We start from the raw sequence: 55816 nt of genomic DNA on the forward strand, positions 1-55816 counted from the left end.
CCGATGGTAGTGTGGGGTCTCCCCATGCGAGAGTAGGGAACTGCCAGGCATCCAAACAGTCAAAAAGGCCATCCTTACGGATGGCCTTTTTGCATTGGAGCGGAAAAATAGCCTGTCTCACCCCTCTTTGATATTGCCTCGTAACGCCATCGCGTGACCGAAAACTCGATACCGTCAGGTGCCAGCCACATAGAGTTCCTCGCCTAACAGTCTCTCTGGACGTTTCGGTGCGATACTGCCTGTTTTAACCGACACAATAAAAATGGACTATTAGAATTGATAATGTTCCAGTTCCTGTGGGGTATTAATATTCAAAAAAGCCTCTTCCGGATAATCTACCCTTGCGGCATGGCCGTGCTGACGTAAAAAAGCCAAGACACGCCGCTCTCCGCTAGCGAGATAGGCTGCCAACGGTTCGTGTAAGCGTCGATGTAGTAGGCAAAATACCGGATGGTCACGTTCGCTGGTACGGATCCAGCAGGCAGAGGCACCGCCTTTTTGCTGCCAGAGATCGCTCACAAACTGTGGCGGTAGGCAAGGAGAATCGCAGGCGCTGAATACTACCCAATCAGTTTTGGCCGCGGAAAGTCCACTGAGCATTCCGGCCAAAGGCCCTTGGAATCCAGATAGGGTATCAGAGATACAGCGATAGCCTGACTGTTGATAGATATCAATGTGCCGGTTGGCATTGATCAGTAGTGTAGTGACCTGAGGGGCAAGTACACGCGCGACATGGCAGTAGAGGGGATGCTGTTGAAACAGCAACAGACCTTTATCTTCGCCGCCCATCCGTGTTGCTGCACCGCCGGCCAAGATAACACCGGTAACAGGTTCCATATTACCTCGCTGGAGTAGGAGAAACTGGGACTGATTTTCCTTTACAGAGATACTATCATGAAAGAAAAACGTGTCAGCGAGTTACTGGCGTTACTGTTACCCGCTTGGGAGAAACAATCTGAGCTGGGTCTGCTACAGTTTATTGCGCAGCTGGCTGCTGAGGCGGGCTATTCTGCCGAGCTGGCTTCCCTACCGGATGATGTATTGATTTACCACCTAAAGTTACGGGAGTCGGATAAGCATGCCGCAATTCCTGGGCTTAAAAAAGATTATGAAACGGATTTTAAAACTGCATTGTTGAAGGCTCGCGGGGTAATTAAAGACCCGTCCTAGTAGAAAATGTTATCCTTTGAACAGACAGAAGATAACCCAATGGCACACTATGAGCGATTCTGCTTTTAACTTCCGGACACTGGATCCGGAACTGATTTTGGATACGTTATGGAATACTGGCATTCGTGTCGAGTCTGGATTGACGGCCCTGAACAGTTATGAAAACCGCGTCTGGCAATTCAGCGATGAAGATAAACGTCGCTACGTCGCTAAATTTTACCGTCCGCAGCGCTGGAATGCGGAGCAGTTAATGGAAGAACATCAGTTTATTGCTGAGCTGGCAGCGGATGAGGTCCCCGTAGCAGCTCCGCTGGTATTGCAAGGAAAGACTCTGCACCAGACACAGGGTTTCTGGTTTGCCGTATTTCCAAGTCTCGGCGGACGGCAGTACGAAACTGATAATTATGATCAGCTTGAGGCGGTCGGTCGATACCTAGGTCGTCTGCATCAAACCGGACGTAAAGCCGTGTTTCAGCACCGTCCAGCGATTGGACTGGCAGAATATTTTGATGAACCTCGCAGCGTACTGGCGGATTCGCCATTGATCCCTGATTCCTTGCGGGTCGCTTTACTGGAGGTTCTTGATCGTCTGAGGTCCATACTGCAACAACAGTGGAATGAGCAACAAACAACATCATTGCGGCTTCATGGTGATTGTCATCCAGGTAATATCTTATGGCGTGATGGACCCTTTTTTGTGGATTTTGATGATGCTCGCAGTGGTCCGGCTGTGCAAGATTTATGGATGCTGGTCAACGGCGATCAGACTGAGCAGCTTATCCAGTGGGATATCTTGCTCGAGGCATATTCTGAATTCAGTGAATTTGATGTTAACGAATTGATACTGATTGAACCTTTACGTACTCTGCGCATGGTTTATTATCTGGCATGGGTTTTGAAACGCTGGCAGGACCCTGCGTTTCCGCATGCCTTTCCTTGGATGGCCGATGAGGATTTCTGGCGCAGGCAGATTTCTGTTTTCTCTGAACAGGAAAAAAAACTGCACCAACCGATGTCACCCCTAAATCCTCAATTTTGATTACGTTACTGGAGTAGTTTATACAATGAAAAAGATCTGGTTCGCGTTAGTAGGTGTAATGCTGGCATTCAGCGCAGCCGCGTCATCATTTTCTGATGGCAAGCAATATATTACGTTAGATAAAACCGTCAGTGGTGCCCCTGAAGTCGTGGAGTTTTTCTCCTTTTTTTGCCCACACTGCTATGACTTCGAGCGCACGTACCACATTAACCAGGCCGTGATGGACAGCCTGCCGAAGGGCGTTAAATTCACTCGTTATTCCGTAAACTTCCTGGGCGGTGATTTCGCACCACAGGTTACCCATGCCTGGGCAGTTGCCATGGCGCTGGGTGTTGAGAATAAAGTTGTGGATCCAATTTTTGATGGCCTGCAGAAATCTCAGACCATCACTGATGCGGCTTCTCTGAAAGCGACCTTTATCAAAGCGGCGGGGATCTCTTCTGAAGAGTACGATTCTGCGTGGAATAGCTTCGCGGTAAAAGCGCTGGTCAGCGAGCAGGAAAAAGCAGCCAATGACTTCAATATTACCGGTGTGCCTTCTATTTTTGTTCACGGGAAATATCAGGTTAACAATGCCGGTCTAGATACCAGCTCCCTGAATAATTTCGTGGCAGACTATGTTAATGTTGTGAAATATCTGGTCGCGAAATAAACATCGTCTGTACAGAAAAACGTCGCTGACTACGCGACGTTTTTTCTGAAAACGCGATGACCAAAAAGATCCCTTCTCAGTAATATCCACATCTCATTGATATCACTACCGGAATAACTAACAGCTAACTGTATTTTTATCTTGTTGATTTTAATGATTAATTCAACATATTCATGAATTGAGATCCTGAAGTAGAGATCTGATTAAAAAAATACACACAAAGTTATCCACAGACAGATCCATAATGATCGTCGAGGTAGGAAAATAATTTCGGTACCAATGCTGGCTTCCATTCAACATTCTGCCAGTGATGTGGCATCCTTAGTACTTCCCCACAGCGACAGAAGAAATAGCAACTTATGGCTCAAATAGCAGAAAACCCCCTGATCCTGGTAGACGGATCGTCTTATCTCTACCGTGCGTATCATGCATTCCCCCCGCTCACTAATAGTGCCGGTGAACCTACGGGAGCAATGTACGGTGTTCTGAATATGCTGAAAAGTCTGTTGCTACAGTACAAACCTACTCATGCCGCTGTGGTTTTTGATGCGAAAGGGAAAACCTTCCGCGATGAGCTATTCGAGGAATATAAATCCCATCGTCCGCCGATGCCGGACGATTTACGCTCCCAAATAGAGCCACTTCATCAGATGGTAAAAGCCATGGGTTGGCCAGTACTGGTCATTTCCGGCGTAGAAGCCGATGATGTCATCGGTACACTGGCCCGCGAGGCTGATCAACAGGGACGTCCAGTGCTGATCAGTACTGGCGATAAAGATATGGCACAGTTAGTGACGTCGAATATCACCCTGATCAATACGATGAACAATAGTATCCTCGGCCCAGAGGAAGTCACCGATAAATATGGGATCCCGCCAGAGCTGATTATCGACTATTTGGCGCTAATGGGTGACTCTTCGGATAACATTCCTGGGGTTCCCGGGGTTGGGGAAAAGACTGCTCAGGCTCTGCTACAAGGACTGGGAAGTATGTCGACCATCTATGACAATTTAGATAAAGTCGCTAGCCTCTCATTCCGTGGCTCAAAAACCATGGCCGCTAAACTTGAGCAGAACAAAAACGTGGCTTTGCTCTCATATCAGTTAGCCACAATCAAAACTGATGTACAGGATCTACCGGGCTGCGAGGCACTCTCCGTCAATGCGCCGGATAACGATACTCTGCTATCGCTGTTCAGCCATTATGAATTCAAACGCTGGATCACTGAAGTCAGCGACGGGCGCTGGCTGGATGACAAAAAACCGGCACGTAAAAGCGAAGAGCCGGTAGCGGTTGCCCCGTCCGAACCGACAGAGGCGGTACTGTCGTCTGAGGGTTATGTGACCATTCTTGACGAAGAGACCTTTGAACAGTGGCTCACCAAGTTACAAGACAGTGAGCTGTTTGCCTTTGATTTAGAAACTGATTCGTTAGATACCCTGTCGGCGAACATTGTGGGCCTGTCTTTTGCTGTGGCGCCCGGTGAGGCTGCCTATTTGCCGGTCGCCCATGATTACTTGGATGCTCCTGATCAACTGTCTCGTGATAGCGTACTGGCTCGCTTGAAAGACCTGTTGGAAGACGAGAACCACAGTAAGGTGGGGCAAAACCTGAAGTATGATCGTGGGGTGCTAAAAAACTACGGTATCGAACTACGTGGTATCCGTTTCGATACCATGCTGGAATCTTACATTCTCAACAGTGTGGCCGGTAAACACGATATGGACAGCCTAGCACAGCGCTGGCTGAACCATAAGACGGTGACCTTTGAGGAGATTGCCGGCAAAGGTAAGAAGCAACTGACCTTTAACCAGATCGATCTGCAGCAGGCGAGCCTGTATGCCGCCGAAGATGCAGATGTGACCCTACAATTGCATCTGAAATTCTGGCCATTACTGGAACAACAAGCGGGTCCACTGAAGGTATTGCAAGAGATCGAAATCCCACTGGTACCGGTCTTATCCCGTGTGGAACGTAATGGCGTACTGATTGACCCAGCAGTGTTGTCAGAACATTCGCGTCAGTTGAGTGAGCGCCTAAATGAACTTGAACTGAAAGCCCATGAATTAGCGGGTGAAGCCTTCAATCTCTCATCACCGAAACAGCTGCAGACCATTCTATTTGAAAAGCAGGGTATTAAGCCGACTAAAAAGACGCCAGGCGGAGCACCTTCGACCAGTGAAGAAGTACTGGCAGAACTGGCACTGGATTACCCACTGCCAAAAGTGATCCTCGAACATCGTGGCTTATCAAAGCTGAAATCGACCTATACCGATAAACTGCCACAGATGATTAACCCTGTGACGGGGCGCGTACACACGTCTTATCATCAGGCGGTGACAGCCACTGGTCGTCTCTCCTCGACTGACCCGAATTTGCAGAACATTCCGGTGCGAAATGAAGAAGGTCGTCGTATCCGTCATGCCTTTATTGCCTCGAAAGGGCAGCGGATCTTGGCGGCGGACTACTCACAGATTGAACTGCGTATTATGGCGCACCTGTCGCAGGACAGTGGGTTATTGAATGCTTTTGCTCACGGTGAAGATATCCACCGCGCAACCGCTGCTGAAGTCTTTGGGACTGCGGTGGATAAGGTCAGTAATGAACAACGCCGCAGTGCTAAAGCCATTAACTTTGGTCTGATCTATGGTATGAGTTCTTTTGGTTTATCACGTCAGCTGAATATCGGTCCAGCGGAAGCCAAAAAATATATGGACCTCTATTTCGAGCGCTATCCAGGAGTGCTGCGTTATATGGAGTCAACCCGTCAGAGTGCGGCAGAAAAAGGCTATGTGGAAACGTTGGATGGACGTCGCCTTTATCTCCCAGATATCAATTCTGGTAATGCTATCCGCCGTAAAGCGGCTGAGCGTGCCGCGATCAATGCTCCGATGCAGGGGACCGCTGCGGATATTATCAAACGGGCGATGATAGGGGTCGATGAGTGGCTGCAGACCCAGGACCCGCAGAAAATCAAAATGATTATGCAGGTTCACGATGAATTGGTGTTCGAGGTTGACGAGTCGCTGTTGGGCGAGGCGACACAGAAGATCCGTCAGATTATGGAGAGTAGCTTGACGCTGGATGTCCCCTTACAGGTGGATATTGGCCTCGGGGATAACTGGGAACAAGCGCACTGATCTTCAATTAGCGGGTCTTGCGACCCGCTAACGCGTTATGCACTGAGATGCTGACGTAGCAATGCCCCTGCTTGGGTTAATGCTGTTTTGACGGCCGGCTCTTCGCTCAGCGGATTTAACAGCCCATAATCATGGATCAGACCAGTGTAACGGGTTACGGTAACCGGTACACCCGCCGCGTCGAGCTGACGTCCAAATGCCTCACCTTCATCACGTAATACATCCAGTTCTGCAGTTTGGATCAGCGTCGGCGGGAAGCCGTTGAGTTGTTCCTTATCCGCTTGCAGAGGGGAAGCCAGAATAGAGTGTCGATCCTCGGGACGACGGGTATAGTTATCCCAGAACCACTTCATCATATTCTTTGTCAGAAAATATCCCTCAGAAAATTGCTGGTAAGAGGCATTATCAAATGCCGCATTTGTCACAGGCCACAGCATCACGTTATAGCGAATCGCCGGGGTGGCAAACTGCTTTGCCTGTAATGCTACGGCAGCGACCATATTTCCCCCGACACTGTTGCCGACCAATGCCAGACGCTTACCCTCTACCCCGATTTCATCCCCATGCTCTGCCACCCATTTGGTGGCGGCATAAGCCTGATGAATCGCTACCGGGAACTGTGCTTCGGGAGAAGGGGTATAATCGACATAGACGGCTGCTGCGCCAGAGCTTTGTACGAGATCGCGGATGAGACGTTCATGGGTAGGGAAATCCCCTAATACCCAGCCGCCCCCATGGAAAAACATAAATACCGGTAATTTTTCACTGCTACCTTCAGGCTTCACGATCTTCAGTCGGATTTCCTGATCATCAACATGGATGATTTTCTCTGATACGGTTGCTGCGGGTAAGTTAACTCCCTGCTGTGCATCCGTTAATACTTGGCGTGCCTCTTGAGGGGTCATTTGCTCTATCGGCTTTCCATCACCGCTGTTAAGCAGATCCAGAAACGCTTTAACGCCGGTGGTCGGTACGGCACTATTTTCTACGGCTTGGTCGCGTGCTGAGAATGTGGCAGATACCAGTAAGTCATTTGTTGTTTTCATCATTTCACCTGTGACAGAGAGTGGCGGTAAGTGGATGGCGTGAAGCCGAGGATCACGTATTAACCTTTCTCACATAATACTTGCGCACAAGTTTCTTTTAGTCAAATATTATTTATACTCTTCGCAATAAAGGGATTGAAAATGAAATCTAAAATGAAAGAAAACAATAACCTAAATGATATTCTCTGTTTTTCGCTCTATTCGGCAACCAATGCTCTGATGCGTCAGTACCGGCCTTATCTGAAGGTTTTTGATCTGACCTATCCGCAGTTTGTGGTACTGATGGCACTCTACGAGCAGGATGATATTTCGCTTAAAATGTTAGGTGAAAAAACGCTGTTCGATTCTGGGACTCTGACGCCCCTGGTACAGAAACTTGAAGCGAAAGGTTATCTGAACCGGATATCTGTGCCGGAGGATGAGCGAATGAAGAAGGTGAGACTGACGGAAAAAGCTGACCAGCTTAAAGCTAAAATCTGTGATATTCCTTGTCAGCTACGCTGTTCATTACAAATGAGCGATCAGCAAATTGAGACTCTGCACCAGCTATCTCGGCAATTGCTGGTGGGATTATAGTCCCCTGATACGCGATGATGGGCGGCTCAGGGGAGTGAGTGTTCGGCAGAGAAACGTTTTAACGCGGCAGATCACTCCGCATCAAAGATGACGTAGAGTTTACGCATCTGGTCGTGCATCACCCAGGTACCTTCCGTATTCGCTTCAAAGAAGAAGGAATCTCCTGGGCCAAATTCCAGCGTCTCTTCCCCATCGGCAGTAAAAGAGCCTGTGCCACTTAAAAAGTGCATGATTTCAGCCTGTTTCACACCACGGCGATAGGTTCCGGCGCTGCACTCAAAAATACCGGCATCGATATCTTCTTTGCCGCGGATCACGGTCTGGAAACCAAACAGGTCAATTTTCGGTGTGCCTGGTAAGCCATCAACGCTTCCCAGAGAAGGCAGATTTTCCATTGAACCCGGCTGCGATAATTTTTGTACTTTCATTAAAAGGCTCCTGTGACCCCGGTTAAATGTCACTGGTGTCGAGCAGTGACAGCGGTATTTTCTGCTTCCCAGCTTAAAGGATTTTCCTGAAGGATCAGTGCACATATTCGCGGTCTGCTGGCAGATTCAGTGAAAAGTCGCGGCTCATTTGGCAGAAAGTGTTGCAGTCTTGGCGACACCCCTGCATAACGGGTATTCGCTGGAGGTTTACCTGCGATAACTGGAAAGGACTAAGTAAAATCACCAGCCGGTATTTACTCTAATGACTGATCGGCTCTGTAGGCGCAGTAGACAATAAAAAACCCCGACAGGATGCGGGGTTTGTGGTTTTTATGCTGGTGGGTGATCTGCCCTGATAGCTTACTCGATATTCTGAATCTGCTCGCGCATTTGCTCGATCAGGACTTTCAGCTCAATCGCAGAAGCAGTGATATCGGCATTGATCGATTTGGAGGCTAAGGTGTTCGACTCACGGTTAAACTCCTGCATCATAAAGTCGAGGCGGCGACCAACAGCTTCTTTCTTCTTCAGAATGTTATAGGTCTCTTTGACATGCGCTTCCAAACGGTCGAGTTCTTCGGCAACATCGACACGTTGCGCCAACATGACCAGTTCCTGCTCGAGGCGGTTATTCTCTAACTGGACATCCGCATCCTCCAGCTTGGCAACCAGGCGCTCACGCTGCCACTTCAGGACTTCTGGCATATGCTGACGGACATTACTAACCTGCTGGGATACTCCCGCTAGGCGTTGCTCAATCAGGGCCTGTAGGGCTTTACCTTCTGCTTCTCGGGCGGTAATAAAGTCATCCAGTGCTTGCTCTAGGGCCGCCATCAATTCCGTATTAATGGCATCCAAGTCTTGATCGGCGGCGGCCATGACGCCCGGCCAGCGCAGGATATCCAGCGGGTTAATGCTACCTTCATCGGTGTGCAGTTTGACCCAGTTGGCTGACTGAATCAGTTGCTTAGCCAGTGACTCATTCAGCATCAGTTCGGATTGTGCGCTCTGGCTGGGATCAAAACGCAGCGCACATTCAATTTTGCCACGGGTCAGACGGTGGCGAATACGCTCACGGATCATCGGTTCTAGGCCACGAAACTGCTCCGGAAGACGCATATAGGTTTCCAGATAACGCTGGTTCACCGAGCGAAGTTCCCAGGTTGCACTGCCCCAGTCACCTTTGATTTCACGGCGGGCATAGGCGGTCATACTGCGGATCATATTGGGTACTCATTGTTGATGAAGTGTCAGAGGGATTATAACCACCGCTGCTGGCACTGGACAGGGATATCCGGCAAACAATCTGCGTACAAGTGACGGAGAAAAGACGCTAAGATGGCGGGGGAATTTACTAACAGGAAAAAAATAATGAAAAAACAGACCGTTTTTAGTGTGGTGATAGCCACCTTACTGGCAGGGTGTCAGCAGGCGCCGACCGTACATCATCCTGCGTCCCCTGCACCGGTTATGGCACCGCAAGCGGCCTGCCAGCACGGGGAGGTGCAGATGCAGACCACGCTGTGGTTTGGTCTAAGCCGGAAACATGCCAGCCTTATCAGTGCCACTGACTGGCAGACCTTTATCAATAAGGATGTGACGCCGCGCTTTAAAGATGGGCTATCCGTGTATGATGCGAAAGGGCAATGGATGGGCGATGATGGCCGTTTGGCGCGTGAAAACAGCAAGGCTCTGATGCTGATCCATCCGGCAGATAACGAGAGTGATCAGAAGATTGAACAGTTACGCCAGATCTACAAGCAGCGTTTCCAACAGGATTCGGTGATGCGGGTGGACAATAAGGTGTGTGTGGATTTCTAAGAGTAGGGCGGAGAAGGTCTCCGCCCGTGCAGTCATTTTCAGAGATTATAAAAACAGTCCGGCAAAGGTCGCTGACAGTAGGCTGACTAAGGTCGAGCCGTAGACCAGTTTCCAACCAAAGCGTGACACGATATTACCCTGTTTCTCGTTCAGACCTTTGATCGCCCCGGCGACAATACCGATAGAGGCAAAGTTGGCAAAGGAAACCAAAAACACTGACAGGATCCCCAGCCCGCGCGGAGAAAATTCTGCTGCCACTTTTTTCAGCTCAATCATCGCAACAAACTCGTTAGAAACCAGTTTGGTCGCCATAATACTGCCTGCCTGTAATGCCTCGCTGGCCGGAATACCGATAAGCCAAGCAAACGGATAGAACACATAACCCAGCAACTGCTGGAAGCTGATCCCAAACACACTGCTGAATACGGCATTGATGGCGGAAATAAGTGCGATAAAGCCAATCAGCATCGCCATAATAATCATCGCAACTTTAAAGCCAGCTAGAATGTATTCCCCCAGCATTTCAAAGAACGTCTGTTTCTCATGCAGCTTTTCCAAGGCAATTTCTTGTTGCTGGTCTTCGTCACTGGCTGGGTTGATGATCGAAATGACAATAAAGGTACTGAACATATTCAGCAGCAAAGCTGCCACAACGTAACGGGCATCAATCATCGACATATAGGCGCCGACGATAGACAGCGATACGGTCGACATTGCGGTGGCCGCCATGGTGTAAATACGACGGGAAGAGAGGTCGCCGAGGATCCCTTTGTAGGCAATAAAGTTTTCGGACTGGCCAAGGATTAGGGTACTGATGGCATTAAACGACTCCAGCTTACCCATACCGTTCACTTTAGACAGGAGTGTTCCGACCACGCGGATAAACAGCGGCAGGATACGCCAATGCTGCATAATTCCAATCAGTGCAGAAATAAAGATGATCGGGCAGAGTACGCCGAGAAAGATAAAAGCCAGTCCCTGATTTGCCATACCACCAAACACAAAGTCTGAACCTTGAGCTGCAAACTTGAGGATAGTTTCGAAAAATCCGGAAATACCGGAGACCAGTTTCGTTCCACCGGAAGAGTGCAGCAAAAAATAGGATAACGCCGCTTCAATCATCATCAGTTGCAGGATTATCCGTGGACGGATTTTCTTTTTGTCGTTACTGAACAGCAGGGCAAGGGCAAGAATGACGATAATCGCCAGTAAAAAATGGAGTGTATAAAGCATATTAATGCGATCCGGCAGCCTGAAAAGAGTGCGGTATTTAGCCACAATTTGTTAAACATTTCATCCGGTGTCTGATTTTTTGCAGCCATCTACGCTAGATGAGTCGGTAAAAAACACTACTTTCCGCCCTGATTACCAAGAAAACTCACCATTTTATGGTGATCGTAGGCATCCGCCGGTGAAATCCGTATAATGCGCAGCCAGTCAATAGCAGCCGGAGAAAGATCATGCGTCCAGCAGGCCGTCGTGCACAGCAAGTGCGTCCCGTCACCCTGACCCGCCATTACACCAAACATGCTGAAGGTTCAGTACTGGTGGAGTTTGGTGAAACCAAAGTCCTGTGTACCGCAACTGTCGAGGAGAGCGTCCCGCGCTTTCTAAAAGGCAAAGGACAGGGCTGGGTGACTGCCGAATACGGTATGTTGCCGCGTTCTACCCATAGTCGTATGGCGAGGGAAGCGGCCAAAGGTAAGCAGGGAGGTCGGACCTTGGAGATCCAGAGGCTGATCGCCCGTTCATTACGTGCAGCCGTCGATTTGCAGGCATTGGGGGAATATACCATTACCCTCGACTGTGATGTGATCCAAGCCGATGGTGGCACCCGAACTGCATCGATCACCGGTGCGTGTGTGGCCTTGGCGGATGCGCTGAATGCCCTAGTGGCTGCGGGTAAACTGCGTGAAAACCCAATGAAAGGGATGGTGGCCGCGATTTCCGTTGGTATCGTTGATGGAGAAGCCGTTTGCGATCTGGAATATGTCGAAGATTCTGCGGCTGACACCGATATGAACGTGGTGATGATGGAAGACGGCAGAATGATTGAAGTGCAGGGCACGGCGGAAGGCGAGCCCTTCAGCCACGATGAGTTGCTTAGTCTGTTGGCATTGGCCCGTGGTGGTATTGAAACACTGATCGGTGCCCAGAAGGCGGCATTGGCAGTTTGATATATCCGGCGACCTTAGGGTCGCCTTTTTTATGTGAGGAATAAAATGAAATCGTGGCAACGTGAGTTTATTGAATTTGCGCTGGAGAAGCAGGTACTGAAATTTGGTGAATTCACCCTGAAATCTGGTCGTAAAAGCCCTTACTTCTTCAATGCTGGGCTATTTAACAGTGGTCGTGATCTGGCCCGTCTGGGGCGCTTTTATGCCCAGGCGCTGGTAGACTCTGGGATTGCATTCGACCTAGTATTCGGCCCCGCGTATAAAGGGATCCCGATTGCCACCACCACTGTAGTCGCTCTGGCTGACCACCATGATCAGGATGTGCCTTACTGCTTCAACCGTAAAGAAGCGAAAGATCACGGTGAGGGTGGTTTGCTGGTGGGTAGCCCATTACAGGGGCGGATTATGCTGGTGGACGATGTGATCACCGCAGGGACGGCCATCCGTGAATCCATGGAAATTATCGCTGCTCATCACGCCTCACTAGCCGGGGTACTGATCTCGCTGGATCGCCAGGAGCGTGGCCGTGGTGAGATCTCTGCGATCCAAGAAGTGGAGCGTGATTATCAGTGCCAAGTGATTTCGATCATCACCCTTCATGATTTAATCACCTATCTGGAAGAAAAACCGGAGATGGCGGAGTCGCTGGTTACGGTGAAAGCCTATCGCGATCAGTACGGTATCTGATGGGGAATTCTGTAGCGGGCCTACGGCCCGCTTTATCAGATCAGTTGTGTCGCCAGTAACGGCCAGCGGATCTCAAATTCCGCGGTGGGTTTAAAACGGAACTCCGAACGAACAAACCGTGACAGTAAGCCTTCACATAATGCTAAAAGCTGGCTGGCCAGCAGTCCTTCATCCGTCAGAAAGGCTTCCCCTTCACGCAGTTTCCTTTCGCGCATTACCAGACGCAGTTGCACCTCAATACGCTCAAACAGCTGATTAATTCTATCCTGCAGACGATCCTGTTCAAACATTAATGCGTGTCCGGTCAGAATACGTGTCAGCCCTGGATTACGCTCACCAAACCCGAGGATCAGTTGTACGATCAGCTTTAAACGATTAAGCGTCTCTTTTTCATCATTCAGGATAAGATTGATGCGGGTAATCAGACTGTCTTCAATAAACTCAATCAGACTGTCAAACATTTTGGTTTTACTGGGGAAATGGCGGTAGAGCGCTGCTTCAGAAACGCCTACATTCGCCGCCAGCTTTGCGGTAGTGATGCGCTGGCTGCCATCCCCGGATTCCAGCATATGTGCCAGAGCCTGCAAAATTTCTTCGCGACGGTTCCGTTTCGCGTTCTTTTTTTCTGCCATGCTTGTAAAGACCCCTGAAAAATCACCCAAAAATGCTGTACCTGTTCACAGAGCCCGCTGCACTGACGCCCTATCAGGGGGTATCAGCGTGGCAGTCACTGACTATGAAGCACAAACGTTCCGGTGCAGTTGTTAGAACGACATACACCGGAAGATGGAAGGTACAGAATCTGATGCTGATTAATTACTGGCGGCCGGAATGGCCAAAACCGCCTTCACCACGTTCACTGTCGTCGAATGCGTCGACTAGGTTGAATTCTGCTTGAATGACCGGAACAAAGACCAGTTGAGCAATACGGTCCCCAGGCTGGATAGTAAAATCCTGGGATGAGCGGTTCCAGACCGAGACCATCAGTTGTCCCTGATAGTCTGAATCAATCAGACCAACTAAGTTGCCGAGCACAATACCGTGCTTATGACCCAGACCTGAACGCGGTAAAATCACCGCCGCGAGTTGCGGGTCGGCTACATGGATAGCCAGCCCGGTAGGCAGAAGGGTTGTTTCCCCGGCAGCCACAGTGAGTCCGGCGTCAATACAGGCACGTAAATCAAGACCAGCCGAGCCTGGTGTGGCGTATGTCGGCAAGGGGAACTCTTTGCCGACACGCGGGTCGAGGATTTTAATGTCGATTTTTTTCATCATAAAGGCGGACTATCTCGTCTAATAATTGCTGGCCAAGGAGCTGTTTAGTGCTGAGGGGTAGCACTTTGTCTCCCTCCTGCCAGAAAAGGTGAAGCGCATTGTTATCACTGTTGAAGCCTTGTTCAGCCAGTGACACATCGTTAGCGCAAATTAAATCCAGCTGTTTTCGTCTTCTTTTCTGCTGGGCGTATTCTTCCACATTACGGGTTTCTGCTGCAAATCCGACCACGTAAGGGCGGTCCTGCGTTAAGGCTGCCACCCCTGCAACAATGTCCGGATTTTTAATTAGTTGCAGGGTTATTTCATTATCTTCATTACCCGTTTTTTTTATTTTATCGGCAGCAATAGTGGCTGCCCGGTAGTCGGCAACTGCGGCACTACCAATAAAAATGTCCTGCTGAGTGATATGTTCCATTACCGCAGACTGCATATCAACGGCCGTTATGACGTCGATACGCTTGACCCCCTGCGGAGTGGGCAAGCTGACCGGACCAGCGATCAGTGTGACACAGGCACCGCGGCGTGCGGCGGCCTCTGCAATAGCAAAGCCCATTTTCCCAGAACTATGGTTACTGATATAGCGCACTGGATCCAACGGCTCTCGGGTTGGCCCGGCAGTGAGCATAATCTTCAAGTGCTGCAGGTCATGTATCGTGCCGGTGTGCTTGACAGCTAGCGCGACGATGTCAGAAGGATCCAGCATTCTACCAGGACCTATATCACCACAGGCCTGACTACCACTGTCCGGACCCCAAATGGTCATACCCTGCGCCTGTAGACGCTGTAAGTTTTCCTGTGTAGCCGCCGCCCGGTACATTTGTTGGTTCATGGCTGGCACAATAGCGATTGGGGCGGGTGTTGCCAGACAGGCCGTTGTGACTAAGTCATTGGCCATCCCGTGGCTTATCCGCGCAATAATATCAGCGGTGGCCGGGGCAATAATAACGAGATCTGCCCATTTGGCTAGCTCAATATGGCCCATGGCAGCTTCAGCTGAGGGATCAAGCAGATGATGGAACACGGGATAACCACTGACGGCTTGCAGACTGAGTGGGGTGATAAACTCTTTGGCTGCATCGGTCATCATAACTCGCACTTCGGCACCGCGATCCTGCAGGCGGCGTACCAGTTCGGGCGTTTTATACGCCGCGATACCCCCGCTGACTCCCAGAAGGATCTTTTTACCCTCTAATTCCATCATTGTCGCCTCACTTATCAATCCGTAACCGGAGCCTCAGCCCGCCGCCATGTATTTTATCACAATCCCCGACCTGCGCGGTTACTGTCCCAGCATTCGTGTCCCCGCTCGGTTTTGCTGTGCACAACTGCGCTGAATTAACTTAAGGGTGAGATCTGTGTAACACCCGGGTGAGTTGTGGCTTTCGGGGTGCCGCGGCAGGGAGGATACTGTGTTTCTGTGAGAGGAGGAGAAAAATATGCAGATGCGCCCTCGAGAAAAATTACACCGTCATAGTGCTGAGTCACTGACGGACACTGAGCTACTGTCATTGTTTCTGCGTACTGGGGTGAACGGTACGAGTGTGATGGCACTTTCCGAGTCACTGCTGAAACAGTCTGGCTCCCTGTACCGGCTGATGTCCACGCCTAAAGAGGAGCTGCTGGCGATCCGCGGTATTGGAATGTCAAAGATGACTCAGCTTGTGGCGGTGACGGAACTGGCACGCCGAGTATTTTTGGCACAGTTTACCGCCGGGGCACCTTTAGAAAGCCCGCAGTCAACACGGCATTTTCTTGCGAGTCAGTTGGCCCATGAAGAACGTGAGATCTTTATGGTCATCTTTCTTGATAATCAGCACCGAGTATTATCAGTGAAGCGAATGTTTACCGGTTCACTGAACTCTGTTGAAGTCCATCCGCGAGAAATTCTGCGCGAAGCGTTAAAAATTAATGCGGCCGCCTTGATTGTTGCGCATAATCACCCCTCCGGTATGGCTGAGCCAGGTGAGGCGGATAAAGCAGTGACTCGTCGTATTGATAACGCCTGTCAGCTGATGAATATCCGCCTTTTAGACCATATGGTAGTCGGTAAAGGAAGGTTTACCTCATTTGCTGAACAGGGGCTGATGTAGTATGAAAAGCGCGCATTCAGCCGCGCTTTCTGACGAAAATTAGCAGTTTTTCGCCGATCCAAAGAGATCTTTATCTGTTCGGGACTTGAGCGTTTGCCCCGCAGAGCGTATACTACGCCACCTTTGAGAATCTCGGGTTTGGCGTTTAGGCCTGCTCAGCGGGTTCACATTGAACTCGCCTGGATGGGTTAAAAGCCTGACGAGGCGGCCAGAACCTAAGTACAAAGCTCGAGCTGATTTGATTTTTGGAGATATGACATGTCACGAGTCTGCCAAGTAACTGGCAAGCGCCCGGTGAGCGGAAACAACCGTTCCCACGCACTGAACGCGACGAAACGCCGTTTCCTGCCTAACCTGCACTCACACCGTTTCTGGGTTGAGAGCGAAAAGCGTTTTGTTACCCTGCGTGTATCTGCTAAAGGTATGCGTATTATTGATAAAAAGGGCATTGATTCTGTATTAGCAGATATCCGTACCCGCGGTGAGAAGTACTAAGGAACTAAATCATGGCTAAAGGTATTCGTGAGAAGATCAAGCTGGTTTCTTCTGCTGGTACAGGTCACTTCTATACCACTACGAAGAACAAGCGTACTAAACCGGAAAAACTGGAACTGAAAAAGTTCGATCCAGTTGTCCGTCAGCACGTTGTCTACAAAGAAGCTAAAATTAAGTAATTTTGGTATTCTGAAAAAACCCGGCTCCGGCCGGGTTTTTTGTTTTTATGCCCTGACAATTTTCAGAGGAACAGTGATGCCTGAGTTACCGGAAGTTGAAACCAGTCGCCGTGGGATAGAACCTTACCTGAAAGGTGCCACTGTACTGCATGCGGTGGTCCGTAATTCCAGGCTTCGCTGGCCGGTCTCTGCGGAAATCCTTGCCCTTAGCGATCAACCGATCCTCAGTGTTCGTCGTCGAGCCAAATATATCCTGCTGGAATTACCGACGGGTTGGATCATTATTCATCTTGGCATGTCTGGCAGCCTGCGGATCCTGCCGGAAGAGTTGCCTGCGGAGAAACATGACCACGTTGACCTGGTTATGAGTAACGGTAAGGTGTTGCGTTACACCGATCCGCGGCGATTTGGTGCCTGGTTATGGACACAGGACCCACTCACCAGCAGTGTACTCTCCCATCTGGGGCCGGAACCGCTAAGTGATGATTTTACCCCGCAATGGTTGCAACAGAAGTCGCAGCGCAAGAGTATTGCCATTAAACAATGGTTAATGGATAACACGCTGGTGGTTGGGGTCGGTAATATTTACGCCAGTGAGTCGCTGTTTGCCGCAGGGATATCGCCTGATAGACCGGCGAACCAGCTCAGTGATCAGGACGCCTCTACTTTGGTCAGTTGTATCAAAAAGGTTCTACAGCGCTCGATTGACCAAGGTGGAACCACGCTGCGGGATTTCCTGCAGAGTGATGGCAAACCGGGCTATTTTGCTCAGGAATTACAGGTTTATGGACGAGCAGGTGAACCCTGTCGCCAGTGCGGTAGCTTGATCCTTTCTGGCCGTCACGGACAGCGTAGCACTTACTGGTGCCCGCACTGCCAGAAATAACCGGTCGGCCGGTTAGGCCATCAGTTTCGCCTTAAGGGCGCTGAGAATTTCCGGGGTGACAAAACCGGAAACATCGCCGCCATGGCGTGCCACCTCTTTGACCAACGAGGAGGAGACAAAAGCGTAGGCTTCGGCGGGGATCATAAACACGCTCTCTAATCCCGGCAGCAGATGGCTGTTCATCTGCGCCAATTGGCGTTCATAATCAAAATCAGAAACGGAACGGACACCACGGATAAGTACGTTTGCCTGCTGCTGTTCTGCAAACCCCGCCATCAATTCACTGAATCCAACCACTTCAACATTGGGTAACTGCGCGGTAGCCTGTTTTGCGAGATGAACCCGTTGTTCAAGAGTAAACATCGGCTGCTTACTGCTATTTTGAGCGACCGCTAGAATGACGTGGTTAAATAGCCGAGAAGCCCGAGTGACAATATCCAGATGTCCCAGCGTCAGGGGATCAAAGGTTCCCGGATAGATGGCGCGGGTCGTGGTCATGATGAAGACTCCCCTGGTTTGGTCGCATTGAGTGCCCATAGTAGGGCATATTTATTGAAGGTGTACTGTGCGTTGACCTGAGCGAGGACCCAGCCCTGGCGACCATCAAGAAAGCCAGCCCGCAGGATGGCCGTTTTTAACCAAGCACCGACCGTATGGCTATAAATAGAGAATAACCCACAACGCCGCCCTTGCTCAAAACGTTGCTGTGCCCAAGCGTGGGCATAAGACAGTTGTTTCTGTTGAAAATGATGTAAGTCGCGACAGGTGAGGTGTTGTAAATCGCCGGCCAGTTTTATCACTTCAGCGCCGGGATGTTCCAGAGATTCATGTACCCTATGAGAATTGTAGGTAAAACGAGCCGGGTAGAGGCGTGTTACACGATCTGGATACCAGCCACTGTGCCGCATAAAACGCCCGAGAAACCAATTACTGCGGGCAATGCTGTACACACAGTTATTATTTATCGGTTTTGATAGCAGTGTTTCTATGGCGTGACGCAGTGCCGGGGTAACCCTTTCATCAGCATCGATCATCAGGATCAGATCGCCACTGGCGTAGTGTTGAGCACGCTGACGCTGTGGCCCGAATCCTGGCCATTCATCGTTCTGATAAACCTTGGCTCCGGCATGGCGGGCAATTTCGCAGGTCGCATCGTCACTGCCAGCATCCAGTACCACAATTTCATCGGCCCATAGCACTGATGCCAGGCAGTCCGGCAGCAGTTCCGCTTCGTTTTTGGTGATCATAACCACCGACAGGCGCTGGCGTGTTGTCATTAGTGTGTCCGTGGCGGCAGATAAGGTTCAAGTAGCTCCAGTAACCGCTGTAATGCGCCCTGGTTGCGGCGTAACACTTCTACGGCGTTATGGCCGTAGTAGCGGCGGTAGTCCTCATCGTTCAACAGTGAGGCCACCTCTTCAGCCAGAGATTGACTATCACTGACTGATAGCAGCCCTTGTGCTTCTATCAGTTTGCCGCAGATATCTTTGAAATTCCACGTGTGTGGGCCCATGAGTACCGGCAGAGCATGGGCAGCGGCTTCCAGTGGATTATGGCCGCCACGCTCTACCAAGCTACCGCCGACAAAGGCCAGATCAGCAATACCGTATAACAGCATCAGCTCGCCCATCGTATCGCCGATCACGACCTGGGTATCTGCTGTGGGAATATTACCGCTACTGCGGGTCAGATAACGGAGTCCAGCTTTACGGGTCAGAGCTTCAGCTTCGGCAAACCGCTCCGGGTGACGGGGCACGAGGATCAATAACAGGTCTGGGAACTGCTGTAGCAAGTGCTGATGGCTGTCGAGAATAATGGCTTCTTCGCCTTCATGTGTACTGGTGGCTATCCATACTGGACGGTGCGGTGCCCACTGGCGGCGCAGTGTCACCGCTTTGGCTGCCAGCTCAGGGGTCACCGAAATATCAAACTTTAGCGAGCCAGTGACGGCTAAATGGTTGCGTTTCAATCCAAGGGCCACAAAACGTTCACCATCCTCAGTATGTTGAGCTGCCATTAGCGTTACCGATTGCAGTAAGCGCTGCATAAAGCGCCCCAGTTTCTGATAACCACGGAAGGAACGTTCAGACAGACGGGCATTTGCAATCACCAGCGGAATATTGCGTTTATGCAGGATATCGATAAGCCCCGGCCAGAGTTCGGTTTCCATGATCACCATCAGGCGTGGACGGGTCGTATCCAGAAAACGGTGGGTAGCACCGGGTAAATCATAAGGCAGATAAACGTGGTCAACATCACCACCGAACGCAGATTTGGCCCGCTCAGAGCCGGTGGGGGTCATGGTGGTGACGGTAATCGGTAATGACGGATAGCGCTGACGCAAAGCCCGGACTAGCGGGACCGCGGCGAGCGTTTCACCGACCGATACTGAATGTAAGACAATCCCCTCTGGTCTGACCTTGCCTTTACAGAATCCATAGCGTTCCGCCCAGCGCCGACGATAGGCGGGTGCTTTGCGGCTGCGTAGCAGTAATTTCACCCAGATAAAGGGTTGAATCAGGTAGAGAAGTGTCTGGTATATACGTAACAACATCATGATGAATATCTGCCTGGAAGTGAACCGGCATAGTAGCATAGATGCGGTAAAATGGGCATGTAGGGCAGGATACCCCGGGCCATCAGGCCCGGATATCAAGCGACGATCTGCTCATACAGACGGAACAGTTGCTGTGACAGATTATCAGGCGTATAGGGCAGGACAGTTTCCCGCGCTTGATATCCCATTTCGGACCCAAGTGCCTGCTGAGGCAATTGTTTTATCGCCTGGGTCATGGCCGCAATGTCCAATGCGTCGGTGACAAACCCATTACGACCTTCGATGATAAATTCAGCGCCACCACAGTGAGTACTGGTGACCACCGGCAATCCACAGGCCATGGCTTCAAGTATAACGTTAGGGAACGGGTCATAGAGCGTTGGCAGCAGCAGACCATCTGCCAGTTGATAGAAATCCAAGGTCTGTGGTTGCATCCCGGCAAAGTGGACCCGATCCTGACAGCCGGCATCGTTGGCTAACTGGCGGTAGTGCTGTTCCATTTTATCTTTACCCACCACCAGTAGGTGGCTGGTGGTCGCGGCGATAGCTTGGATAGCGGATTTCAGGCCTTTGCGTTCAAAACCTGATCCGACAAAAACTAAGCACTGCGCATCCTGAGGGATGCCATGCTGCTGACGCAACTGCAGGCGCCGCTCAGCTTCAGGCGGGCAGAACTTACTGGCATCAATGGCATTGTAGATAACATGAATTTTTTCTGCGGGGACGGCAAAGTCTTCGATAATTTCCTGTTTAATCATCTCTGCATTGCAAATCACCGCCTTTAACGTTGGAGAGGTGTACATCTCCCGCTCAGCTTGCATCACATAACGATGATAACGGTCGGTCATTAAACGACGTTGTTTACCCGGCGGCACAATACGGCTGCGCTGCAGCAGCCAGCGACGGTGGACCCCATCGCCGGCGCGGTAAATATCACAACCGGGAATACGTTCGTGACTCTGGACGATATCAAATCCCTGCTGCATCCATAACTTACGAGCGGCCTTTGCAAACCCCCGTTCACGGCTAATACGTCCCCATTTGAAAGGGTCACACAGGTGAATTTTCCAGTCCGGATGCGCATCGCCCTGCCATTGGCGAGTGATGACATTCAGTTCCATTTCCTTGTGATTTAACGCTTCCAGCGCTCTGGAAATAAAACGCTCCGCGCCACCGTCGGGGCGGTATTTCTGACGGACGATGGCCAGACGTATTTTTTTCATTTCAGCAACCTTTGTACCGAGGAGAGCACTGCTTCCACTGGAATACGTTGCAGATAGCGCTCTGAAGTGTTGGTATCAATAGAATCGGGGTCTGGGAGTGGTCCAAAATCCCCGGCCCAGATCACCTCACCCTGACCTTCCCAAGGGTGCCAGAACGTCAGTTTCGACGGGCCAAATAGGGCGACATAAGGCGTATTGAGGGCAGCAGCCATATGCATTGGGACCGAATCGACACCAATAAATAAATCAGCTTTATCGATTAACGCGGCAAGCTGAGGGAGTGTCATTTCTCCTGCCAAGGAAATGATGGTTTCACCCTGACTCAGAGAGCGAATACGACTGACCATCGCTTTTTCGGCCTTGTCCGGCCCAGAGGTCAGTACAATAGAATAACCGGCGGTGGTCAGCGCGGTGATAAGCTCCGCCATTTTCTCTTCAGGCCAGCATTTGAAAAACCAGCGTGACGACGGGTGTATCACAATATAGTGGCCGCGCACACACCCTTCGTCCAAGCGCTGACGGATACATTGTGCGTCTGACGGCAGATAATGCATCGCTGCGCGGGTGCTGATTTTCGGCAGCGCCAGCGGAGCCAGTATTGAGAGGTTTTGCTCTACGGTATGAAGGGCATTGTGATCAGTGACGGGTACTAACTGAGAATGACAGAATTTCCACGCGACGCTTTGGCGTTTCGGAAAATCAAAACCTAGCCTGACAGGGGCACCGGTAAATCGGGTCAGTAATGCACTTCGCCACTGATCAGCAAGATTAATGACCAGATCATAGCGTTGTGCTCTGAGTGTGCGCAGTAGATGCCATTCATGACCGATATGTCGCCAAGGGCCGAGTTTCTTCCACGCTCGGTCAATGCAATAACACTGATTAACCAATGGGTGATTAATCAGCATTGGTTCAGTTTCTTTATACTGCAGTACATCGATATGAGCATCGGGATAATTGTCATGGAGCGTGCTAATGACCGGAGTCATCAGGAGCATATCCCCATGATGCCGCAGCTTTATGATCAGTATTCGTTGTGGGGTAGCCTCTGAGGGCGGCCTATGACTCATATCCGTCGCTTATCATCAATGAACTAACGTGTATAGGCTATCTTACTGATAGCCATGAAATAATCGCTGTGAGTTACGACACGCAACGCGCGGAGAAGTTCGCCTCAGCCAGGCGCGGGGTATCCCGTTTACTTTCCCTACCTTAAGCGGTATGTCTTTATTCTTGGACACTTTACCAAATAAATCCTAGAGGTGGGGGATATCCGCTAAAGAATCCTTGTTCTGTCGCGGGTGATTTGTGGGTAGACAAATATCCGGACCTGCCACATTTAAATGGTATGATTTGGCCTATAGTCTGAACCGGAAGTCAGCGCGACTGTCACAGGTATTACCTTGTATTAGATGAGTCATTACAGGACTTCTGACGTGCTCAGTCAATGTATCGATTTTTTAACCGTACTGTTTATTAGTTTAAAGGTCGCTCACTACCAATGAGAGAACATAAAAAGAATAAGATGAAGCTGGCTGACCTATGGTTACGTCTGTTTCACCGTCAGGTCGCTGCGACGGCAGAGAAAAAACAAAAACTTGCCGACAAAACATTTAGCAGTATTCTGGTGTATTCCACCACCGCGCTGGGGGACTATATGTTCAATACCCCGGCGTTACGTGCTATTCGTCAGCGCTATCCACAGGCGAAGATTGTGCTGGTGGCTCATCCTAAATATGAACAACTGCTGACCCGTCGTGATTTCTATGACGATGTCATCTTCTGGAACAATAAATACGGTACTCTGTCGGCTTTTGTCCGTGAGGCGAAAACCTTTTCGCCGGAACTTGCGGTAATGCTGCACTCTCACATTCCCTATGACATCCTCAGCGCCGGTATGATTGGCTGTCGCTATCTGGTTCGGGATAATTACGGAAAAGATATTGATAGTTTATCCCGCTGGCTGGTGTATGGCGTGGATGCCTATCAGGGGCATATTATAGGTCGTAAAATGCAACTGGCGGGGGCTCTGGGCTGTGATACCCATAATAGCGATATGGTGGTGCCCTGTGACTATACGCCATTACCAAAACCTGTTGGGGTATTCCGAGTTGGCTTCCAGCTCGGGGCATCCACTCCGATCCGTTGCTGGCCTCCTGCCTATTTTGCTGAGCTGGCTGAGAAGATTATCACCCGCTTCCCTGGTAGTGAGATCGTGCTGATCGGCTCGCCGCAAGAGAGTGAACTGGCCCGTCAGGTGGCTGAACATGCGACACCGGAGGTCAATGCGGCGATCACCAGTTATGTAGGGAAAACGACACTGCCACAGCTACTGGGCGTGATTTCGTCGATGGATATTCTGGTGACCGGTGATACCGGGCCACTGCATTTGGCGATTGCCTTGAAAACGTCCACGCTGAGCATGTTTGTCACTGAGCTGCCTGAGAGCAGCGGCCCTTATCAAGATCAGGATCGCCACTGCTGCCTCTATTTACCTTTTGATGACCCACGGGTCACCGACAAACAGGTTCCCTTGAAGGCTATTCAGGTCGATGAAGTCTTCGGTTTACTGACAGAACTTAAAACACGACTGTCTGACAAGGTCTCCCTAAGCGAGGGTGAGTTAGGCCGGGATCAGTGACAGATATTGACCACAGATGACCTCCAGCCGATAGGATTGCAATGAGGCTGGGTCAATCGTCACTGGGTGCTGGTCGATGGTGACCATGGCTCGGGCCAGTGACTCCGGCGTCAGATCCGCAAGACCGGCCGCGAAAGCGCCGGTCATAATCTCCGCCGGTCCGCCTGGACAGCGAGTACTGACAATCTGAGTGCCGCAAATTAGCGCCTCCACCAATACATTACCAAAGCCTTCGCTGTCAGAGCTGAGGATCAGCTGGCGGGCATGTTTGATCCAGCGGTAAGGATTAGGGTCAAACCCCTGAAAAATTACCCGGTCAGCGATGTTGAGTTCCTTAGCCAAGGTCTGCAGTTTGTGCCGTGCCGATTCGCTGCCTTCCCCAAGTAGGATTAACGGTACTGTTAGGCCACTCAGTGCATACGCCCGCAGTAGACGATCATGGCGCTTAACCGCATGGAACCGACCCACATGCAGCAGATAACTTTTTGTGGCCAACGGTACGTTCTCAAAGGCCGCAGCAGTGATCGCGTTAAAATCAAAGGGGTTATAAATCACTTTCTGTTGTGCAGGCCGTACAGCAAACTGTTGGCAGAGATCTTCTGTGACAAAGTGGGAGACGCCGGTAATATTTTTCCCTTGGTAGACACGCTGGATCTTGCGTCGTTTTAGCCAGCGTGACAGGCCGGTACGGTGGCCGAGATAGGAGGCTGACATGACCCCGTGTAAACAGAACCATACTTTCTGGTGCGGAATAACACGACTACGACTGACAATGCGGTCCGTTTTATGCAGGTTGGAAAGCACTAAATCGACGGTGCCACGCTCGTCTTGCAGAGTAGAAAATGCACGGTCAAGTTGATGGGCACGACGAGTAAGTTCAGTCAGTTTACGGAGTGCACCGTGGGCGTTGTCCGCGACCACTCGGTAGTCTAGGCCGTCCGGTAGAGGATAATTGCAGACATCTCGTAGAGACAGTAATGAGACCTTGTGGCCCTGTTGTAAAAAACCTTGCGCCAAGGTGAGTACGACTTTTTCGGCTCCGCCACCAGGCAGACCATCAATAATCATTGTGATATGATGTTTTAACACTTTCTACTATCCTTCTGGTAAGCGCGCAGGTTAAGTAATCCGGATAACGTCCTAGTCCGTTCGGTGATCAGACCCACCGGTATTCCTGTGAAGTCAGGGAAAGTACCAGAAAAACCGCCAGGTAAACATCAGAGATCATTCATGACCAGACCTGCTTTTCTTATCACCATTGATACTGAAGGTGATAACCTTTGGCAAAATCACCGAGTAATTACCACGGAAAATACCCGTTTCTTGTCCCGTTTTCAGCAGCTCTGCGAAAAGTATCAGTGCAAACCTACCTGGCTGACCAATTATGAAATGGCGACTGATCCCGCCTATGTTGAGTTTGCTGCAGATGTCATTGCCAGAAACCAAGGTGAAGTGGGCATGCACTTGCATGCTTGGAACAGTCCGCCAGAGCATCCGCTGACCGATGATGATTGGAAATGGCAGCCCTACCTAATTGAATACCCAGATGATGTGCTGAAAGCCAAAGTTCGCTATATGACCGAACTGCTGGAAGACTCTTTTCAGGTGCCGATGAAAAGTCACCGCGCCGGTCGCTGGGCCTTCGATGAGCGTTATGCCGCAATATTAAGCGAATTAGGCTATTGTGTTGACTGCTCGGTGACGCCGCGGGTGAACTGGCAGTTTACCCGTGGAGCGCCTCAGGGCAAGGGCGGTACCGATTACAGCCGTTTTCCTCAGGAAGCCTACTTTATGGATCCTGCTGATATTTCGTCCCCCGGCTCAGGGAGGTTGCTGCAAGTGCCAATGAGTACCGTTTATAAGCATGCTCCGCTAGTCAGACGCATGAAACAGGGCGTTGACCGTCTGCGCGGCAAACAACGTTCACCGGCGGTTTACTGGTTGCGTCCTTCTCGGGATAATCTCAGCGCTATGAAGCGGGTAGTGGGGCAGAACCTAGCGGCCGGCAGCGATTATGTGGAGTTTATGCTGCATTCGTCAGAGTTTATGCCAGGCGGAAGCCCGACGTTTAAAACAGCCGCAGATATTGAAACGCTGTATGAAAACCTTGAGCAGCTGTTTGCTTGGCTGCAACCACAGACTCAAGGTATGACATTGTTTGAGTATTACCAGACCAAGACGGCCTCACTGCAGGGGAATTAATCCCCTGTTACTTTAGCTCCGCCCTTCAGAGTGGCGGGGCTTCTCGACAGTGCGTAACCAATCGGGAACCAAAACAGATACCATTCCGGTGCAGGGTTACTGATTACAAACATCCCCTCGGTTAGATAAAACAACATACTGAAAATAACCAGTACCGCCCCGCAATCAACGCGCTGATTATGGTATTTGAATGCAGTACGCAGGGTATAACCCAGTAAGATCAACAATAGTATGCCGCCGATGACTCCTCCCTTAAGTAGGGTGCCGAAATAGAGACTATGGGTGGTTGAGATGTGCTCACCAGAATAGTTGATAAACGCCAGTTCATAATCAAATCCATTTCCGAGCAGCCAGTGCTGAGAGATAAGCTCTGCAGTATGTCGCCAGATACTGAAGCGCAAAAACGACTGAGTGTAGGCATCTTCGACACGTAACCGCAGCAAGGCTCCCAGTTCTGTAGTTTCGATAAATACAGCAGAAATCACCACGATGATCAGGGCAATACTGATATTTTTACGGGTTAGGCGCGGAAAGCCTTTGCACAATAGCCAAGAGATTGCGAGTGCCAGTACCGGGCCACGACTTTGTGTTAATAGGATAAAAAACGACAGAATAGCCATACAGGGCAGTATCAGTTTGTTCCGCGTCTCCAGAAAGAGCGTAATCGCCAAGATTAGCCCGATACTGGCCAGTCCAGCAAGGTCGATAACGTTCTGTGCGGTCGGGTTAGCGACCGTCACTGGACCCCGATTGAGGATGACATGGAAGTTGCTGATCAGTAGATAGCTAAATACCAGCGTGAACCCGGCCACAATCAGTGCCATCACCTGCTGTCTGGCTCCGCTACTCAGCAGTAAGGCAGTCATAGTGATATAAAACAGTAGATATAGACTGTGGTTGAATGTCGATGCAAGATGCCCATTGTAGTTTGGCCAGAGGTTAGTGGCTGTGAAATAGAGCATAAAAACCCCAGCACAGAGTAATCCTCTCACCAAGGTTTTATCGATAATGATCCGTTGTACGAGGGCTTTATCGGTGAATAAGCGGAAAATAATAAACAGTATTGCGAGGTGTAGTAGATTATTGGTTCTAGTAGAGCCATTGAAAATAGTATTAAAGAATAAAAAAACAGCAAAAACAAAGCTATAAGGCAATACGCTAGCTTTATCTCTCAGAAAAGAATTCATTACAGCTTTCCTTTTTAAACACTGTATCAGGCACGGCGCTGTCAGGTGAGAAATTAATAACTTCGGTATGAATGGCTTTCAGCACTTGACTGGCCAGCCTCAGCGAGGGAAGAATTTTGCTGTCTAGACAATCATCCAGCGTCGTCGGTAACCTGTTATGCTGATTTTCATAAAAACGAGGCTGATTGAAATTATTCAGATCCAAGCCGAGTATGAAAATACGCGTAAACCCGCAGAAATTTAAGATCTGTAAGGCCCAGTAGACGACAGTACCCGCATCGGCAATGCCTAACCGAATATCTGTTACGAAAGCAACATGCTTAGCGTCTTTACTGAAGCTAACACCTGGCAATGATAAGGTATCATGCAGTATCTCCAAGGGCCGTGCGGCGCGGAAAACCTGGCTACTGATGTCTTCTATTGGGACCAGAATGCAGCGGATGGCTGCTACACCAAAGGTCTCGACCATTTTCATTATGCCCTGAACGGTGGTAAAAAAATGAATATCAGGGCAGCCGATAATTTCTTCGATGACTTCGGGCTTATTTTTGAAGAAGCTCATATCCACAACGATATAAAACCGGAAAGCGACTTTGTTTTTGAGATCCCAACTGCCATTCACCCCCATTGCCGGTATTTCCGGTAAGCGTTCAAAATCAATGCTGCGCACCGAAGGACCGGAAGCGGCTAGCAGTACGTCCCCTTGGTAGCGGCCAGCAAGCTCCGATAACGGGCATACCGGTATTGGCTGGCGCTTATAACTGACAGCATTTATCTCACCGCTATCGGCACGAGTGATGGTGATCCAAGGCCACAGTGTCTCATTGTGGCGAAATGAACGGAGGTGGGTATACCGGTAGATCTGTTTGTAGAATGAGCGCATCAGAACGTTATCCTATCAGCGGCAACAGGGCGTGTTGCACAGCATCCACGCTGATATTGCCCATGCTATTGCCGGATCCTGGGCGCAGTGCTATTTGGTGGTCACCATAACCGCCGATTAGCCCTGGGTCCGTCGGCCCGTATAGGGTGATATTGGGCCGGTCCAGCGCGGCAGCCAGATGGCTGAGTCCGGTATCCACCGAGATAATCGCTTTGGCTCCTGCCAATTCGGTGGCGACTTCCGCCAAGGGAAGTTTGGGTAATACTGTCACTTTATCGTAGCCTTTCGCCAAGCGAAGTGCCCGTTGATACTCATGCTCTGCCCCCCAGGGTAGCTTAACCCCGTATCCAGCTGCGGTGACACGGGCGATCAGTTCCCGCCAGTGATCTTCTGGCCAATGTTTATTATCCCGGGTGGTGGCATGCAGAAAAATCAAATATTGACCTGCATCCGCCGGTAGATGATGGGTAAAGTGGTTAGCGATGGCATAATCACCGCGAGTTTCCGGACGTGTATAGCCGAGGCTTTTGGCAAATAACTCACGGGTTCTTTCCACCGCATGCTGCTGACGGGGGATCGCATGGCGTTTGTCATACCACCAGCAGGAGAAAGGTTCTCTGGCACTGTTTTTATCTGCACCGTGTTTCTCACCACGGGCCAGACGAGTGACTAGGGCAGCACTTTTGATCAGTCCTTGGGCATCAATAATGGCATCATACTGCTTTTCGCGTAGTTGCTGTCTGAAGCGGAAGCGTTCTTCACGCTGCGCGATACCGAACCAGTGCTTACGCCAGCGTCTAATCGCGACTGGTAATACACGGTCTACCGCAGGATGCCAGCTGGGAATTTGGCTGAAATTCTCTTCAACCACCCAATCAAAGCGGACACCGGGGATGGCCTGCATAGCATCGGTGAGTGCCGGAAGTGTATGGATAACATCGCCCATCGACGATGTTTTTACAATCAGGACCTGCATCTATTCTCCTGTCGGGCCAAGTAATAACGTCAGCTCATCCATAACACGTGCAGGAGTAATATCAATCAGACTCTGATGATAGCCGAGGTCAGTCTCACCTTTTCGGATTTTATGGTATCCGGTGATCAGGCGAATAATGCGCGCTGTATCCGATAGCGGCGGGGTAAAGTCGGGACTGCTGGGGCCATAGAGTGCCACTAACGGCCGTTGCAAGGCAGCAGCAACGTGCATCAATCCTGAATCATTGCTGACTATCGCTGCGCAACCGGCAATCAGAATCACTGCTTGGTCAAGGTTAGTTTTTCCTGCCAGGTTGTGGCAGAAAGCCTGATCCGCCTCGTCCAAGCTGTTCAATATATCTTCGCCGGCTTCATGGTCTTTCTCAGAACCGAACAAGACAACCCGGTAACCGCGGTTAATGAGCTGCTGTGCTAGGGTCGCATAATGATAGTGTGGCCAGCGTTTCGCAGGACCGAATTCTGCGCCGGGACAGAACCCGACGATTGGCCGATCTCCCGGTAGGGAAAACAGTCCCGTGGTCTCAGAGATTTCCTGCAGGGTCACGGTGAGAGCTGGTCGCAACAGCGGCTGTGGAAGATCGGCCGCTTTACTGATAGTGCCCGCATCATACGCCAAGGCGACATAGCGCTCGACCATCAGCGGAAAGGCGGCTTTATCCAGTACCCGTGCATCGTTGAGTACGCCATAACGCATTTCACCACGCCAACCGGTACGCCGTGCGATACCGGCGAAGAATGGCACCAGGGCAGATTTAAATGAGTTAGGTAATACATAGGCACGGTCATAATGACTGTCACGCAGTGATCGGCCAATCCGGCGACGTTCTCCGAGGGCTAGTGATCCGTGGCCAAGGGGCATCGCCAGTGCCTCGTTAACTTCTGGCATCCGAGACAGCAACGGACGGCACCATGCCGGCGCCATCACATCAATTATCGCCTGTGGATACTGCGCTTTAAGGGTACGATACAGACTCTGAGACATCATCATATCGCCTACCCAAGATGGGCCGATCACCAGTATTTTCATTGCCGTCAGGTCTCTTGTGATTACTTGTTCAGCCAAGTCATATAATCAGCTACGCCTTCGGCAACGGTTTTAAACGGTTTATCGTAACCGGTTGCACGCAGGTTGGTCAGGTCTGCTCGAGTATATTCCTGGTAGCGGCCTTTTAGTTTTTCAGGGAACGGGATGTATTCGACTTCACCTTTACCGTGGTAGGCCAGCACCGCATCCGCCACTTCTTGGAAAGATTCGGCACGACCGGTACCACAGTTGTAGATCCCGGAGATGGCATTTTCCCAGCACCACAGATTTACGGCGGCAACATCTTCTACATAGATAAAGTCACGTTGGAAGTTTTCACTACCGGCAAACAGTTTTGGGTTTTCACCTTGGGTGATCTGCGTATTCAGATGGAAGGCCACGCTGGCCATACTGCCTTTGTGGCCTTCACGCGGACCATAGACATTAAAGTAGCGGAAACCACATACCGGTGACTCAGCTTCTGGCAGGATGCTGCGCACGTAATGATCGAACAGCATCTTCGAGTAGCCGTAGACATTAAGTGGCGATTCAAACTCACGCTTTTCAATAAAGTTATCGTTACGTCCACCATAGGTCGCTGCTGAGGAGGCGTACAGGAACGGGATCTGACGATCCAGGCAATAATGCAGCAGTTCTTTGGAATACTGATAGTTATTATCCATCATGTACTTGCCATCCCACTCAGTAGTGGAGGAGCAGGCACCCTGATGGAAAATCGCCTCAATCGGTCCCAGATCATCTCCAGCCATCAGGCTGACCAGGAACTCTTCTTTATCCATGTAGTCACTGATATCCAGATCAGTCAGATTGGCGAATTTGGTACCATCTTTCAGGTTATCCACCACCAGAATGTCAGTGTGACCGCGATCATTTAGCGCTTTAACAATATTGCTGCCGATCATGCCGGCGCCACCAGTAACGATAATCATGCGTGTACCTTTCAATGAGGACGGTTGTCCGTGAAATGGGTTTATAGGCACCAATGATACCATTTCATGCAGGGTAAAGGCAGAGGCAGTCATACTGGGAAAAGGATTGGTGAGGGGTGTCACAAATGCAGCCTCTCGCGGGAACTGCCATGATGACGGCTCGCATCGTAGGGAAAGCCGAGCCTGCTGACGCAGGCCCAGTTCAAAAATCAGAATAGCGAGCGAATATCACGGACAAACTGGCTGTTTTTCAGACTGCTGTAAATTCTGGCAACACCAGTAGAGGGAGGTGGTGGAGTCAGTTTATGGGTAGTCCTACATTGGCGACCAAACGGCGGTGCTGTCGGCTTCATGCTGCCAGCGGCAGGTGTTTTACCGGTCATGGACGGCAGTGCTACGCCGTTGAGTAATTGACTTGGCCTGACCAGCGTAATGTCCGGCGGCAGGCTAGCCAACATTTGCTGTAATACTCTGACGGTGGCCGGGTGAGGGTGACCAATGGCAATCGCTGAGCCATTACGGCGTGCTAGGCGAATGGCCCGTTCAAACTGCTGACGGATATCGGCATCATTCGGCGTATCATCAAGGAAGACATTACGTTTAAGGATCCGCACGTCGGTACCTTTTGCAGCTGGCACGGACTGGCTGTTACCGATAGTCATACTGTCAAGAAAGTAAAACTTATAGTGGTTCAGTACCTGCATGACATTGATCATTCCCGGCAAGCTGGACGTCATTTTACTGCCCATATGATTATTCAACCCGACCGCATAGGGGACATGGTCGACTGCCAGCTGAATAATACGCGCGATATCAGCTCGGCTCATCTCCGGGCTAAGCGTGTTTTTTTCCAAGGGTTGTTTACTGAGGGGGGCCATCGGCAGATGGATCAGGACTTCATGCCCCGTCTGGTGGGCCTTGATCGCCATTTCCCGGGCATGGGTTGAGTCCGGTAGTACCGCCACAGAGACGGCGGCCGGCATTTTCAACACCTGGTTTTCTTCTTTTGGCCGGTAGCCAAAATCATCAATTACAATCGCCAGCTTACCGGCTAACGCAGACTGGCAAATTAGCAAGCCACCGAGTAAGGCGGCGGTTTTAAGACCCTGCACCATTATTTTCCTAACCAGCTGAGAGGGTTAACTGCCTGACCCTGACGACGGATCTCGAAGTACAACGAAGGGATACCCCGACCACCGCTGGTCCCGACGAGAGCGATTGGTTGACCGGCTCGTACCTGATCACCGACATTCACCAGTGCGCTCTGATTATAACCATAGAGCGTCATATCCCCTTTGCCGTGTTCCAGTACAATGACCAGCCCGTACCCCTGCAGCCAGTCGGCCATAATCACACGGCCGTCAGCAATCGCTCTGACATCAGTCCCTTCCGCTGCACTGATGACTAATCCTTTCCAGCGTAGTTCACCCTGTAGGGTTTCACCAAACCGATGTAACAATTTACCTCTGACTGGCCACGGATACTGTCCAGCCGGCCTTCCCAGCCCTCCGGTACGGGCCATCAACTCCTGCTCACCTTCCGTTGGCTTATAGTTCGAACCAGAGGCTTTTGCCTGTGCTTGGCGCTGGCGCACCTGGGCGGCTTCCCGCGCTTCTTGTTCAGCACGAGCTTTGGCAATCTGTTCGGCTCGGGCAATCTTCGCTTGTAAACGGCTTTCATTCTGGCGCATCTCCACCAGATCGGCCTGATCTTTTTCCAGTGATGACTCCAGCACGCTCAGCGTTCGCTGACGCGCTGAACGCGCCTGCTCAAGTTTTGCCTGTTGTGCCTGTTGTTGGATCAGGAGTTGCTGCTGTTGCTGTTGCTTCTGCTGTAGTTCTTGCTTCTGCGCAGCCAGTTGGGCCCGGGTTTGTTTTAGATCGCGGATGTTTTGTTGGCGGGCCTGATTAAAATAAGTAAAGTAGGTAAGGATGCGGTCATCGCGCTCGCCTGCTTCTCCACTGAGCATCAGTTCTAAGCCGCTATGCTGACCTTGACGAAAGGCGGCATCCAACTGCTGTGCCAGCAAATCTTCTTCACGATCCTGACGCTTTTCGAGGGCACTGACTGAACGGGTTAGCGAATCAATATCACGAGTAATGCCATCAAGCACTGACTGGGTTTGCCGAAGTTGTCGGCTCGCCTGAGCAATCAGTTTCTCCTGACTCTCCAGTTGATCCAGCAGGGCGCTACGCTGAATCTTCTGAGCACGGACACTTTTCTCTTTATCGGCGATATCCTGCTGAATAGATTTCAGCTGTGTTTTGTTATCGTCTGCGGCAGTGGCAGAAACGGAAAAGCACAGATAGCCCGCATAAAGCAGGCTGATGGCCAGCAGAGGCAGTTTCCGCACTGTTGGAAGTGAGCGGAGCGCGATCCCTGGCGAGCTCGGAGTGACAGGTTTTTTTTTCGTCATAAGGCAGCGATTATTTCACGATGCCCGGCGGCTTACCAGAGTCCGCGCCGGGATTTCATAGTTTGTCACTGGCATTACTAGCATAATCAGACAACAGGAAAGTGCTGAGTGCTTAAATGCAGAATTTATCGGGTAAATCTCACATAAATTGCTCGTTCAACGGTTTTAGTGTCTGTACATGCCGTGCTGCACAGGTATACTCAGAGCCCTTATATTATCTTATTTCTGTCCGGTCTGGAGTTGTTACCCCTCATGCAAGATATTATGGAATTTGCACGCAATCATCTGGTTCTTTGCCTCGCTTGGGTTGTTTTATTAGTGCTGGTGATTGTTACTACCTTTAAGGGGCTGGTGTCCAAAGTGAAAACGGTCAGCCGTGGCCAGGCGACTCATCTGATTAATAAAGCCAATGCGGTGGTTGTTGATGTCCGCAGCCGTGATGATTTCCGTCGCGGACATATCTCCGGTGCTGTGAACCTGGCCGCCGCAGAGATCAAAAAAGGCAACCTGACTGAGGTCGAAAAATTCAAAGATCAGCCGGTGATTGTGACCTGCCAAACCGGACAGACTGCTGGAGAATCTGCCGCTCAGTTAAGCGCTGCTGGATTCACTCAGGTCTTTGTTCTGAAAGAAGGTATCAGTGGTTGGAACGGTGAAAACCTGCCGCTGGTACGTGGTAAATAAGCGTAAGAGGGACTGAAAATGGCGACAATTGATATCTACACCAAACAGACCTGTCCGTTCTGCCACCGAGCGAAAGCACTGCTGGAGAAGAAAGGCGCAGCCTTTAATGAGATTGCTATTGATGGTGATGCCGAAAAACGTGCAGGTATGATTGAACGCAGCGGCCGTACTACAGTTCCTCAGATCTTTATCGATGGAAAACATATTGGTGGTTGTGATGATCTGTTCGCCTTAGAAGCTGAACAGGGTCTGGACCCATTACTGCAAGCCTGATTGACCAGGCGGGACTACTTTAAACTAAACAGGATTAAGTGCCATGTCAGAACAAAATAACAGCGAAATGACTTTCCAGATCCAGCGTGTTTATACCAAAGACGTGTCTTTTGAAGCCCCTAATGCGCCACAGGTCTTCCAGAAAGAGTGGGAACCTGAAGTCAAACTGGATCTGGATACCGCCTCTTCCCAGTTGGCTGACGGTATTTTTGAAGTTGTTCTGCGTGTGACGGTGACGGCGACCGTAGGGGAAGAAACTGCGTTCCTGTGTGAAGTTCAACAGGCGGGTATCTTTACCATTGCTGGTATTGAAGGGACTCAGATGGCACATTGCTTGGGTGCATACTGCCCGAACATCCTGTTCCCTTATGCCCGTGAGTGTGTTTCCGGCTTAGTCTCTCGTGGGACCTTCCCGCAGCTGAACCTGGCTCCGGTGAATTTCGATGCATTGTTTATGAGCTACCTGCAGGAACAGGAAGGTAGCGCGCCGCAGGACGCGTAATGACGATTCGTAGCCATGCTGTCAGTGTGATCGGTGCCGGTTCTTACGGTACCGCCCTGGCCATTACGCTAGCGCGTAATGGGAACCCAGTTGTGTTATGGGGGCATAATCCGCGTCATCTTGAGCGTTTACAGGCAGAGCGATGTAATACCGAATTCCTGCCAGAGGTAGCCTTTCCGGATAACCTGCGGATTGAGCCTTCTCTGACGGCAGCGATTGCTGCCAGTCAGGATATTCTGGTGGTTGTCCCCAGTCATGTATTTGGCGAGGTGCTGGCCCAGATTAAACCTTGCCTAACCGCAGAATCACGTCTGGTGTGGGCGACCAAAGGTCTTGAGCATGAAACGGGTCGGCTACTGCAGGATGTTGCCCGTGAAATTCTTGGGCCGGATATTCCGCTGGCAGTGATCTCCGGGCCGACGTTTGCCAAAGAACTGGCAGCGGGTATGCCGACGGCGATTGCACTGGCATCGACCGATACACTGTTTGCGGAGCAGTTACAGCAGAAACTGCACTGTGGAAAAAGTTTTCGTGTTTACAGTAACCATGACCTGGTGGGTGTCCAACTCGGTGGCGCCGTAAAAAACGTCATCGCAATCGGTGCGGGTATTTCTGACGGTATCGGTTTCGGAGCCAATGCACGCACTGCATTGATTACCCGAGGCTTGGCAGAAATGAGTCGCTTAGGGGCGGCCCTCGGCGCGGATCCGACCACTTTTATGGGGATGGCCGGTTTGGGCGATTTAGTGCTGACCTGTACCGATAATCAGTCCCGTAATCGACGTTTCGGAATGCTACTGGGTCAGGGTAACAGTGTTGACGTGGCTGAAAAAAGTATTGGTCAGGTGGTCGAAGGCTACCGCAATACTAAAGAAGTTAGGGCATTGGCAGCACGCGTCGGTGTAGAGATGCCGATTACCGAACAGATCTTCCAAGTTCTGTATTGCGGGAAGCCAGCCCACGAGGCTGCCCTGTCATTACTGGGACGGGAAAGGAAAGATGAGAACGACGCGCGCTAAGGCGCGGGTCTGGCAGTATCTGAATCAATATACCATGAGCGCCTGTTAGGGCGCTTTTTTATCGGGAGTCTGGTTATGTCGTCTGAAGAGTTAGCACAAATCTGGGAAAACATTATCGCCGAAGCCAGAAGCTTGGCTGAGGGTGAACCCATGCTTGGCAGCTTTATTCATGCGACATTACTGAAACACGAAAATCTTGGCAGTGCGCTGAGTTATATGCTGGCGAATAAGCTTGCCAACCCAATTATGCCTGCCATTGCAGTCAGGGAGATTGTTGAAGAGGCTTATCGCAAAGATCCGACGATGATTTTTTCGGCAGCGCGGGATATTACGGCGGTCAGCCAGCGTGACCCGGCCGTGGATAAATACTCGACACCGCTGCTTTACCTAAAGGGTTTCCACGCACTACAGGCTTACCGTATCGGTAACTGGTTGTGGAAGGAAGGACGTCGCTCTCTGGCGGTCTATCTACAGAATGAGATCTCGGTTTCGTTTGGCGTAGATATTCATCCAGCAGCCTCTATCGGCTGCGGCATTATGCTGGATCATGCCACCGGTATTGTGGTCGGTGAGACTGCAGTCATTGAAAATGATGTCTCGATCCTGCAATCGGTTACCCTTGGCGGTACCGGTAAGACCTGCGGTGATCGTCATCCTAAAATCCGTGAAGGGGTAATGATCGGTGCCGGGGCTAAAGTACTGGGTAATATTGAAGTTGGGCGTGGCGCTAAGATTGGAGCCGGCTCTGTGGTGCTTCAACCGGTGCCACCACACACGACCGTAGCGGGTGTCCCGGCTCGCATTGTCGGTCGCCCGACCTCAGAAAAACCGTCGATGGATATGGACCAGCATTTTAATGGTACCCTTAACGGGTTTGAATACGGGGACGGCATCTAACGTCCCTGTGCCGGGTACCGAGATGATCACTCTATGATGCGTGCCCCGGCATAGTCTAGTTGCCGCCAAGCTTCATACACGACCACAGCCACCGCATTCGATAGGTTCATGCTGCGGCTGTCCGGCATCATGGGGATGCGTATTTTTTGCATCGCCGGTAGTGTCTCCAGAATGGTTGCCGGAATGCCACGGCTTTCAGGGCCAAACATCATATAATCTCCTGCCTGCCAACTGACTGCACTGTGCGCCGGTGTTCCTTTGGTGGTCAGTGCAAATAGCCTCTCCGGCTGTTCTGCGGCAAGAAATGCCTGATAGTCAGCATGACGTTGGACGGAAGTGAACTCATGATAGTCGAGCCCAGCACGGCGTAACCGCTTGTCATCCCAAGTGAATCCGAGGGGTTCAATCAAATGTAGGGCAAAACCAGTATTCGCACATAGACGAATAATATTACCGGTATTAGGCGGAATCTCTGGTTCAAATAAAACGATGTTAATCATATAGGCTCCCGGTGACGAGAGCCGCAGAATAGCAAATTATTGCTGAACAGAGTACAGCGGAAGCCAGATTATCAGACGCAGTCCACCTAATGGACTATCTTCGGCTTTTACCCAGCCATGGTGTTGTTGTAGGGCGGTATCAACAATCGCCAGTCCCAGACCGGTACCGCCGGACTCGCGGTCACGAGCTTCATCGGTGCGGTAGAAGGGACGGAAAATCTGCTCACGATCCTCTGCACTGACTCCCGGACCGTCGTCATCGACATGTACGGTGATACCGCTACGATCGACCGAGAATGCGACACTAATGTGTGAATGCGAATAGCGTAGGGCATTACGGATAATATTTTCCAGCGCACTTTCTAGTGCATGAGGGTTGCCGTACAACGGCCAAGGGCCGGGCGGATAGGGTATATCCATTTTTTTTCCCATTTGTTCGGCTTCAAAGCGGGCATCTTCTAGCACTCCCCCCCACAGAATATTGGCCTTCATCGCCTCACTCACCAGCGCGTTATTATGCTGGGTACGGGAAAGTACCAACAAATCATTGATCATTCCGTCCAGACGCCGAGCTTCGGTTTCAATTCGTTCTAATTCTTTACTCTCTCCTGAACGCCGACGTAGCAGGGCGGTTGCCAATTGCAGTCGGGTTAGCGGCGTTCTCAACTCATGGCTGATATCTGACAGTAGGCGCTGCTGAGCGGTCATCATCCGTTCCAGAGCGCTGACCATCTGGTTGAAGCTGGCCCCGGCGGCGATAAACTCCTGCGGACCTGATTCCAGTTCTGGATGCTGCCGTAGATTTCCGATGGCCACCTCATCAGCGGCATGTTTCAGTTTTCGGGCTGGCTTCGCGAGGCTCCATGCCAACCATAGCAGCAATGGGGCACTAATGAGCATGGTAACGATTAGCAGCAATAGCGGGCGGTCGAACAGCAGATTGATAAAGTTTAGCTGGGAACTAGTCGCTGGCCGCACCATATAGAGCTGGTAGTTATCCTCCCCATCTTGCACGGAGAAAGGGCCTAGCATTTCTGTGCGGCCGTAGGTTTTTTTCTGTGGGTGGTCGGCATTGTCCGACTGGCCGATGAAATTACGGATAATTTGCATTTCATTATGGCGGGCACCGATCACCCTACCTTCAGAGGTCACCAATAGCAGATGCTGACCCGGCGGTGCCCATTTATCGATAGCACGGTATAAGCGACGCCACCACATCAAATCATTTGGCGGATCCTGCGCCAGTTCAGCTTCTACATGCTGCTCGATCATTACTCCTTGGCGCTGTTCACTGCCTAGTAGGGAGGCCATCTGCCGAGAGTCTAGTTTAGGCACCATTAACACCAGCATCAGTACCAGTGCTAGCGTCAGCCAGAAGATGGCAAAGATGCGGGTAGTCAAACTGCTTATCATGAGGCAGCAACCATTAAGTAGCCGCGGCCTCGTAAGGTTTTAAACCAAGGGTGTCCATCTACACGCTCTGGTAGCTTGCGACGCAGGTTGGAGATATGCATATCAATAGCCCGGTCAAAAGGCGTCAGACGTTTTCCCAGCACTTCTTGGCTCAGATGCTCACGGGAGACCACTTGCCCCAGATGTTGAGCCAACAGGTAGAGCAAGGTAAATTCGGTGCCCGTCAGTTCCAACACCTCATTATTAAAGCTGGCCTCTTGGCGTCCCGGGTTAAGTTTAAGTTGGTCCACCTGTATTGCCGGTGAGGCATTGTCGGTTTGCTGCTGTTCACTCCAGTTTGAGCGGCGTAGGATTGCGCGAATACGGGCTACCAGCTCGCGATCATTAAAGGGCTTAGGCAAATAGTCATCGGCACCCAGTTCCAGGCCCAGTACCCGATCCAGTTCACTGCCTCGGGCAGTGAGCATAATCACCGGCGTTTGATGCTGCTGGCGTAACTCTTTCAGGGTATCGATCCCGTTTTTTCTCGGCATCATGACATCCAGTAACAGTAAATCAATGCTGTTATCCAGCAGGGCGAGGGCTTTTTCACCGTCATCTGCGACCACGACCTCGAAGCCTTCCATCTCAAGTAACTCTTTTAATAAAGAAGTCAGCTCACGATCATCATCAACCAGTAGAATTTTATTCATTATGTTTTCCTCCGCAGGAAAAATACCGTGTTCCAGGGTGGTCAGGGTGTCACTTTACGTAGTTTTACACCCCCTGACGGATGTTTGCAGCAACTGGATTACACTGGTTTCCGTTGAGTTGAGAAACAAAAAATTATTTCCGGAGCCAGAAATGCGCCAATTGATGATCGTCGCACTTTCGTCACTGGTTATTGCAGGTCAGGCATCAGCACAAACCGGCGACCAGCCACCTCCGGATATGATTATTACTGCTGACAGTATGGCGCAGAATTTTCAAAATCATATGTTCGAGGGTATTGAATTAACTGAACAACAGCGACAGCAAATGCGGGATTTAATGTTTCAGGCCCGCCAGGCTCAGACAGCCTTTTTACTGTCAGATATTGAGAAGCAACATCAACTAGTGACCGCCTCGGAGTTTAACGAGACTGCTGTGCGGGCACAGGCCGAAAAAATGGCCCAGAGTTATGTGAACGAACAGGTCGAAATGGCCAGAGTTCGTCACCAAATGTATAACCTGCTGACCGTACGTCAACAGGCGATATTACAAAAGAATTTTGAACTGCGTGTCAGCGATATACGCCGTTCAACACAGTTACCGTAACCAGCCTCGCTGATTGCCGTAAGCGCAGTACCAATAGTATGCCCTATCCCTTTTCCTTGCCATAGACACCATCCCTGTCTTCCCCCTCAGAAATGAGGGGTTTTTTTTATCTGTTATTTCCCGTCAATCAAGCGAACAAATTGAGTTAACGGCAATAAAGTGGCACAGCAGGGAGGTGGTTACCCTGTGCTAACGATTGGATAATTTTCCTGTCACCGGTTGTGAACCGACTTCGAACTCTACCGTCGCGACAGGAATTCTGTTTATCTCCAGACATTGCTGTCCATTTTCCCTCCGAGCTTGATACACTTAAACGCGACCCTCTGGCCTGACTCCGGGTTGACGCATTGCGACCAAAACCCTACGGGGACTGACGCAGTAAAGTTTCTTTTGAAAGATCAATATTCAGGAACGCTAATGGTGAATTCCTACGCACGACTGGTGACTTCGGCAGCCGTTGCTGCCACGGCCCTTGCCTCTGTACTGCTGGTCATTAAAATCGTTGCTTGGTGGTATACCGGATCGGTCAGTGTGCTTGCGGCACTGGTGGATTCGCTGGTGGATATCGGTGCTTCGCTGACCAATCTTTTGGTGGTGCGCTATGCCCTACAACCCGCGGATGACAATCACTCATTTGGCCACGGCAAAGCCGAATCTTTGGCGGCGTTAGCGCAGAGTATGTTTATCAGTGGTTCTGCACTGTTTTTATTTCTGACCAGTATTCAGCATCTGATAAGCCCTGGACAATTGCGTGCGCCGGTGGTGGGAATGGCTGTCGCTATCAGTGCCCTGATCACTACCCTAATACTGGTGATGTTTCAGCGCTGGGTGGTCAGCAAAACCCATAGTCAGGCGATCCGGGCGGATATGCTGCACTATCAGTCTGATGTGCTGATGAATGGAGCGATTGTGGTCGCGCTGGCGCTCAGCTGGTACGGTATGACCTATGCTGATGCGCTGTTTGCCTTTGGGATCGGTATTTATATCCTGATTTCAGCGATCCGTATGGGCCATGAAGCGGTACAGTCCCTGCTGGATAGAGCTCTACCCGAAGAGGACCGCGAGCAGATTATTCGAGTGATCCGCGATTGGCCTGGCGTCTGTGGGGCACATGATTTCCGTACCCGCCAGTCTGGACCGACAAAGTTTATTCAGTTGCATCTGGAAATGGACGATCATTTGCCACTCGTTGAAGCCCACGATCAGGCAGAGGCACTGGAAGAGGCGTTGAAAGCGCTATTCCCGGGTGCAGATGTGATTATCCATCAAGATCCGTCGTCGTCAGTAGCCGCAGATAAGCGCGGGCTCTTTATTTTTTAAGCCATTGGCAGCGGGCTAAAACCAGCTTCACCGAAGAGATTTTCTTGGCGTTGTAATGTCAGTGACCTGAATCAATCCCGGTCACGGGGTTTGGTATATGATAGAGCGGAAAACACCTCGGTATCTTCAATACGCAGACAGTGGCCGGGTGGACCGAAAAATTCCCCTTTAGTTTCAGACTATCCAGAGGTTGTCATGATCAAAAAAATTGGTGTATTGACCAGCGGCGGGGATTCCCCGGGTATGAATGCCGCTATCCGTGGTGTCGTACGTGCTGGACTCGGTGAAGGACTGGAAGTTTTTGGGATTTATGACGGCTACCTCGGACTCTATGAAGACCGGATGGTTAGCCTCGACCGCTACAGTGTGTCTGACATGATTAACCGCGGTGGAACTTTTCTTGGATCTGCCCGCTTCCCTGAGTTTCGTGAGGATGCGACTCGGACGATTGCGATAGAGAACATGAAAAAGCGCGGACTGGATGCGCTGGTAGTGATCGGCGGCGATGGTTCCTATATGGGGGCTAAACGGCTGACCGAAATGGGCTTTCCCTGTATTGGTTTGCCCGGCACTATCGATAACGATGTCGCCGGCACGGACTACACTATCGGTTATCACACTGCCTTGGAAACCGTAGTGGAGGCGATTGACCGCCTGCGTGATACCTCGTCTTCGCATCAGCGTATTTCTATTGTTGAAGTGATGGGCCGCCATTGTGGCGACCTAACATTGGCGGCAGCGATTGCCGGTGGCTGTGAATTTATTGTGTTACCGGAAACCCCTTATACCCGCGAGGAGCTACTGGCGGAAATTAACACGGGAATTGCTAAGGGGAAAAAACACGCCATTGTCGCGATTACCGAACTGATTTGTGATGTTGGGGAACTGGCCCGCTATATCGAAAAAGAGACCGGCCGGGAAACTCGAGCCACAGTGCTGGGACATATCCAGCGTGGCGGTGCACCCTGTGCTTATGATCGTATCCTTGCGTCACGGATGGGCACTTACGCGATAGACCTGCTGTTACAAGGGTACGGCGGCCGCTGTGTCGGGGTACAGAATGAAAAAATGGTCCATCACGATATTATTGATGCCATCGAGAATATGCGTCGTCCGTTCCGCCGAGATGTACTGGATACCGCTAAGAGGTTGTATTAAATGAATTAACAGGCCGATATCTATCCTAAGGCCTATTTTTTTATGCATTTGTGATATAAAAACGGAATTTTAGTTCTTTAAGTTATTTTCCGGGTTATGCCACCCTGTTATTAGGAAAAATACAGGGGGCAAACTATGAAGAAGTGGCATGTTGGTCTGGCGCTGATGTTAGTGTCTGCGAGTACGCTAGCAAAAGATTATCAGTTGCTAAACGTATCCTATGACCCAACCCGAGAATTTTACGAGCAGTACAATAAGGCCTTCGCTGCCCATTATAAGCAGGAAACGGGGGATAATGTCATTATCCGTCAGTCTAATGGCGGCTCCGGTAAACAAGCTACTTCGGTCATTAATGGTATCCGTGCCGATGTGGTGACACTGGCGTTACAATCCGATGTGGATGCGATTGCCAACAGTGGCCGTATTCATAAAGACTGGATCAGCCGTCTACCTGATAACTCCGCCCCTTACACATCAACGATTGTTTTCTTGGTACGCAAAGGTAATCCCAAAAATATTCATGACTGGAATGATCTCATTAAACCAGGCGTGTCAGTGATAAGTCCGAACCCGAAAACCTCCGGCGGTGCTCGCTGGAATTATCTGGCGGCCTGGGGATATGCCCTTGACCATAACCAGAACGACCCACAAAAAGCCCAAGCTTTTGTGAAAGCCTTATATAAAAACGTTGCAGTTCAAGATTCCGGCGCACGCGGAGCTACCAATACGTTTGCTGAGCGAGGTATCGGAGATGTACTGATCGCCTGGGAAAACGAAGCTTACTTGGCAAAAAATAAGTTGAAAAGTCAGGATTTTGAGATTATCACTCCGAGTGAGTCGATTTTGGCAGAACCGACGGTCTCTGTGGTTGATAAGGTGGTTGATGAACGCGGTACCCGTAAAGTCGCGGAAGATTACCTGAAATACCTGTACTCCAAACAGGGACAGACCATTGCGGCAGAAAACTATTACCGCCCGCGTGATCCAGAAGTGGCCAAACAGTTTGCGAATCAGTTTAAACCGATCAAACTGTTTACCGTTGAAGATAAATTCGGTGGCTGGACAGTCGCTCAGAAAACCCACTTCAGCGACGGTGGCACTTACGATCAGATCATGAAGCCCTGATAAACAGTAATCAGTGACATTCCTCCCGGTTCACGTAACATGATGTGACATCGGATCGGGAGGAGCGTATTAATGCAGGTATTTTCAGTCTCGAAAAAGAAGGCGCTTTCGCTGCTGGCACTGATTATCATAATTGTTGCCGCAGCGTTATTCTATATTAGCCACCGTATCACGGATCATTCCGGCGTCTTATGGAAATTTGTCAGCCAGCAATGTGTTCCAGATATGGAACAACACCAACGTCCTAACCCCTGTGAAAAAGTCGACCTGTCAGCGGGCTACGTCTTGTTTAAAGATAGGGTCGGTCCGCTGCAATATCTGCTGATGCCTGTGCAGCGGATAACGGGTATCGAAAGTCCGCTGTTACAACAGCCAACCACACCGAACTTTTTCCTGCTTGCTTGGCAGCAGCGTCATTTGCTCTCTGAAAAACATCAGGCTGCTATCCCGGACAGTCAGCTGGCGATGACGATCAACTCTGTATCTGGCAGAACCCAGAATCAAATGCATATTCACCTTTCCTGCCTACGCAGTGATATTGCTCACCAAATCAACCAGCCCTCCCAGAATTTTAGTGATCATTGGCAGACCCTTTCACTGCGATCCCATCCCTATCTGATCCGCACACTCAGCCCGACACAGTTGGCTGAGGAGAGTGTGTTTATTCGCGTCGCGCGGGAAATCCCAGGGGCTGAGAATAATATGGGTGATTACGGGTTGGCGCTGACGACCTTGCAGAATGGGAAGTTAGTGTTGCTGGCAGTGAAAAAGGACTTACTGAAGGCGAATACGGGGTCGGCAGAGGAATTACAGGATCATAGCTGTAAGATACTGGCTAAACCGAGCGGCACCTGAGCTGAGGTGCCGCTATGCGGCTTAGTGGGCGTTTTTTGCGGCGGCGGCAGCATTAACAATCACCGCAAAAGCATCGGCTTTCAGTGATGCACCACCGACTAGTGCACCGTCAATGTCCGGCTGAGTGAATAACTCGGCCGCATTTTTATCATTGACCGAACCGCCATACTGAATAATGACCTGTTCAGCGATAGCAGCATCTTTCGCGGCAATATGTTGGCGGATAAAGTGGTGCACGGCCTGTGCCTGCGCGGGGGTTGCTGATTTTCCGGTACCTATCGCCCATACCGGCTCATAGGCGATCACAGCGCCTTTAAAGGCATCAGCACCCAGCGTATTCAGGATGGCATCAATCTGGCGGGCGCAGACTTCTTCGGTTTTACCGGCTTCATTTTCCGCATCGGTTTCACCGATACACAGCACGGGGATCAGGCCTGTATCCTTCAATACCGCAAATTTTTTCGCAATCAGGTCATCGCTTTCTTGGTGATAGGTGCGACGCTCCGAGTGTCCGATGATGATATATTTCGCGCCGATATCTTTCAGCATCTCTGCTGAGGTTTCACCGGTGAATGCGCCGGACAGATTGACGTCAACGTTCTGTGCGCCCAGGGCAATAGGGCTGCCAAAGACGGCATTTTTTGCCTGATCGAGATAGAGAAATGGCGGTGCAATGACGACATCGCAGCCATCAACACTTGATAATGTTTCACGCAGACCACTGATCAGTTCGGCTGTCATCTGTTTGCTGCCATTCAGTTTCCAGTTACCCATAACTAATGGATGTCGCATTCTGTCCTCCGCATTACGCGATTTAGTAAATACTACTGCCGACAGGCAATGGTGTCTGTTAACCAGTATAAAGCTCAAATTTTCTGACTGCTTTGCTTTTCGTCATAAATCAGAAACAGTTTAGTGATCAGGCAGAATCAGTCGCACAGGTTCGATAGCCAGCGTGATCCCGTTGTCGCCGTGGGAGGCGAGCACATAACGCAAGGCGCCTTCATTTTCGGTTATCGTTTTCTTTTCTTTGGCAGCGTTAAGTAAAGCCTCAAGTTTTTGCTGACTCTGCTGTGGGGATAATAGCGGAGAAAAATAGTGGATTAAGGCTGCCATATAGCGGAAAGCTAAGTCGCGGGACGCTTTTTCTATCAGCCCCTTATGGGGGATCCAGGTCATCTGTAAGGACTTAATTTTACCACTGCCGGGTTCCAGCGCGGTGGACGAATAGAAATCGGGACTTACCTGGCTGACTGCGAGCACAACCAGTCCGGAAGGCTGCCCGGTTTCCACGGTTCGGTACTCCGGTAACGGACTCTGCGGGTTATTATGGTTAAACTGCTCGCGGAAACGGGGTACCGTATCACTGAATACGGGGGCTCCAGGTTGCAGATAGGGAGCAACTTCCGGAGGCGGAGGTGTCGCATGGGCTAGCCCAGAAACTGTTAATAGCAGGGCCAGGCCTACGAAGACCCGCAGACAGCGGGTGATAGTGGACAGATTTTTTTCACTGATATCCATAGCAGAATAAGGGAGTCCTGTTCTTTATGGGGTGAAAGCCGCCCCCTCGGGCAGAGCAGCCCTACCAGTAATGCTCACTGGTAATATGGCCGGGCTTCCGGCGCAGATGCTTCGACATATTCCGTGTCGTTTTCAGTAAGTGCTGTGTATCCCTGACCATCTGCGGATTACCACATAACATAACATGACTGGTCTCTGCGGACAGCGTTAATCCTGTCTCATGCTCTAGGGTACCGTTTTCGATAAGTGCCGGTACTCTGCCGTACAGACTACCTTCGGCATGCTCACGACTGACCACAGTCTGAATACGCAGTTTGCCATTAAACTGCTGCTGCAGCTGTTGCATCAATGGTAGATAGCTCAAATCTTCCGCATAGCGTGCCGCATGGACTAGGACGATGTTGTTAAAGCGTTCTAGCCCTTCGCCCTGTTGCAGTATAGAGAGATAAGGGCCGATCGCGGTACCGGTGGCTAGCATCCATAGAGTGTCACAGTCCGGTACTTCCTCACAGACGAAGAATCCTGCCGCGTCGGCGGTGATCTGCAGGCTATCGCCTTGCTGTAACCGATGCAATGACGGACTGAGTTTTCCCTGTGGGACATTGACCAGATAAAATTCTAGGTGAGGGGAGGTGGGGGCATTCACATAGGAGTAAGCCCGCTGAACTTTCTCACCGTTAATCTCCAGTGCCAGTTTGGCAAACTGCCCTGCGACAAACGGTCTGACAGGCGCATGTACGACGAGACTAAACAGTGCCTCTGTCCAATGGGTCACAGAGACCACTTTTCCTTCACACCACTCTGCCATGGTTCGATTCCTCCTGATAATTCACTGAATGACGGAATTATCATCGCTGTGATTAGCGTTGTTTTCCACCCCTGGAACGGATGAAAGCTCATATCGACAAACCCGCGGGGATTATCCAGTAGGCCGGAGGCAGTGCTCCGGCCAGGTGCCCGTTGGCAGTTATTGCGGCTCGGGGGAGAGTCGGTGCAGTGACTGAATACGCCGCAGGGTACCGCTTTTACCTCGTACCAGTAACGTTTCGCTGCTAATTTGCTGACCTTGCTGACGGATACCTTGCAGCAAATCCCCGTCGGTAATGCCAGTGGCGGCAAAGACCACATCATCACTGCTGACCATCTCAGCCAGGGTCAGGCATTTGCCGGCTTCAATTCCCATACTGACACAGCGAGCTATCTCCTGTGCACCGAGAGTCCGATTCTGCTGATTATCCTCTTTTACCTGATGACGGGGCAGTAAACGTCCCTGCATATCTCCGCCGAGTGCACGCACCACTGCAGCGGAGATCACTCCCTCAGGCGCACCACCGATACCGTACATCACATCCACGCTACTGTCTGGCAAACAGGTCAAGATCGATGCTGAAACATCCCCATCTGGGAAGGCGTAGACTCGGCAGCCGAGGTCGTGCAGTTGCGTAATAACCTGGCGGTGGCGGGGCTTATCTAGCACTGCCACTGTCAGCTCAGACAGCGCTTTACCGGAGGCTTGGGCAATGACTTCCAGGTTGTGCCGCAGCGGCAATTCTAGGTCTATCAGGTCGCGTGCCTGTGGCCCTGCCACCAATTTTTCCATATACATATCCGGCGCATGAAGAAAGCAGCCTTTATCGGCAACGGCTATTACGCACAGTGCATTGGGTTGACCCATAGCGGTCATACGGGTCCCTTCGATAGGATCAACGGCGATATCGATTTCATCTCCCTGGCCACGGCCCAGCTGCTCGCCGATATACAGCATCGGGGCTTCATCTATTTCCCCTTCACCGATAACAATCTGGCCGCGAATATCAAGCGTATTCAGCATGCTCCGCATAGCATTCACCGCGGCGCCATCCGCCAGATTTTTATCTCCGCGTCCCAGCCACTGCCAGCCAGCCAGCGCGGCTGCTTCGGTGACTCGAGCAAATTCGAGGGCAAGTTCTCTTTTCATGGTCTTTTTTCTGCAGGAAAGGGGTGGGGCAGTGTATCACAGGCAGGTAGGGTAAAAATTGATACCACCCCGGCCTGCAGAGTGCAGGCCGGGGGAAAGGATCAGACCTCTTTTTCGTCTTCCCAACCACGGGCGCGGGAGACGGCTTTCTGCCAACCGGCGTAGCGATAGTTACGCTCGGTGGTTTCGATCGACGGACGGAATTCACGCTCAATCACTGACATCGCTCGCACTTCCTCCAGATCCTTCCAGAAACCGACGGCCAGACCAGCCAGGTAAGCGGCCCCCAATGCGGTCACTTCGCGTACTTCCGGACGTTCAACCCGGGCACCGAGAATATCGGCCTGGAACTGCATCAGGAAGTTGTTGGCGACCGCTCCGCCGTCAACACGTAGCGATTGCAGACGGGTGTTGGCATCATTTTGCATGGCTTCCAGCACATCGCGGGTCTGGAAAGCAATCGACTCCAAGGTGGCACGGATAATGTGGTTAGCATTAGCTCCACGGGTCAGTCCGAAGATGGCCCCGCGGGCATAGGGGTCCCAGTAAGGAGCACCCAATCCAGTAAAGGCCGGGACCATATAGACGCCATTCGAGTCTTTCACTTTCATCGCAAAATATTCGGAGTCGAGGGCATCATTAAACAGGTTCAATTCATCGCGTAGCCACTGAATTGACGCACCTCCGATAAATACTGCTCCTTCCAGTGCATAGTTGACTTCACCACGCGGTCCACAAGCAATGGTGGTCAGCAGGCCGTGGGTGGAAGTAACGGCCTCTTTACCGGTATTCATCAACATAAAGCAGCCGGTACCATAGGTATTTTTTGCCATCCCCGGTTGTACGCATAACTGACCGTAGAGTGCTGCCTGCTGATCCCCGGCGATCCCCGCGATCGGAATACGGGTACCGCCTTTACCGCCGATGTTGGTCTGCCCGTAGACTTCGGAGGACGCTTTCACTTCCGGCAACATCTCCCGAGGGATATCGAGGATATCCAGCATCCGCTCGTCCCACTGCAGTTTATGAATATCGAACATCATAGTACGTGAGGCGTTGGTATAGTCAGTGATATGCACTCTTCCTTGGGTCATTTTCCAGACCAGCCAGGTGTCGACAGTACCGAATAGTAGCTCTCCGCGTTTGGCACGGTCACGGGCGCCCTCAACATTGTCGAGGATCCATTTGACCTTGGTCCCGGAGAAGTAGGGGTTAATTACCAAGCCGGTGGTATTACGAATATACTCTTCTAAGCCCGGCTCTTTTTTCAGCCGTGAGCAGTAGTCGGCAGTACGTGGGTCCTGCCAGACAATGGCGTTATACACTGGCTTACCGGTTTTTTTATCCCAGATAATGGTCGTTTCACGCTGGTTAGTGATACCGATGGCCGCAATCTGATCGGAACGGATATCGGCATGGGCCAGCACTTCCACCAAGGTTGAACTTTGGGTCGCCCAGATATCCATTGGGTCATGTTCTACCCAGCCGGTTTTTGGATAAATTTGGGTAAATTCGCGCTGTGAGACGGCAACGATATTAGCATTGTGATCTAGGATAACCGCACGTGAGCTGGTAGTTCCTTGGTCCAGTGCAACGATGTATTTGTTTTCGGCGTTAGTCATAATCTGTTCCTGCTCAGTTCGTGGTGAGAATGTACGCGTCTCAGAGATTATTTAGAGCGTGCCAGCGATTTTTTTGCTTCTTTTTCTACGCTTTTCACGGCATTTCCCGGTAAATAGCGGCCAATAAAGTTACGGTAGATCAGTGCCCCGAGGCTGGCCCCGACTAATGGGCCAAACACTGGGACCAAGAAGTAAGGGATATTTTGTCCGCCGGTGAAAGCAACTTTACCCCAGCCTGCTAGGGCCGCGAACATTTTCGGGCCAAAGTCACGGGCCGGGTTCAACGCAAAGCCGGTGAGTGGCCCCATAGAAGCACCAATGACCGCGACCAGTAAACCAATCAGTAACGGCGCTAATGGACCACGTGGTAGACCGTTACCGTCATCTGTCAGCGCCATGATCACACCCATCAGTACGGCAGTGATCACCATCTCAACAAAGAATGCTTGGCCAACACCGATGTGCGGGTTCGGATAGGTGGAGAAGATCCCTGCTAAATCCAAGCTTTCGACGCTGCCGCGCACCATATTGTGTGTCTCCTCAAAGTTGAGGAATAGGCTGCGGTACAGCGCATAAACCAGAGCGGCTGCACAGAATGCCCCAGCGACCTGTGACAGAATATAAGGCACAACTTTACGGCCTTCAAAGTTACCGAATAGGCAGAGGGCCACTGTGACTGCTGGGTTAAGGTGAGCCCCGGAAATTCCGGCACTGACGTAGACGGCCATTGAGACAGCCAAGCCCCAGACAATACTGATTTCCCATTGTCCGAAACTGGCCCCGGCCAGTTTTAATGCGGCAACACATCCGGCACCAAAAAACAGAATTAGACCGGTACCGATAAACTCAGCGATGCATTGGCCTGTGAGTACGTTCGTTGTCTGGCTCATGATCAATTCCTTACGTGGTTTAAAATAATCGGTGTTGTGTGCCTTTTCCTTGGCCACCCGACTTTTGTTGTAGGGTTGATGTAAATTTATCGTTAACGAGCAAAAACGATAAATACCGAACTTAAAATTTGTGCACCATGTCAAAAGAAATGAGCGAAATCGAGAGTTTTGTTAACTTTTGGGTCATTTGTGAGCAGTGAGAAAGAAGAAAAAAGGTGCTTACTACCCGTGGGTGGTGGACCCAATGCAGTAACTGTCACTGAAAAGTGTTACAGACTGCTCTGTAAATCATCAGGTCACTGGACTTGCCAGAGCAGGCTCCATACAATCGGGGTATTGTCGGCCGCTGCAGGAATTTTACAGGGTCTGTCAGTTATGCAGCCGGCACATCAGCGCCTTGCGATCTATAGGAGAGATTAGAAAGATGTCATTTGAAATGTTTGAAAAACTGGAAGCAAAAGTACAGCAGGCGATTGATACCATCACCCTGTTGCAGATGGAAATTGAAGAACTGAAAGAGCAGAATAATACGCTGAAACAGGAAGCTCTGCAGGTTGCCGGCAACCATGACAGCCTGACACGTGAAAATCAGCAATTGAAAGAAGAGCAGCAGCAGTGGCAGGAGCGCCTGCGTACCCTGCTGGGAAAAATGGATGAGGTTTAATTCTGCAGTAAGAATTAAACAGTGAATCGGGTGCCTTTAGGCACCCGATTTGCTTTGCAGCATCGGTCAGGCATCTTCGTCTCCCCCTAATGGGTTTTCTGACAGAATGATGCCGGTATTGTCGGCGTACAGGTAATCCCCAGAGAAAAAGGTGACACCGCCAAAATTGACGCGAATATCACTCTCACCAATCCCTTCACCGGCTGCACCGGCTGGGATCGCCGCCATGGCTTGCAGACCAATATCCAATTCTTCTAGTTCATCAACCTGACGTACAGAGCCGTAGACAACAATTCCTTCCCACTCATTTTGCGCCGCCAGACGGGCTAACTGAGCATCAATTAATGCACGGCGCACCGAGCCACCGCCATCGACCAGTAACACCCGACCGAGGCCGTTTTCTTCGAGCAGATCATAGAGCAGACCGTTGTCTTCAAAGCATTTCACCGTCGTAATCTGACCACCAAAGGACGTGCGACCGCCAAAGTTTGAAAACAAAGGTTCTACAACGTTCACTTCTTCATGGTAAATATCACACAGTTCAGAGGTATCGTATTTCATCGCCGTTTCATCTGTTTGTCAGAGGTAGGGAAAGTATATCGCGTTATCTCTGCGGATAGCAAAAAAGCCGATGCCGGGATGCCAAGTCGCAGACAGTAAAAAGCCCCCACTCTCAACTGAGAGCGAGGGCTGTATGGCGCGCGATTATCCGTTATAGGATAAAGCGGCTGAGGTCTTCATCAGCGACCAGTTTATCCAGATGCTCACTGACGTAAGTGGCATCAATGGTCACTGTCTCACCCGGACGGTCGCTGGCATCGAAAGAAATATCTTCCATCAGACGCTCAAGGACCGTGTACAGGCGACGAGCACCGATGTTTTCGGTGGTTTCGTTGACCTGCCAAGCTGCCTCAGCGATGCGGCGGATACCGTCATCGGTAAAGTTGATCGTCACCCCTTCGGTAGCCATCAACGCTTTGTACTGTACCGTGACAGACGCGCTCGGTTCCGTCAGGATACGCTCAAAGTCATTGACGGTTAGCGCCTGTAGTTCGACACGGATCGGCAGACGACCCTGTAACTCAGGGATCAGGTCAGACGGACTGGCCACCTGGAATGCACCGGAGGCAATAAACAGGATGTGATCGGTCTTGATCATACCGTGTTTGGTAGAAACCGTGCAGCCTTCAACCAGTGGCAGCAGATCACGCTGCACCCCTTCGCGGGAAACATCGGGGCCGGAGGACTGACCGCCGCCTTTACAGATTTTATCGATCTCATCGATAAAGACGATACCGTGCTGCTCTACGGTATCGATAGCTTCCTGTTTCAGTTCTTCAGGGTTAATCAGACGCGCGGCTTCTTCTTCAATCAGCAGCTTCATCGCGTCTTTGATTTTCAGCTTGCGGGTCTTCTGCTTCTGGCCGCCGAGATTCTGGAACATGGACTGCAGCTGGCTGGTCATTTCTTCCATGCCAGGTGGTGTCATGATTTCCACTTCCATCGGCGAGTCGGCCAGATCAATTTCGATCTCTTTGTCGTCCAACTGGCCTTCACGCAGTTTTTTACGGAAAGACTGACGTGCCGCGGAAGGCTCGGCATTCTGCTCCGGCTGCCCCCAGTTATTTTTGGCCGGTGGGATCAGTACATCGAGAATGCGCTCTTCTGCCTGCTCTTCGGCTCGGGATTTATTGCGCTCGATAGCTTGGCTACGCACCATTTTAATCGCTGAATCGGTCAGATCGCGGATAATTGAATCCACTTCCTTACCGACGTAACCGACTTCGGTAAATTTAGTCGCTTCTACTTTGATGAACGGTGCATTTGCCAGCTTCGCTAGGCGGCGAGCAATTTCTGTCTTACCTACACCGGTTGGACCGATCATCAGAATATTTTTGGGGGTAACTTCGTGACGCAGCTCGGCATCCAGCTGCATGCGCCGCCAGCGGTTACGCAATGCGATAGAGACAGCACGCTTCGCACCGTCCTGACCAATAATGAACTTGTTCAGTTCACTGACTATTTCGCGGGGAGTCATTTCAGACATCGTTAAAATCCTTACGCCTTGGACGTCAGTTCTTCGACATTGACGTTATGGTTGGTATAGATGCAAATATCACCAGCGATCTCCAGCGCTTTTTCCGTGATCTCTCTCGCGCTGAGGTCGGTATTTTCCATCATGGCACGGGCGGCTGCCTGCGCATACGGGCCACCGGATCCGATAGCAATCAGATCATTTTCTGGCTGGATGACATCGCCATTACCACTGATGATAAGAGAGGCGTTTTCGTCCGCCACCGCCAGTAACGCTTCTAGGCGGCGCAGCATACGGTCAGTACGCCAGTCTTTGGCCAGTTCGACGGCGGCTTTGACCAGGTGACCTTGGTGCATTTCCAGTTTACGTTCGAACAGCTCAAACAAGGTAAAGGCATCGGCAGTGCCACCGGCAAAACCGGCGATGACTTTATCGTTGTACAGGCGACGTACTTTTTTTACGTTACCCTTCATTACGGTATTACCCAGAGTAGCCTGGCCGTCGCCACCGATCACTACTTGGCCATTGCGTCGAACACTTACAATCGTTGTCACGGGCCGCCCCTTTTTTCAGTGAAAAAAAGACTCCGCGGAGTACGCGGAGCCACTTATAGGGGAGATATGGGGGGAGAGGAAAAGTTTTCAACCCCTGAACGGCAGAGTTATACAGTTTCCGTGACCATTTCCGCGTAGTTGTTTGACAATGCTGTCCACTTTACTGCGATCAGCGTAAGGGCCAATCACTACACGATTCCAGCCACCACCAACGGTGATACGGCTTTCAAAGCCCTCAAATGCAAGGCCTGCTCGGGCCGATTCTGCCTGCGCACTGCCTTTGAACGATCCACACTGGATGATCCAGCGTTTACTGGAACTGGCCTCAGCCTGACGTGCCGGCGCGGGGGGCGCTGCCGGAGCCGGTGCTGACGGCGTCACTGAGGTTATCGGCGCAGGGCGATGTTCTGTCTGTGTACTGTTACGACTTTCCGCTTGGGCAGTGGCTTCCCGTTGCTGTCTTTCCGTCGCTGCCTGCTGCTGACGTTCGAGGCGTTGTTGGCGCTCGGCCTGCTGGCGTTGACGTTCCAGGCGTTCAGCCTCCTGAGCTTGAGCTTGAGCTCGGGCTTGCTGCTGCTGAACGTTCTGTTGGGCATACTCCCGTTGCTGGCGCAGGGTCTGTTGTTGCTGTGCCGGGGTCTGCTCATTCCAAGGCACTTCATTCAGTTGAGTGGGTTGCTGGCGCATGTCCGCAGCCATTTGGTCAAGCAGCTGACGTTGTTCATCGGTCAATTGGGCCGGTGATCTGACTTCCCCGCCCGCCGAAGGTTCAGTAGGTGCCGGTACCGTCACATCACGGTTTTCCAGCTCTTTGATGTACTTCCAGCGTTCTTCCGGTTTCGGGGGCAGAGAGGAACCGGTACTCTTGTGAGGGAGTGGTTCCTGTTTCTCTTCTTTTTTATGATGAGCAATAAACATTAGACCACCCACAAAGGCGACCAGCACAGCAGCTGCCAGTGCAATCATAACTTTAGGAAGTCCCGAGCTGGGTGCGCTCTTTTTACCTCTGGAAGTGTTTTTCTTGCGTTGCGTCCCTGTTGAACGCCCGCGGCCTACATAGTCTTTTTGTGCCACATTCGTTCCGCTAAGTTTGAAAATCAGTCTGGAGGGCGTTCAGCCCGAGTCACTCTGTGATGGCAATAGCTGCTCTATTTTACTCAAGGGGACGAACTTTGACCAGTAAACTCTGCGCCGTAAGAGTGTCATCCGGGGAATTCAGATAATCCTTTTAGTCTGTAGCGTTTTGCGCACGGGTAGAGTGGCGCAGTGTCAGGTGAGCTTCCAGAAGACATGAACCGGAGGAACGCGTTTTGCCCTCAATAAGATCGATTAACAGTGAGGCTGCCTTACTGCCAATCAGAGATCTCGGTTGTGTCACGGTAGTCAGTGGCGGGTGACTGTAGCGGGCCGCGTCAATATCATCAAAGCCAATGACCTGTAGCTGGTCAGGTATTGCGATACCTCTGAGGGCCGCCTGATGGAGCACTCCGAGTGCCATCTGGTCATTGTGACAGAAGATGGCTTGCGGTGGTTGGGGTAATGCCATCAAAGTGGTCAGCGCTTGCTGACCGGCAGCAAAAGAGAAATCACCGCGTAGCAGATACTGAGGGGACACTGGAATATCACGGCGACGTAAGGCTTCGATATATCCTTGCCGGCGGTAGCGACAATGAGACATATTCTCCGGACCGGTCAGGCAGGCAATTTTTTGCAGTCCGTTATCCAGTAACCAACTTACGGCATTAAACGCGGCCGTCAGATTATCGATATGGACAGCAGGCAGTCCGGGAT

Annotated in this window: 60 protein-coding genes (1 of these 60 cut by a window edge); 25 read left to right on the forward strand and 35 right to left on the reverse strand. The window is 51.0% G+C overall.

Annotated elements, in window-relative coordinates:
• Positions 1 to 270: 270 nt before the first annotated feature.
• Positions 271 to 837, reverse strand: a complete 567-nt coding sequence (mobA, locus tag DW47_RS0103845; protein WP_029685024.1) for a molybdenum cofactor guanylyltransferase MobA — start codon at positions 835 to 837, stop codon at positions 271 to 273.
• 57 nt (positions 838 to 894) lie between these two features.
• Here mobA and DW47_RS0103850 point away from each other — a divergent pair, with 57 nt between their 5' ends.
• The 4 genes from DW47_RS0103850 to polA all read left to right on the forward strand — a co-directional run bounded on the left by DW47_RS0103850 (position 895) and on the right by polA (position 6001).
• A complete protein-coding gene (locus DW47_RS0103850) occupies positions 895 to 1170 on the forward strand; it encodes a YihD family protein (protein ID WP_029685025.1) in 276 nt (91 codons plus the stop codon).
• A 49-nt stretch (positions 1171 to 1219) separates the two neighbouring features.
• Positions 1220 to 2209, forward strand: a complete 990-nt coding sequence (locus tag DW47_RS0103855) for a serine/threonine protein kinase (RefSeq protein WP_029685026.1) — start codon at positions 1220 to 1222, stop codon at positions 2207 to 2209.
• 25 nt (positions 2210 to 2234) lie between these two features.
• Positions 2235 to 2861: a thiol:disulfide interchange protein DsbA gene (gene dsbA / locus DW47_RS0103860; protein WP_029685027.1), complete on the forward strand. Its 627-nt coding sequence runs from the start codon at positions 2235 to 2237 to the stop codon at positions 2859 to 2861.
• Between the two features lie 359 nt (positions 2862 to 3220).
• Positions 3221 to 6001 carry a DNA polymerase I gene (gene polA / locus DW47_RS0103865; protein ID WP_029685028.1) on the forward strand — a complete coding sequence of 927 codons (2781 nt, stop codon included), beginning with the start codon at positions 3221 to 3223 and terminating at the stop codon, positions 5999 to 6001.
• 35 nt (positions 6002 to 6036) lie between these two features.
• On the opposite strand, the gene DW47_RS0103870 is transcribed toward polA, so the two are convergent.
• Positions 6037 to 7047, reverse strand: coding sequence for an alpha/beta hydrolase (locus DW47_RS0103870; RefSeq protein ID WP_029685029.1), 1011 nt, complete (start codon positions 7045 to 7047; stop codon positions 6037 to 6039).
• 141 nt (positions 7048 to 7188) lie between these two features.
• On the opposite strand from DW47_RS0103870, the gene DW47_RS0103875 reads away from it, so the two are divergent.
• Complete coding sequence (locus DW47_RS0103875; RefSeq protein ID WP_241430684.1) at positions 7189 to 7623, forward strand: MarR family winged helix-turn-helix transcriptional regulator; 435 nt, start codon at positions 7189 to 7191, stop codon at positions 7621 to 7623.
• Positions 7624 to 7694: 71 nt separating this feature from the next.
• Here the strand turns inward: DW47_RS0103875 and DW47_RS0103880 are convergent, their stop codons facing one another.
• Positions 7695 to 8051 (reverse strand): cupin domain-containing protein, encoded by a 357-nt coding sequence (locus DW47_RS0103880; RefSeq protein ID WP_029685031.1) that lies wholly within the window; start codon positions 8049 to 8051, stop codon positions 7695 to 7697.
• A gap of 360 nt (positions 8052 to 8411) precedes the next feature.
• Positions 8412 to 9275 carry a YicC/YloC family endoribonuclease gene (locus tag DW47_RS0103885; protein ID WP_029685032.1) on the reverse strand — a complete coding sequence of 288 codons (864 nt, stop codon included), beginning with the start codon at positions 9273 to 9275 and terminating at the stop codon, positions 8412 to 8414.
• 147 nt (positions 9276 to 9422) lie between these two features.
• On the opposite strand from DW47_RS0103885, the gene DW47_RS0103890 reads away from it, so the two are divergent.
• The gene (locus tag DW47_RS0103890; protein ID WP_029685033.1) at positions 9423 to 9872 is read left to right on the forward strand and encodes a DUF3574 domain-containing protein; all 450 of its coding nucleotides are present in this window, start codon (positions 9423 to 9425) and stop codon (positions 9870 to 9872) included.
• A 45-nt stretch (positions 9873 to 9917) separates the two neighbouring features.
• On the opposite strand, the gene DW47_RS0103895 is transcribed toward DW47_RS0103890, so the two are convergent.
• Positions 9918 to 11105: a NupC/NupG family nucleoside CNT transporter gene (locus DW47_RS0103895; protein WP_029685034.1), complete on the reverse strand. Its 1188-nt coding sequence runs from the start codon at positions 11103 to 11105 to the stop codon at positions 9918 to 9920.
• Positions 11106 to 11332: 227 nt separating this feature from the next.
• Here DW47_RS0103895 and rph point away from each other — a divergent pair, with 227 nt between their 5' ends.
• The gene (rph, locus tag DW47_RS0103900) at positions 11333 to 12049 is read left to right on the forward strand and encodes a ribonuclease PH (RefSeq protein ID WP_029685036.1); all 717 of its coding nucleotides are present in this window, start codon (positions 11333 to 11335) and stop codon (positions 12047 to 12049) included.
• Between the two features lie 45 nt (positions 12050 to 12094).
• Positions 12095 to 12736 carry an orotate phosphoribosyltransferase gene (pyrE, locus tag DW47_RS0103905; RefSeq protein WP_029685037.1) on the forward strand — a complete coding sequence of 214 codons (642 nt, stop codon included), beginning with the start codon at positions 12095 to 12097 and terminating at the stop codon, positions 12734 to 12736.
• A 35-nt stretch (positions 12737 to 12771) separates the two neighbouring features.
• On the opposite strand, the gene slmA is transcribed toward pyrE, so the two are convergent.
• The 3 genes from slmA to coaBC all read right to left on the reverse strand — a co-directional run bounded on the left by slmA (position 12772) and on the right by coaBC (position 15209).
• Positions 12772 to 13368, reverse strand: a complete 597-nt coding sequence (gene slmA, locus DW47_RS0103910; RefSeq protein ID WP_029685038.1) for a nucleoid occlusion factor SlmA — start codon at positions 13366 to 13368, stop codon at positions 12772 to 12774.
• Between the two features lie 184 nt (positions 13369 to 13552).
• The gene (gene dut, locus DW47_RS0103915; RefSeq protein ID WP_029685039.1) at positions 13553 to 14011 is read right to left on the reverse strand and encodes a dUTP diphosphatase; all 459 of its coding nucleotides are present in this window, start codon (positions 14009 to 14011) and stop codon (positions 13553 to 13555) included.
• A complete protein-coding gene (gene coaBC / locus DW47_RS0103920; RefSeq protein WP_029685040.1) occupies positions 13989 to 15209 on the reverse strand; it encodes a bifunctional phosphopantothenoylcysteine decarboxylase/phosphopantothenate--cysteine ligase CoaBC in 1221 nt (406 codons plus the stop codon). The genes dut and coaBC overlap by 23 nt, the downstream gene beginning before the upstream one ends.
• A gap of 238 nt (positions 15210 to 15447) precedes the next feature.
• Between coaBC and radC the strand changes: the two genes are divergently transcribed.
• The 4 genes from radC (at position 15448) to mutM (ending at position 17661) form a co-directional block, all read left to right on the forward strand.
• A complete protein-coding gene (gene radC / locus DW47_RS0103925; protein WP_029685041.1) occupies positions 15448 to 16101 on the forward strand; it encodes a RadC family protein in 654 nt (217 codons plus the stop codon).
• 258 nt (positions 16102 to 16359) lie between these two features.
• Positions 16360 to 16596, forward strand: a complete 237-nt coding sequence (gene rpmB, locus DW47_RS0103930; protein ID WP_025902420.1) for a 50S ribosomal protein L28 — start codon at positions 16360 to 16362, stop codon at positions 16594 to 16596.
• An 11-nt stretch (positions 16597 to 16607) separates the two neighbouring features.
• On the forward strand, positions 16608 to 16775 hold the full coding sequence (gene rpmG / locus DW47_RS0103935; RefSeq protein WP_002436700.1) for a 50S ribosomal protein L33: 168 nt from the start codon (positions 16608 to 16610) through the stop codon (positions 16773 to 16775).
• 76 nt (positions 16776 to 16851) lie between these two features.
• The gene (mutM, locus tag DW47_RS0103940) at positions 16852 to 17661 is read left to right on the forward strand and encodes a bifunctional DNA-formamidopyrimidine glycosylase/DNA-(apurinic or apyrimidinic site) lyase (RefSeq protein WP_029685044.1); all 810 of its coding nucleotides are present in this window, start codon (positions 16852 to 16854) and stop codon (positions 17659 to 17661) included.
• Positions 17662 to 17673: 12 nt separating this feature from the next.
• Here the strand turns inward: mutM and coaD are convergent, their stop codons facing one another.
• From coaD to rfaQ, 5 genes are all read right to left on the reverse strand, one after another.
• Positions 17674 to 18159, reverse strand: coding sequence for a pantetheine-phosphate adenylyltransferase (gene coaD, locus DW47_RS0103945; RefSeq protein WP_029685045.1), 486 nt, complete (start codon positions 18157 to 18159; stop codon positions 17674 to 17676).
• On the reverse strand, positions 18156 to 18938 hold the full coding sequence (locus tag DW47_RS0103950; protein WP_029685046.1) for a glycosyltransferase family 2 protein: 783 nt from the start codon (positions 18936 to 18938) through the stop codon (positions 18156 to 18158). Before DW47_RS0103950 ends, coaD begins: the two co-directional genes overlap by 4 nt.
• Positions 18938 to 20215, reverse strand: a complete 1278-nt coding sequence (gene waaA, locus DW47_RS0103955; RefSeq protein ID WP_029685047.1) for a lipid IV(A) 3-deoxy-D-manno-octulosonic acid transferase — start codon at positions 20213 to 20215, stop codon at positions 18938 to 18940. Before waaA ends, DW47_RS0103950 begins: the two co-directional genes overlap by 1 nt.
• A gap of 98 nt (positions 20216 to 20313) precedes the next feature.
• Positions 20314 to 21441 (reverse strand): glycosyltransferase family 4 protein, encoded by a 1128-nt coding sequence (locus DW47_RS0103960; RefSeq protein ID WP_029685048.1) that lies wholly within the window; start codon positions 21439 to 21441, stop codon positions 20314 to 20316.
• On the reverse strand, positions 21438 to 22511 hold the full coding sequence (gene rfaQ / locus DW47_RS0103965) for a putative lipopolysaccharide heptosyltransferase III (protein WP_029685049.1): 1074 nt from the start codon (positions 22509 to 22511) through the stop codon (positions 21438 to 21440). The genes DW47_RS0103960 and rfaQ overlap by 4 nt, the downstream gene beginning before the upstream one ends.
• A 431-nt stretch (positions 22512 to 22942) precedes the next feature.
• On the opposite strand from rfaQ, the gene DW47_RS0103970 reads away from it, so the two are divergent.
• Positions 22943 to 24082 (forward strand): glycosyltransferase family 9 protein, encoded by a 1140-nt coding sequence (locus tag DW47_RS0103970; protein ID WP_038027136.1) that lies wholly within the window; start codon positions 22943 to 22945, stop codon positions 24080 to 24082.
• On the opposite strand, the gene DW47_RS0103975 is transcribed toward DW47_RS0103970, so the two are convergent.
• Positions 24065 to 25150, reverse strand: a complete 1086-nt coding sequence (locus tag DW47_RS0103975) for a glycosyltransferase (protein ID WP_029685051.1) — start codon at positions 25148 to 25150, stop codon at positions 24065 to 24067. The two genes, DW47_RS0103970 and DW47_RS0103975, sit on opposite strands and share 18 nt — an antisense overlap.
• Before the next feature lie 162 nt (positions 25151 to 25312).
• Here DW47_RS0103975 and DW47_RS0103980 point away from each other — a divergent pair, with 162 nt between their 5' ends.
• Positions 25313 to 26284, forward strand: coding sequence for a polysaccharide deacetylase family protein (locus tag DW47_RS0103980; RefSeq protein WP_029685053.1), 972 nt, complete (start codon positions 25313 to 25315; stop codon positions 26282 to 26284).
• On the opposite strand, the gene DW47_RS0103985 is transcribed toward DW47_RS0103980, so the two are convergent.
• The 7 genes from DW47_RS0103985 to envC all read right to left on the reverse strand — a co-directional run bounded on the left by DW47_RS0103985 (position 26281) and on the right by envC (position 33740).
• A complete protein-coding gene (locus tag DW47_RS0103985) occupies positions 26281 to 27471 on the reverse strand; it encodes an O-antigen ligase family protein (protein ID WP_051150824.1) in 1191 nt (396 codons plus the stop codon). The two genes, DW47_RS0103980 and DW47_RS0103985, sit on opposite strands and share 4 nt — an antisense overlap.
• Positions 27449 to 28141, reverse strand: a complete 693-nt coding sequence (locus DW47_RS0103990; protein ID WP_152473132.1) for a sugar glycosyltransferase — start codon at positions 28139 to 28141, stop codon at positions 27449 to 27451. Before DW47_RS0103990 ends, DW47_RS0103985 begins: the two co-directional genes overlap by 23 nt.
• Positions 28142 to 28361: 220 nt before the next feature.
• Entirely contained in the window at positions 28362 to 29330 is a 969-nt protein-coding gene (rfaC, locus tag DW47_RS0103995; RefSeq protein WP_029685057.1) for a lipopolysaccharide heptosyltransferase RfaC, read from the reverse strand.
• Positions 29331 to 30377 carry an ADP-heptose--LPS heptosyltransferase RfaF gene (rfaF, locus tag DW47_RS0104000; RefSeq protein ID WP_029685058.1) on the reverse strand — a complete coding sequence of 349 codons (1047 nt, stop codon included), beginning with the start codon at positions 30375 to 30377 and terminating at the stop codon, positions 29331 to 29333.
• A gap of 20 nt (positions 30378 to 30397) precedes the next feature.
• Positions 30398 to 31324 carry an ADP-glyceromanno-heptose 6-epimerase gene (gene rfaD, locus DW47_RS0104005; protein ID WP_029685059.1) on the reverse strand — a complete coding sequence of 309 codons (927 nt, stop codon included), beginning with the start codon at positions 31322 to 31324 and terminating at the stop codon, positions 30398 to 30400.
• A gap of 209 nt (positions 31325 to 31533) precedes the next feature.
• Complete coding sequence (locus DW47_RS0104010) at positions 31534 to 32439, reverse strand: divergent polysaccharide deacetylase family protein (protein WP_029685060.1); 906 nt, start codon at positions 32437 to 32439, stop codon at positions 31534 to 31536.
• Positions 32439 to 33740 carry a murein hydrolase activator EnvC gene (gene envC / locus DW47_RS0104015; RefSeq protein WP_029685061.1) on the reverse strand — a complete coding sequence of 434 codons (1302 nt, stop codon included), beginning with the start codon at positions 33738 to 33740 and terminating at the stop codon, positions 32439 to 32441. The genes DW47_RS0104010 and envC overlap by 1 nt, the downstream gene beginning before the upstream one ends.
• A gap of 252 nt (positions 33741 to 33992) precedes the next feature.
• Between envC and DW47_RS0104020 the strand changes: the two genes are divergently transcribed.
• The 5 genes from DW47_RS0104020 to cysE all read left to right on the forward strand — a co-directional run bounded on the left by DW47_RS0104020 (position 33993) and on the right by cysE (position 37115).
• Complete coding sequence (locus tag DW47_RS0104020) at positions 33993 to 34424, forward strand: rhodanese-like domain-containing protein (RefSeq protein ID WP_029685062.1); 432 nt, start codon at positions 33993 to 33995, stop codon at positions 34422 to 34424.
• An 18-nt stretch (positions 34425 to 34442) separates the two neighbouring features.
• Positions 34443 to 34697 (forward strand): glutaredoxin 3, encoded by a 255-nt coding sequence (grxC, locus tag DW47_RS0104025; protein ID WP_029685063.1) that lies wholly within the window; start codon positions 34443 to 34445, stop codon positions 34695 to 34697.
• 43 nt (positions 34698 to 34740) lie between these two features.
• Positions 34741 to 35199, forward strand: coding sequence for a protein-export chaperone SecB (gene secB / locus DW47_RS0104030; protein ID WP_029685065.1), 459 nt, complete (start codon positions 34741 to 34743; stop codon positions 35197 to 35199).
• A complete protein-coding gene (gene gpsA / locus DW47_RS0104035) occupies positions 35199 to 36218 on the forward strand; it encodes an NAD(P)H-dependent glycerol-3-phosphate dehydrogenase (protein ID WP_029685066.1) in 1020 nt (339 codons plus the stop codon). Before secB ends, gpsA begins: the two co-directional genes overlap by 1 nt.
• A gap of 75 nt (positions 36219 to 36293) precedes the next feature.
• Positions 36294 to 37115 carry a serine O-acetyltransferase gene (gene cysE, locus DW47_RS0104040; protein WP_029685067.1) on the forward strand — a complete coding sequence of 274 codons (822 nt, stop codon included), beginning with the start codon at positions 36294 to 36296 and terminating at the stop codon, positions 37113 to 37115.
• Positions 37116 to 37141: 26 nt separating this feature from the next.
• On the opposite strand, the gene trmL is transcribed toward cysE, so the two are convergent.
• The 3 genes from trmL to cpxR are packed head-to-tail and all read right to left on the reverse strand — an operon-like array spanning position 37142 to position 39720.
• Entirely contained in the window at positions 37142 to 37615 is a 474-nt protein-coding gene (gene trmL, locus DW47_RS0104045) for a tRNA (uridine(34)/cytosine(34)/5-carboxymethylaminomethyluridine(34)-2'-O)-methyltransferase TrmL (protein WP_029685068.1), read from the reverse strand.
• A gap of 36 nt (positions 37616 to 37651) precedes the next feature.
• Entirely contained in the window at positions 37652 to 39028 is a 1377-nt protein-coding gene (gene cpxA / locus DW47_RS0104050) for an envelope stress sensor histidine kinase CpxA (protein WP_029685069.1), read from the reverse strand.
• On the reverse strand, positions 39025 to 39720 hold the full coding sequence (gene cpxR, locus DW47_RS0104055; RefSeq protein WP_029685070.1) for an envelope stress response regulator transcription factor CpxR: 696 nt from the start codon (positions 39718 to 39720) through the stop codon (positions 39025 to 39027). Before cpxR ends, cpxA begins: the two co-directional genes overlap by 4 nt.
• Positions 39721 to 39871: 151 nt before the next feature.
• Between cpxR and cpxP the strand changes: the two genes are divergently transcribed.
• The 5 genes from cpxP (at position 39872) to DW47_RS0104080 (ending at position 44782) form a co-directional block, all read left to right on the forward strand.
• The gene (gene cpxP / locus DW47_RS0104060; protein ID WP_029685071.1) at positions 39872 to 40324 is read left to right on the forward strand and encodes a cell-envelope stress modulator CpxP; all 453 of its coding nucleotides are present in this window, start codon (positions 39872 to 39874) and stop codon (positions 40322 to 40324) included.
• 417 nt (positions 40325 to 40741) lie between these two features.
• The gene (gene fieF, locus DW47_RS0104065; RefSeq protein ID WP_029685072.1) at positions 40742 to 41644 is read left to right on the forward strand and encodes a CDF family cation-efflux transporter FieF; all 903 of its coding nucleotides are present in this window, start codon (positions 40742 to 40744) and stop codon (positions 41642 to 41644) included.
• Between the two features lie 195 nt (positions 41645 to 41839).
• On the forward strand, positions 41840 to 42802 hold the full coding sequence (gene pfkA, locus DW47_RS0104070; RefSeq protein ID WP_029685073.1) for a 6-phosphofructokinase: 963 nt from the start codon (positions 41840 to 41842) through the stop codon (positions 42800 to 42802).
• Between the two features lie 135 nt (positions 42803 to 42937).
• Positions 42938 to 43927, forward strand: a complete 990-nt coding sequence (locus DW47_RS0104075) for a sulfate ABC transporter substrate-binding protein (RefSeq protein ID WP_029685074.1) — start codon at positions 42938 to 42940, stop codon at positions 43925 to 43927.
• Between the two features lie 72 nt (positions 43928 to 43999).
• Positions 44000 to 44782, forward strand: a complete 783-nt coding sequence (locus tag DW47_RS0104080; protein WP_029685075.1) for a CDP-diacylglycerol diphosphatase — start codon at positions 44000 to 44002, stop codon at positions 44780 to 44782.
• Between the two features lie 21 nt (positions 44783 to 44803).
• Here DW47_RS0104080 and tpiA read toward each other — a convergent pair whose 3' ends face one another.
• The 6 genes from tpiA to DW47_RS0104110 form a co-directional block, all read right to left on the reverse strand.
• Positions 44804 to 45574: a triose-phosphate isomerase gene (tpiA, locus tag DW47_RS0104085; RefSeq protein WP_029685076.1), complete on the reverse strand. Its 771-nt coding sequence runs from the start codon at positions 45572 to 45574 to the stop codon at positions 44804 to 44806.
• 120 nt (positions 45575 to 45694) lie between these two features.
• Positions 45695 to 46303, reverse strand: a complete 609-nt coding sequence (locus DW47_RS0104090; protein ID WP_084689026.1) for a DUF1454 family protein — start codon at positions 46301 to 46303, stop codon at positions 45695 to 45697.
• Positions 46304 to 46364: 61 nt separating this feature from the next.
• Entirely contained in the window at positions 46365 to 47111 is a 747-nt protein-coding gene (gene fpr, locus DW47_RS0104095) for a ferredoxin--NADP(+) reductase (RefSeq protein ID WP_029685078.1), read from the reverse strand.
• A gap of 159 nt (positions 47112 to 47270) precedes the next feature.
• Positions 47271 to 48260, reverse strand: a complete 990-nt coding sequence (gene glpX, locus DW47_RS0104100; RefSeq protein WP_029685079.1) for a class II fructose-bisphosphatase — start codon at positions 48258 to 48260, stop codon at positions 47271 to 47273.
• 101 nt (positions 48261 to 48361) lie between these two features.
• Positions 48362 to 49882 (reverse strand): glycerol kinase GlpK, encoded by a 1521-nt coding sequence (glpK, locus tag DW47_RS0104105; RefSeq protein WP_029685080.1) that lies wholly within the window; start codon positions 49880 to 49882, stop codon positions 48362 to 48364.
• 47 nt (positions 49883 to 49929) lie between these two features.
• Complete coding sequence (locus DW47_RS0104110; protein ID WP_029685081.1) at positions 49930 to 50772, reverse strand: MIP/aquaporin family protein; 843 nt, start codon at positions 50770 to 50772, stop codon at positions 49930 to 49932.
• Positions 50773 to 51196: 424 nt separating this feature from the next.
• On the opposite strand from DW47_RS0104110, the gene zapB reads away from it, so the two are divergent.
• Positions 51197 to 51436: a cell division protein ZapB gene (gene zapB, locus DW47_RS0104115; protein WP_029685082.1), complete on the forward strand. Its 240-nt coding sequence runs from the start codon at positions 51197 to 51199 to the stop codon at positions 51434 to 51436.
• A gap of 66 nt (positions 51437 to 51502) precedes the next feature.
• Here zapB and rraA read toward each other — a convergent pair whose 3' ends face one another.
• From rraA to DW47_RS0104140, 5 genes are all read right to left on the reverse strand, one after another.
• The gene (gene rraA, locus DW47_RS0104120) at positions 51503 to 51997 is read right to left on the reverse strand and encodes a ribonuclease E activity regulator RraA (protein ID WP_029685083.1); all 495 of its coding nucleotides are present in this window, start codon (positions 51995 to 51997) and stop codon (positions 51503 to 51505) included.
• Between the two features lie 151 nt (positions 51998 to 52148).
• Positions 52149 to 53483 carry an HslU--HslV peptidase ATPase subunit gene (gene hslU / locus DW47_RS0104125; RefSeq protein ID WP_029685084.1) on the reverse strand — a complete coding sequence of 445 codons (1335 nt, stop codon included), beginning with the start codon at positions 53481 to 53483 and terminating at the stop codon, positions 52149 to 52151.
• A gap of 11 nt (positions 53484 to 53494) precedes the next feature.
• A complete protein-coding gene (hslV, locus tag DW47_RS0104130) occupies positions 53495 to 54025 on the reverse strand; it encodes an ATP-dependent protease subunit HslV (RefSeq protein WP_029685085.1) in 531 nt (176 codons plus the stop codon).
• A gap of 87 nt (positions 54026 to 54112) precedes the next feature.
• Positions 54113 to 55099, reverse strand: a complete 987-nt coding sequence (ftsN, locus tag DW47_RS0104135; protein WP_029685086.1) for a cell division protein FtsN — start codon at positions 55097 to 55099, stop codon at positions 54113 to 54115.
• Between the two features lie 154 nt (positions 55100 to 55253).
• On the reverse strand, positions 55254 to 55816 hold the 3' portion of the coding sequence (locus DW47_RS0104140) for a substrate-binding domain-containing protein (protein WP_029685088.1). 472 nt of this gene lie beyond the right edge of the window; only the last 563 of its 1035 coding nucleotides appear in the window; its start codon lies beyond the right edge, outside the window — the gene reads right to left on this strand; it ends in the stop codon at positions 55254 to 55256.

The sequence above is a fragment of the Tatumella saanichensis genome, from assembly GCF_000439375.1.
GTDB classification, from domain to species: domain Bacteria; phylum Pseudomonadota; class Gammaproteobacteria; order Enterobacterales; family Enterobacteriaceae; genus Tatumella; species Tatumella saanichensis.

What these genes read in the sequence shown, in the direction of transcription:
- mobA (WP_029685024.1), bottom strand. Translation starts at nt 837, where the DNA reads ATGGAACCTGTTACCGGTGTTATCTTGGCCGGCGGTGCAGCAACACGG.
- DW47_RS0103850 (WP_029685025.1), top strand. Translation starts at nt 895, where the DNA reads ATGAAAGAAAAACGTGTCAGCGAGTTACTGGCGTTACTGTTACCCGCT.
- DW47_RS0103855 (WP_029685026.1), top strand. Translation starts at nt 1,220, where the DNA reads ATGAGCGATTCTGCTTTTAACTTCCGGACACTGGATCCGGAACTGATT.
- dsbA (WP_029685027.1), top strand. Translation starts at nt 2,235, where the DNA reads ATGAAAAAGATCTGGTTCGCGTTAGTAGGTGTAATGCTGGCATTCAGC.
- polA (WP_029685028.1), top strand. Translation starts at nt 3,221, where the DNA reads ATGGCTCAAATAGCAGAAAACCCCCTGATCCTGGTAGACGGATCGTCT.
- DW47_RS0103870 (WP_029685029.1), bottom strand. Translation starts at nt 7,047, where the DNA reads ATGAAAACAACAAATGACTTACTGGTATCTGCCACATTCTCAGCACGC.
- DW47_RS0103875 (WP_241430684.1), top strand. Translation starts at nt 7,189, where the DNA reads ATGAAATCTAAAATGAAAGAAAACAATAACCTAAATGATATTCTCTGT.
- DW47_RS0103880 (WP_029685031.1), bottom strand. Translation starts at nt 8,051, where the DNA reads ATGAAAGTACAAAAATTATCGCAGCCGGGTTCAATGGAAAATCTGCCT.
- DW47_RS0103885 (WP_029685032.1), bottom strand. Translation starts at nt 9,275, where the DNA reads ATGATCCGCAGTATGACCGCCTATGCCCGCCGTGAAATCAAAGGTGAC.
- DW47_RS0103890 (WP_029685033.1), top strand. Translation starts at nt 9,423, where the DNA reads ATGAAAAAACAGACCGTTTTTAGTGTGGTGATAGCCACCTTACTGGCA.
- DW47_RS0103895 (WP_029685034.1), bottom strand. Translation starts at nt 11,105, where the DNA reads ATGCTTTATACACTCCATTTTTTACTGGCGATTATCGTCATTCTTGCC.
- rph (WP_029685036.1), top strand. Translation starts at nt 11,333, where the DNA reads ATGCGTCCAGCAGGCCGTCGTGCACAGCAAGTGCGTCCCGTCACCCTG.
- pyrE (WP_029685037.1), top strand. Translation starts at nt 12,095, where the DNA reads ATGAAATCGTGGCAACGTGAGTTTATTGAATTTGCGCTGGAGAAGCAG.
- slmA (WP_029685038.1), bottom strand. Translation starts at nt 13,368, where the DNA reads ATGGCAGAAAAAAAGAACGCGAAACGGAACCGTCGCGAAGAAATTTTG.
- dut (WP_029685039.1), bottom strand. Translation starts at nt 14,011, where the DNA reads ATGATGAAAAAAATCGACATTAAAATCCTCGACCCGCGTGTCGGCAAA.
- coaBC (WP_029685040.1), bottom strand. Translation starts at nt 15,209, where the DNA reads ATGGAATTAGAGGGTAAAAAGATCCTTCTGGGAGTCAGCGGGGGTATC.
- radC (WP_029685041.1), top strand. Translation starts at nt 15,448, where the DNA reads ATGCAGATGCGCCCTCGAGAAAAATTACACCGTCATAGTGCTGAGTCA.
- rpmB (WP_025902420.1), top strand. Translation starts at nt 16,360, where the DNA reads ATGTCACGAGTCTGCCAAGTAACTGGCAAGCGCCCGGTGAGCGGAAAC.
- rpmG (WP_002436700.1), top strand. Translation starts at nt 16,608, where the DNA reads ATGGCTAAAGGTATTCGTGAGAAGATCAAGCTGGTTTCTTCTGCTGGT.
- mutM (WP_029685044.1), top strand. Translation starts at nt 16,852, where the DNA reads ATGCCTGAGTTACCGGAAGTTGAAACCAGTCGCCGTGGGATAGAACCT.
- coaD (WP_029685045.1), bottom strand. Translation starts at nt 18,159, where the DNA reads ATGACCACGACCCGCGCCATCTATCCGGGAACCTTTGATCCCCTGACG.
- DW47_RS0103950 (WP_029685046.1), bottom strand. Translation starts at nt 18,938, where the DNA reads ATGACAACACGCCAGCGCCTGTCGGTGGTTATGATCACCAAAAACGAA.
- waaA (WP_029685047.1), bottom strand. Translation starts at nt 20,215, where the DNA reads ATGTTGTTACGTATATACCAGACACTTCTCTACCTGATTCAACCCTTT.
- DW47_RS0103960 (WP_029685048.1), bottom strand. Translation starts at nt 21,441, where the DNA reads ATGAAAAAAATACGTCTGGCCATCGTCCGTCAGAAATACCGCCCCGAC.
- rfaQ (WP_029685049.1), bottom strand. Translation starts at nt 22,511, where the DNA reads ATGAGTCATAGGCCGCCCTCAGAGGCTACCCCACAACGAATACTGATC.
- DW47_RS0103970 (WP_038027136.1), top strand. Translation starts at nt 22,943, where the DNA reads ATGAGAGAACATAAAAAGAATAAGATGAAGCTGGCTGACCTATGGTTA.
- DW47_RS0103975 (WP_029685051.1), bottom strand. Translation starts at nt 25,150, where the DNA reads ATGATTATTGATGGTCTGCCTGGTGGCGGAGCCGAAAAAGTCGTACTC.
- DW47_RS0103980 (WP_029685053.1), top strand. Translation starts at nt 25,313, where the DNA reads ATGACCAGACCTGCTTTTCTTATCACCATTGATACTGAAGGTGATAAC.
- DW47_RS0103985 (WP_051150824.1), bottom strand. Translation starts at nt 27,471, where the DNA reads ATGAATTCTTTTCTGAGAGATAAAGCTAGCGTATTGCCTTATAGCTTT.
- rfaC (WP_029685057.1), bottom strand. Translation starts at nt 29,330, where the DNA reads ATGCAGGTCCTGATTGTAAAAACATCGTCGATGGGCGATGTTATCCAT.
- rfaF (WP_029685058.1), bottom strand. Translation starts at nt 30,377, where the DNA reads ATGAAAATACTGGTGATCGGCCCATCTTGGGTAGGCGATATGATGATG.
- rfaD (WP_029685059.1), bottom strand. Translation starts at nt 31,324, where the DNA reads ATGATTATCGTTACTGGTGGCGCCGGCATGATCGGCAGCAATATTGTT.
- DW47_RS0104010 (WP_029685060.1), bottom strand. Translation starts at nt 32,439, where the DNA reads ATGGTGCAGGGTCTTAAAACCGCCGCCTTACTCGGTGGCTTGCTAATT.
- envC (WP_029685061.1), bottom strand. Translation starts at nt 33,740, where the DNA reads ATGACGAAAAAAAAACCTGTCACTCCGAGCTCGCCAGGGATCGCGCTC.
- DW47_RS0104020 (WP_029685062.1), top strand. Translation starts at nt 33,993, where the DNA reads ATGCAAGATATTATGGAATTTGCACGCAATCATCTGGTTCTTTGCCTC.
- grxC (WP_029685063.1), top strand. Translation starts at nt 34,443, where the DNA reads ATGGCGACAATTGATATCTACACCAAACAGACCTGTCCGTTCTGCCAC.
- secB (WP_029685065.1), top strand. Translation starts at nt 34,741, where the DNA reads ATGTCAGAACAAAATAACAGCGAAATGACTTTCCAGATCCAGCGTGTT.
- gpsA (WP_029685066.1), top strand. Translation starts at nt 35,199, where the DNA reads ATGACGATTCGTAGCCATGCTGTCAGTGTGATCGGTGCCGGTTCTTAC.
- cysE (WP_029685067.1), top strand. Translation starts at nt 36,294, where the DNA reads ATGTCGTCTGAAGAGTTAGCACAAATCTGGGAAAACATTATCGCCGAA.
- trmL (WP_029685068.1), bottom strand. Translation starts at nt 37,615, where the DNA reads ATGATTAACATCGTTTTATTTGAACCAGAGATTCCGCCTAATACCGGT.
- cpxA (WP_029685069.1), bottom strand. Translation starts at nt 39,028, where the DNA reads ATGATAAGCAGTTTGACTACCCGCATCTTTGCCATCTTCTGGCTGACG.
- cpxR (WP_029685070.1), bottom strand. Translation starts at nt 39,720, where the DNA reads ATGAATAAAATTCTACTGGTTGATGATGATCGTGAGCTGACTTCTTTA.
- cpxP (WP_029685071.1), top strand. Translation starts at nt 39,872, where the DNA reads ATGCGCCAATTGATGATCGTCGCACTTTCGTCACTGGTTATTGCAGGT.
- fieF (WP_029685072.1), top strand. Translation starts at nt 40,742, where the DNA reads ATGGTGAATTCCTACGCACGACTGGTGACTTCGGCAGCCGTTGCTGCC.
- pfkA (WP_029685073.1), top strand. Translation starts at nt 41,840, where the DNA reads ATGATCAAAAAAATTGGTGTATTGACCAGCGGCGGGGATTCCCCGGGT.
- DW47_RS0104075 (WP_029685074.1), top strand. Translation starts at nt 42,938, where the DNA reads ATGAAGAAGTGGCATGTTGGTCTGGCGCTGATGTTAGTGTCTGCGAGT.
- DW47_RS0104080 (WP_029685075.1), top strand. Translation starts at nt 44,000, where the DNA reads ATGCAGGTATTTTCAGTCTCGAAAAAGAAGGCGCTTTCGCTGCTGGCA.
- tpiA (WP_029685076.1), bottom strand. Translation starts at nt 45,574, where the DNA reads ATGCGACATCCATTAGTTATGGGTAACTGGAAACTGAATGGCAGCAAA.
- DW47_RS0104090 (WP_084689026.1), bottom strand. Translation starts at nt 46,303, where the DNA reads ATGGATATCAGTGAAAAAAATCTGTCCACTATCACCCGCTGTCTGCGG.
- fpr (WP_029685078.1), bottom strand. Translation starts at nt 47,111, where the DNA reads ATGGCAGAGTGGTGTGAAGGAAAAGTGGTCTCTGTGACCCATTGGACA.
- glpX (WP_029685079.1), bottom strand. Translation starts at nt 48,260, where the DNA reads ATGAAAAGAGAACTTGCCCTCGAATTTGCTCGAGTCACCGAAGCAGCC.
- glpK (WP_029685080.1), bottom strand. Translation starts at nt 49,882, where the DNA reads ATGACTAACGCCGAAAACAAATACATCGTTGCACTGGACCAAGGAACT.
- DW47_RS0104110 (WP_029685081.1), bottom strand. Translation starts at nt 50,772, where the DNA reads ATGAGCCAGACAACGAACGTACTCACAGGCCAATGCATCGCTGAGTTT.
- zapB (WP_029685082.1), top strand. Translation starts at nt 51,197, where the DNA reads ATGTCATTTGAAATGTTTGAAAAACTGGAAGCAAAAGTACAGCAGGCG.
- rraA (WP_029685083.1), bottom strand. Translation starts at nt 51,997, where the DNA reads ATGAAATACGATACCTCTGAACTGTGTGATATTTACCATGAAGAAGTG.
- hslU (WP_029685084.1), bottom strand. Translation starts at nt 53,483, where the DNA reads ATGTCTGAAATGACTCCCCGCGAAATAGTCAGTGAACTGAACAAGTTC.